At 37.7% G+C, this 50325-nt stretch carries 41 protein-coding genes; 22 read left to right on the top strand and 19 right to left on the bottom strand.

Annotated elements, in window-relative coordinates; translation table 11 throughout:
• The first annotated feature begins 345 nt into the window (after positions 1 to 345).
• Together CA730_RS23105 and CA730_RS23100 are read left to right on the top strand one after the other, a co-directional pair.
• Positions 346 to 1008 (top strand): class I SAM-dependent methyltransferase, encoded by a 663-nt coding sequence (locus CA730_RS23105; protein ID WP_096670898.1) that lies wholly within the window; start codon positions 346 to 348, stop codon positions 1006 to 1008.
• Between the two features lie 13 nt (positions 1009 to 1021).
• Positions 1022 to 1447 carry a DUF29 family protein gene (locus CA730_RS23100; RefSeq protein ID WP_096670896.1) on the top strand — a complete coding sequence of 142 codons (426 nt, stop codon included), beginning with the start codon at positions 1022 to 1024 and terminating at the stop codon, positions 1445 to 1447.
• An 82-nt stretch (positions 1448 to 1529) separates the two neighbouring features.
• On the opposite strand, the gene CA730_RS23095 is transcribed toward CA730_RS23100, so the two are convergent.
• The 3 genes from CA730_RS23095 to lepA all read right to left on the bottom strand — a co-directional run bounded on the left by CA730_RS23095 (position 1530) and on the right by lepA (position 6138).
• The gene (locus CA730_RS23095) at positions 1530 to 2879 is read right to left on the bottom strand and encodes a (Fe-S)-binding protein (protein ID WP_096670894.1); all 1350 of its coding nucleotides are present in this window, start codon (positions 2877 to 2879) and stop codon (positions 1530 to 1532) included.
• Between the two features lie 59 nt (positions 2880 to 2938).
• Positions 2939 to 4225, bottom strand: coding sequence for an FAD-binding oxidoreductase (locus CA730_RS23090; protein WP_096670892.1), 1287 nt, complete (start codon positions 4223 to 4225; stop codon positions 2939 to 2941).
• A 101-nt stretch (positions 4226 to 4326) separates the two neighbouring features.
• Positions 4327 to 6138 carry a translation elongation factor 4 gene (gene lepA / locus CA730_RS23085; RefSeq protein ID WP_096670890.1) on the bottom strand — a complete coding sequence of 604 codons (1812 nt, stop codon included), beginning with the start codon at positions 6136 to 6138 and terminating at the stop codon, positions 4327 to 4329.
• A 297-nt stretch (positions 6139 to 6435) separates the two neighbouring features.
• On the opposite strand from lepA, the gene CA730_RS23080 reads away from it, so the two are divergent.
• Positions 6436 to 6672, top strand: coding sequence for a hypothetical protein (locus tag CA730_RS23080; protein ID WP_096670888.1), 237 nt, complete (start codon positions 6436 to 6438; stop codon positions 6670 to 6672).
• A gap of 174 nt (positions 6673 to 6846) precedes the next feature.
• Positions 6847 to 8553: an ATP-binding protein gene (locus CA730_RS23075; protein ID WP_096670886.1), complete on the top strand. Its 1707-nt coding sequence runs from the start codon at positions 6847 to 6849 to the stop codon at positions 8551 to 8553.
• Between the two features lie 18 nt (positions 8554 to 8571).
• Here the strand turns inward: CA730_RS23075 and CA730_RS23070 are convergent, their stop codons facing one another.
• Positions 8572 to 8820 (bottom strand): TIGR02450 family Trp-rich protein, encoded by a 249-nt coding sequence (locus tag CA730_RS23070; protein WP_096670884.1) that lies wholly within the window; start codon positions 8818 to 8820, stop codon positions 8572 to 8574.
• A gap of 619 nt (positions 8821 to 9439) precedes the next feature.
• Here CA730_RS23070 and bchL point away from each other — a divergent pair.
• The 7 genes from bchL to CA730_RS23035 all read left to right on the top strand — a co-directional run bounded on the left by bchL (position 9440) and on the right by CA730_RS23035 (position 14589).
• A complete protein-coding gene (bchL, locus tag CA730_RS23065; RefSeq protein WP_039203628.1) occupies positions 9440 to 10306 on the top strand; it encodes a ferredoxin:protochlorophyllide reductase (ATP-dependent) iron-sulfur ATP-binding protein in 867 nt (288 codons plus the stop codon).
• Between the two features lie 26 nt (positions 10307 to 10332).
• On the top strand, positions 10333 to 11136 hold the full coding sequence (locus CA730_RS23060) for a DUF5331 domain-containing protein (RefSeq protein ID WP_096670882.1): 804 nt from the start codon (positions 10333 to 10335) through the stop codon (positions 11134 to 11136).
• A 148-nt stretch (positions 11137 to 11284) separates the two neighbouring features.
• Positions 11285 to 12688, top strand: a complete 1404-nt coding sequence (locus tag CA730_RS23055) for a ferredoxin:protochlorophyllide reductase (ATP-dependent) subunit N (protein ID WP_027400715.1) — start codon at positions 11285 to 11287, stop codon at positions 12686 to 12688.
• A gap of 476 nt (positions 12689 to 13164) precedes the next feature.
• The gene (locus CA730_RS23050) at positions 13165 to 13425 is read left to right on the top strand and encodes a DUF6972 family protein (RefSeq protein WP_231939921.1); all 261 of its coding nucleotides are present in this window, start codon (positions 13165 to 13167) and stop codon (positions 13423 to 13425) included.
• On the top strand, positions 13394 to 13642 hold the full coding sequence (locus tag CA730_RS23045) for a hypothetical protein (RefSeq protein WP_027400717.1): 249 nt from the start codon (positions 13394 to 13396) through the stop codon (positions 13640 to 13642). The genes CA730_RS23050 and CA730_RS23045 overlap by 32 nt, the downstream gene beginning before the upstream one ends.
• Before the next feature lie 20 nt (positions 13643 to 13662).
• Complete coding sequence (locus CA730_RS23040) at positions 13663 to 13998, top strand: DUF29 domain-containing protein (RefSeq protein WP_231939920.1); 336 nt, start codon at positions 13663 to 13665, stop codon at positions 13996 to 13998.
• 402 nt (positions 13999 to 14400) lie between these two features.
• Complete coding sequence (locus tag CA730_RS23035; protein WP_027400728.1) at positions 14401 to 14589, top strand: hypothetical protein; 189 nt, start codon at positions 14401 to 14403, stop codon at positions 14587 to 14589.
• A gap of 328 nt (positions 14590 to 14917) precedes the next feature.
• On the opposite strand, the gene CA730_RS23030 is transcribed toward CA730_RS23035, so the two are convergent.
• Positions 14918 to 15736, bottom strand: a complete 819-nt coding sequence (locus CA730_RS23030; RefSeq protein ID WP_157750049.1) for a GUN4 domain-containing protein — start codon at positions 15734 to 15736, stop codon at positions 14918 to 14920.
• Positions 15737 to 15816: 80 nt separating this feature from the next.
• Between CA730_RS23030 and CA730_RS23025 the strand changes: the two genes are divergently transcribed.
• From CA730_RS23025 to CA730_RS23005, 5 genes are all read left to right on the top strand, one after another.
• Positions 15817 to 17436: an RluA family pseudouridine synthase gene (locus CA730_RS23025; RefSeq protein WP_096670878.1), complete on the top strand. Its 1620-nt coding sequence runs from the start codon at positions 15817 to 15819 to the stop codon at positions 17434 to 17436.
• A 118-nt stretch (positions 17437 to 17554) separates the two neighbouring features.
• Positions 17555 to 18136 (top strand): TetR/AcrR family transcriptional regulator, encoded by a 582-nt coding sequence (locus CA730_RS23020; protein WP_096670876.1) that lies wholly within the window; start codon positions 17555 to 17557, stop codon positions 18134 to 18136.
• A 59-nt stretch (positions 18137 to 18195) separates the two neighbouring features.
• The gene (locus CA730_RS23015) at positions 18196 to 19485 is read left to right on the top strand and encodes an ABC exporter membrane fusion protein (RefSeq protein WP_096670874.1); all 1290 of its coding nucleotides are present in this window, start codon (positions 18196 to 18198) and stop codon (positions 19483 to 19485) included.
• Between the two features lie 32 nt (positions 19486 to 19517).
• The gene (gene devC, locus CA730_RS23010; protein ID WP_096670872.1) at positions 19518 to 20699 is read left to right on the top strand and encodes an ABC transporter permease DevC; all 1182 of its coding nucleotides are present in this window, start codon (positions 19518 to 19520) and stop codon (positions 20697 to 20699) included.
• Positions 20700 to 20737: 38 nt separating this feature from the next.
• A complete protein-coding gene (locus CA730_RS23005) occupies positions 20738 to 21487 on the top strand; it encodes a DevA family ABC transporter ATP-binding protein (protein WP_096670870.1) in 750 nt (249 codons plus the stop codon).
• A gap of 7 nt (positions 21488 to 21494) precedes the next feature.
• On the opposite strand, the gene CA730_RS23000 is transcribed toward CA730_RS23005, so the two are convergent.
• Positions 21495 to 21932 carry a helix-turn-helix transcriptional regulator gene (locus tag CA730_RS23000; RefSeq protein WP_096670868.1) on the bottom strand — a complete coding sequence of 146 codons (438 nt, stop codon included), beginning with the start codon at positions 21930 to 21932 and terminating at the stop codon, positions 21495 to 21497.
• 149 nt (positions 21933 to 22081) lie between these two features.
• The gene (locus CA730_RS22995; RefSeq protein WP_096670866.1) at positions 22082 to 22513 is read right to left on the bottom strand and encodes a DUF6932 family protein; all 432 of its coding nucleotides are present in this window, start codon (positions 22511 to 22513) and stop codon (positions 22082 to 22084) included.
• A gap of 745 nt (positions 22514 to 23258) precedes the next feature.
• On the opposite strand from CA730_RS22995, the gene CA730_RS22990 reads away from it, so the two are divergent.
• Positions 23259 to 23786 carry a single-stranded DNA-binding protein gene (locus CA730_RS22990; RefSeq protein ID WP_096670864.1) on the top strand — a complete coding sequence of 176 codons (528 nt, stop codon included), beginning with the start codon at positions 23259 to 23261 and terminating at the stop codon, positions 23784 to 23786.
• 268 nt (positions 23787 to 24054) lie between these two features.
• Here the strand turns inward: CA730_RS22990 and CA730_RS22985 are convergent, their stop codons facing one another.
• From CA730_RS22985 to CA730_RS22970, 4 genes are all read right to left on the bottom strand, one after another.
• Positions 24055 to 24933: an NAD(P)-dependent oxidoreductase gene (locus CA730_RS22985; protein ID WP_096670862.1), complete on the bottom strand. Its 879-nt coding sequence runs from the start codon at positions 24931 to 24933 to the stop codon at positions 24055 to 24057.
• A 338-nt stretch (positions 24934 to 25271) separates the two neighbouring features.
• On the bottom strand, positions 25272 to 26492 hold the full coding sequence (locus CA730_RS22980) for a class I SAM-dependent methyltransferase (protein WP_096670860.1): 1221 nt from the start codon (positions 26490 to 26492) through the stop codon (positions 25272 to 25274).
• Positions 26493 to 26686: 194 nt separating this feature from the next.
• Positions 26687 to 27115, bottom strand: a complete 429-nt coding sequence (locus tag CA730_RS22975) for a DUF7680 family protein (RefSeq protein ID WP_096670858.1) — start codon at positions 27113 to 27115, stop codon at positions 26687 to 26689.
• A gap of 243 nt (positions 27116 to 27358) precedes the next feature.
• On the bottom strand, positions 27359 to 30625 hold the full coding sequence (locus CA730_RS22970; protein WP_096670856.1) for an ATP-binding protein: 3267 nt from the start codon (positions 30623 to 30625) through the stop codon (positions 27359 to 27361).
• A gap of 161 nt (positions 30626 to 30786) precedes the next feature.
• Here CA730_RS22970 and CA730_RS25850 point away from each other — a divergent pair, with 161 nt between their 5' ends.
• Positions 30787 to 30996, top strand: a complete 210-nt coding sequence (locus tag CA730_RS25850) for a hypothetical protein (RefSeq protein WP_231939919.1) — start codon at positions 30787 to 30789, stop codon at positions 30994 to 30996.
• A 221-nt stretch (positions 30997 to 31217) separates the two neighbouring features.
• On the opposite strand, the gene CA730_RS22960 is transcribed toward CA730_RS25850, so the two are convergent.
• The 5 genes from CA730_RS22960 to CA730_RS22940 form a co-directional block, all read right to left on the bottom strand.
• Positions 31218 to 31994 (bottom strand): Rpn family recombination-promoting nuclease/putative transposase, encoded by a 777-nt coding sequence (locus CA730_RS22960; RefSeq protein ID WP_096670854.1) that lies wholly within the window; start codon positions 31992 to 31994, stop codon positions 31218 to 31220.
• A 115-nt stretch (positions 31995 to 32109) separates the two neighbouring features.
• On the bottom strand, positions 32110 to 33705 hold the full coding sequence (locus CA730_RS22955) for an HlyD family efflux transporter periplasmic adaptor subunit (RefSeq protein WP_096670852.1): 1596 nt from the start codon (positions 33703 to 33705) through the stop codon (positions 32110 to 32112).
• Positions 33706 to 33938: 233 nt separating this feature from the next.
• Positions 33939 to 36932 (bottom strand): peptidase domain-containing ABC transporter, encoded by a 2994-nt coding sequence (locus CA730_RS22950; RefSeq protein ID WP_096670850.1) that lies wholly within the window; start codon positions 36930 to 36932, stop codon positions 33939 to 33941.
• Between the two features lie 56 nt (positions 36933 to 36988).
• Positions 36989 to 37693: a peptidylprolyl isomerase gene (locus tag CA730_RS22945; RefSeq protein ID WP_172891236.1), complete on the bottom strand. Its 705-nt coding sequence runs from the start codon at positions 37691 to 37693 to the stop codon at positions 36989 to 36991.
• Between the two features lie 584 nt (positions 37694 to 38277).
• A complete protein-coding gene (locus tag CA730_RS22940; RefSeq protein WP_096670846.1) occupies positions 38278 to 39018 on the bottom strand; it encodes a COP23 domain-containing protein in 741 nt (246 codons plus the stop codon).
• A gap of 673 nt (positions 39019 to 39691) precedes the next feature.
• Between CA730_RS22940 and CA730_RS22935 the strand changes: the two genes are divergently transcribed.
• Both CA730_RS22935 and CA730_RS22930 read left to right on the top strand, forming a co-directional pair.
• Positions 39692 to 40492, top strand: coding sequence for a type 1 glutamine amidotransferase (locus CA730_RS22935; protein ID WP_407919756.1), 801 nt, complete (start codon positions 39692 to 39694; stop codon positions 40490 to 40492).
• A 265-nt stretch (positions 40493 to 40757) separates the two neighbouring features.
• Positions 40758 to 41297: a GAF domain-containing protein gene (locus CA730_RS22930; RefSeq protein WP_096670844.1), complete on the top strand. Its 540-nt coding sequence runs from the start codon at positions 40758 to 40760 to the stop codon at positions 41295 to 41297.
• A gap of 126 nt (positions 41298 to 41423) precedes the next feature.
• Here CA730_RS22930 and CA730_RS22925 read toward each other — a convergent pair whose 3' ends face one another.
• Both CA730_RS22925 and CA730_RS22920 read right to left on the bottom strand, forming a co-directional pair.
• Positions 41424 to 43988 (bottom strand): AAA family ATPase, encoded by a 2565-nt coding sequence (locus CA730_RS22925; RefSeq protein ID WP_096670842.1) that lies wholly within the window; start codon positions 43986 to 43988, stop codon positions 41424 to 41426.
• Complete coding sequence (locus CA730_RS22920) at positions 43988 to 44380, bottom strand: hypothetical protein (RefSeq protein ID WP_096670840.1); 393 nt, start codon at positions 44378 to 44380, stop codon at positions 43988 to 43990. Before CA730_RS22920 ends, CA730_RS22925 begins: the two co-directional genes overlap by 1 nt.
• 152 nt (positions 44381 to 44532) lie before the next feature.
• Here CA730_RS22920 and CA730_RS25035 point away from each other — a divergent pair, with 152 nt between their 5' ends.
• Entirely contained in the window at positions 44533 to 44670 is a 138-nt protein-coding gene (locus CA730_RS25035) for a hypothetical protein (RefSeq protein ID WP_172891235.1), read from the top strand.
• A gap of 42 nt (positions 44671 to 44712) precedes the next feature.
• Here the strand turns inward: CA730_RS25035 and topA are convergent, their stop codons facing one another.
• Entirely contained in the window at positions 44713 to 46878 is a 2166-nt protein-coding gene (gene topA / locus CA730_RS22915; RefSeq protein WP_096670838.1) for a type I DNA topoisomerase, read from the bottom strand.
• A 530-nt stretch (positions 46879 to 47408) separates the two neighbouring features.
• Here topA and CA730_RS22910 point away from each other — a divergent pair.
• A complete protein-coding gene (locus CA730_RS22910) occupies positions 47409 to 50273 on the top strand; it encodes a DUF1156 domain-containing protein (RefSeq protein WP_096670836.1) in 2865 nt (954 codons plus the stop codon).
• Positions 50274 to 50325 lie beyond the last annotated feature (52 nt).

Raw genomic sequence — 50325 nt, 5'->3', positions numbered from 1 at the left:
TACGCTTCTAAAGGGATGAGGGACAGGTTTTTCGAGCAGCTTTAGAATCTTTACCATCGAAAATGTCTTGTGTACCCAAGTTCTTGAAAGCATGAATCATTTATAAACGTTGGTTTTACTGCTTTGAATAATTTGATAAATAAAAGTCTTATATATATGGGCGCACACTTTTTTACTCATAACATAAGCATAGTCGAAACTGAGAACTTTGTCAATAAATAAATTTTGAAACACGCTTTAAAACGAGTCGGGTTTAAAAGAGGATTTGGGGGTTGACATTTGATTTTAAATTTGTTATCATAGAACCGACAAGGAAGAACTATCATAAAATAATTAATATAAATCATGTCAAAACAGACCCTGGGTTTAGAACAAAACCTATATGATTATTTGCTTTCAAATTCCCTGCGCGAACCAGCTATTTTAACCCAACTGCGTCAAGAAACCGCTCAAATGCCAAGGTCCATAATGCAAATAGCTCCTGAACAGGGGCAATTCATGGCATTATTAATTAAGTTGATAGGAGCAAAAAAAACCTTAGAAGTAGGTGTATTTACTGGCTACAGTTCCTTAGTAGTAGCTTTGGCTTTACCCGCAGATGGTAAAATAGTCGCCTGTGATGTTAGTGAAGAGTATACCAGTGTAGCTCGACGTTATTGGCAAGAAGCGGGAGTAGCTGATAAAATTGATTTGCATATTGCCCCAGCGTTGGAAACATTAGATAAGTTATTAACAGCAGGGGAAGGGGGAACTTTTGACTTTGCGTTTATTGATGCTGACAAAAGTAACTATGATAATTATTATGAGCAATGTCTTGAATTAATTCGTCCCGGTGGATTAATTGCCATTGATAATGTGTTGTGGTCGGGTAAAGTTGCAGATACAGAAATACAAGATAATCAAACTAATAAAATTAGGGCGTTGAATCGCAAATTACATCAAGACTGCCGAATTACCCTGAGTTTAGTTCCCATAGCAGACGGATTAACCTTAGCGATGAAAAATTAGGAAAATCAACCAAATGGAAGAACTACTTACACTCAAAGAACTCCTGCACCAAGGCAATATAACAGAAGCCTTATTGATTGTCGAAGAATTAGAAGAAATGAGCAAATCTGATAAACTGAATAAAATATTTAGCTATGGCATCATTTTACTTCTACACCTAATTAAACAAGCTGCTGAAAACCGTACCACTAGGTCTTGGAATCTTTCTATTCGCAACTCTGTCAAACAAATTCAACGCAGTAATTCCCGTGAAAAAGCAAAAGGAACTTATTTGAGTGAAACAGAATTAGCAGCGACTCTAGAAGATGCTTATGATTTAGCATTAGAAAAAGCAGCAATTGAAGCTTTTGAAGGTCAATACGAAGCAGAAGAATTAAGCAAATTAGTTCAACAAGAAGAAATCATAAAAAAGGCAATGAACTTAATTTGGGAACGATAAATAAGATTCCCGACTTCTTTTTTATCTTATAAATAAATGATAAATTGATCTCAGAAGTCGGGGATATGGGTTTTATAATTTTCTAAATCTCCAACTTATCACCCCGAATTGCATAATCTAATAACTCCATTGGGTGCATAACAGAAATAGTTTTACCCTGCAAATACTTACTAATCTGCAAACTACAACCAGGGTTAGGAGAAGCAATTAAATCTGCACCAGTATTTAATAAATTCTGAGCTTTTTGTTTACCTAATTCCTCCGCAACTTCCGGTTGCAACATATTATAAACTCCCGCACTACCACAACACAAAGCCGCGTCTATAGGTTCTTTTAAAGTCACACCGGGAATTTGTTTTAAGAGTTGACGGGGTTGGACACTAATTTTTTGACCATGTAATAAATGACAAGCATCTTGATAAACTAAATTGATATTTTTATCAGTCAAAGGTGAAAGTTTAGCAGTTAAACCCACATTGGCTAAAAACTCCTGTGAATCTTTAACTTTAGCTGCAAATATTTTCGCTTTTTCCGCATATTCTGGATCATCTGCTAGAATATGAGCATATTCCTTCAAAGTATGACCACAACCAGCAGCATTGATAATCACAAAATCCACATTAGTATCAGCAAAACTATCAATCATTTGTCTGGCTAATATTTTCGCTTGTTCCGTTTGTCCTTGGTGTTCAGGAAGTGCAGCACAACAACCTTGAGAGTTAGGAATTACCACCTCACAACCATTTGCAGTTAAAACCCTGACTGTCGCTTCATTCACACCCGAGAAAAACAACCTTTGCACACATCCTAAAATTACCCCAACCCGATATCTTTTTTCACCCTTCGCCAGGATGATATCTGGCAAATTATCCTGAAAAGACCTAAGAGTAATTTCGGGTAAAATAGATTCCATAGCTGCTAACCGGGGAGATATAGCTTTAATTAACCCAGTTGCTTGTAATACTTTAGAAATCCCTAACTTTTGATAAACTAATAAAGGAAAAAGTAAAATTCTTAAAAGATCAGGATTAGGAAAGAGAGAAAAAATCACTTGTCGAACTAACTTATCAGGTAAACTGCGGTTATAATTCCTCTCCACCTGATGTCTAGTAGCCGAAATTAACTTATCATACTGCACACCAGAAGGACAAGTAGAAACACAAGCTAAACAACCCAAACAAGAATCAAAATGTTCAACAGTAGCCGTATTTAAAGCTATTTCCCCCTCATTAATAGCATCCATTAAATATATCCGTCCCCTGGGAGAATCCATCTCCTTACCTAATACCCGATAACTAGGACAAGTAGACAAACAAAAACCACAATGAACACAACTATCAATTAACTTAGGATCAGGTGGATGATTCTCATCAAAACCCTTCAAATTCTTAATACTAGCAGTATTATTAACAGCACCCTCTGAAACTTGCATTTCTCTTCTCCCTCTTCACTTCGTGTTCTTTGCGTCTTCGTGGTTCATTCTCTTAAATCTTAAATCCCACCCACAAAGCGACCAGGACTTAAAATAAAATTACCATCAAACTGTTTCTTAATTCCCCGCATTACTGCTAAACTGTTACCAATATCCCCCCAAACATCAACATTTTTCTTTAACTCAACAGATGCAGATAAAATACTTAAAAACCCAGAATTGGCTGTACATAAATTTCGCAAAGGCAAAATCTGCTCTTGATTTTCTAAACGCACCAAACCCAAACCACTGCTAATGTGAATTAAACCAAGTTCTATTTGATTGATAATCTCCACCGCAGCAGTTGGTAATACACCTATTTTGCAGATGATTGTGGATTCTGTAACATTAAAATGTATTTTTTCTGGTAATCGTTGCCATAAATCAGCTTCATTATTTCCTGAATAAATTACCCCATGTAAACCTAATTTTTCGCCAATTGCTAAAAGTCGTTTTGACTGTTCTTGAACACTTTCGCTAATAGTTTGAAAACGGGCAATTAAGCCTATTCCTCTACCCAAATCCAAATTAGTAACTAACTTACTTGATAATAAATCTGCTTGAGTTGGTGTTAATTCCGAACTTTGTAAAGTTCTCACTGCTTGGGATATGGCTTCAGGCTTACCAGTTAATATCACAGTTCCCGAAGTTTCAGGAATGGGATAAACCCGAAAAGTGACTTGGCTGATAATTCCTAAAGTACCGTAAGCACCAGTGAATAATTTCATTAAGTCGTAACCAGCCACATTTTTAACAACTCGTCCCCCAGCTTTAGCGATTTGTCCATCTGCGCGGATAAAAGTTATACCTAAAAGTTGGTCACGTACACCACCATAACGTTGACGCAGAGAGCCTGTATCAGCCGTAGCAACGATACCACCTATGGTAGCAGAATCAGGAAAAGCTGGATCAAGTGCTAAAAATTGGTTATGTTTAGCCAAAATCTCTTGAATCTGGGCAAATTTCATCCCTGCTTCCACAGTGACAGTTAAATCACCCATAGCGTGTTCTATGAGTTGGTTAATGCGTTCGGTGCTGACAATAATATCAATATTTTTAGCTAAACCACCCCAATTGATTTTACTACCGCTACCACAGGTTAGAACGCGCCATTGATGACTGTTGGCAGTGGTGATCACTGCGGATAATTCTGCTTGGCTATGAGGATAAATGACACAACTAGGCTGGCTTTTGGAGTCTATCCCTTGTTGGATATTATGCTGTTGGGTGGGGGTGAGATTTTCCCACGATATTATGGCGTTTTCGGTGCTGAGAATAGAAATTAAAGTAGATGCTATTGAATTCATCAGTCTATTTTTTATATCCTTCTTAATTAATTTAATATGAATTGTATTTTGCACAAGGGAACAAAGTCATAAAATTAGGGCGGGGAAACCCCGCCCCTACGTTAGCCTTTATCTAGGCGCAATACAGCCATAAAAGCTTCCTGGGGGACATCTACTGTACCTATAGCTTTCATGCGTTTTTTGCCTTTGGCTTGCTTCTGCAATAGTTTCTTTTTACGGCTGATGTCACCACCGTAGCATTTAGCTAACACATCTTTTCGCATAGCGGGGATATGTTCACTGGCGATAACTTTTGCGCCAATGGAAGCTTGAATGGGGACTTTGAATTGATGACGGGGAATTAGTTCTTTGAGTTTCTCCGCCATTGATCTACCGACATTGTAGGCTTTATCTCTGTGAACGATCATGGCTAGGGAATCCACTGGATCACCGTTAATCATGATATCCAATTTTACTAAAGGATTTTCGCGGTAGCCAATCAGATGATATTCCATACTGGCGTAACCGCGAGAACGGGATTTCATTTGATCAAAAAAGTCCGTAACAACTTCGGCTAAGGGCAATTCATAGGTGAGTGTGGTCCGTCCTTGGGTGAGATATTTCATATCTTTGAAGATACCGCGACGGTTTTGAGACAACTCCATTAAAGAACCAACGTAGATTTCGGGAGTAATCATTTCTACTTTAACATAGGGTTCTTCAATTCTGTCGCGCTCATTGGGGTTAGGTAAGCGGCTAGGATTATCAATGTACAGTTCTTCCCCTTTGATGGTGACGACTTTATAAACCACTGAGGGGGCGGTAATGATTAAATCTAGGTTATACTCACGTTCTAAGCGTTCCTGGACGATTTCCATGTGCAGTAGTCCCAAAAAGCCGCAACGGAAACCAAAACCCATTGCACTGGAGGTTTCTGGCTCATACTGTAATGCGGCATCATTGAGTTCTAGTTTTTCTAAGGCTTCCCGCAAGTCTTCAAATTGATCTGCGTCTATGGGGAACATTCCACAAAATACCATCGGATTGGCTTCTGCGTAGCCAGGTAAGGCTTCTGTGGCTTTGTTTTTGCATAGGGTAATGGTATCTCCTACTCTGGCATCAGCTACGGCTCTAATGGCTGCACCTAAATAACCTACTTCTCCGGCATGGAGTTCTTCAACTGGCTTTTGGGTGGGAGAGAGTACGCCTAGTTCATCAATGACATATTCTTTACCGGATGCCATTAAGTAGATGCGATCGCCTTTTTTGACAGTACCATCCATGACTCGGAAATAAACAATTACACCCCGGTAACTGTCATAGTAACTATCAAAAATCAGCGCTCGCAGGTTTTCATTCACAGTGTCAGCGGGTGGGGGAACTCGTTCGACAATTGTTTCTAAAATCTCAGCAATGCCAATTCCCTCTTTCGCTGAAGCCAAAATTGCGCCACTGCAATCTAAACCAATAATTTCTTCAATTTCACCAATTACTCTTTCTGGTTCTGCTCCTGGTAAATCAATTTTATTTAAAACTGGGATAATTTCTAGATTACTCTCTAGAGCTAAATACACATTTGCTAGGGTTTGTGCCTCTACACCTTGGGACGCATCCACAACTAACAATGCTCCTTCACAAGCTACAAGAGAACGAGACACTTCATAGGAAAAGTCTACGTGACCAGGAGTATCAATTAAATTGAGAACGTACTGCTGACCATCTTTGGCAGTATAATTCATCCGGGCAGCTTGCAGCTTAATTGTAATGCCGCGCTCCCGTTCCAAATCCATGTTATCGAGAAACTGCTCTTTCATCTGTCTATCTTCTACAGTCCCAGTAGCCTGTAGCAAACGATCAGCGAGAGTGGATTTCCCGTGATCAATGTGAGCAATAATACAAAAGTTGCGAATGCGATCTGCGGGAACGTCAGTCATATACCATCTTTGCTCTAAAGCAAACCAAAGTGAAAGCTATTTACTTCATGTATTTTAATGCTTTCTGAGGTAATAAGGGAAGAGGGAAGAAGGAAGAGGCAAAAGGCAAGAGGCAGGGGAGAAATTTTCTTCTTTCTTCTTTCTTCTGAACTCCTGACAACTTACGCTATTATTTAGAATCTATTTCTAGCTCCTAGTGTTGATGACTCAGCAGTTTACAATTGAATAGACTCAATTATAAATATCACAACTGCTGGACAACAGTTTCAATAAAACTATTTCATAGTATTTAAACCCATGAATATGCAAGAACAACCCAATAGTGCGGATAAAAGACGCGCTGAAAAGACAGAAATCGCTCTGAATCTAGATTCTGAATTAATAGAGCAAATTCAACATCTGACTAATGATCCCAGTAAGGTGATTGAGGTAGCTATCCGTCAATGGTTACGGGGTGATTTTAATAGAGATGATGAGTTAACACGTACTCCTCTACGGACACCTGTTCCCCCCCGTGGTGAATGGAATGATTAAAGTGACTTGACGAGTATCAACTAATAATAAGAAATGTAAAAATTAATGCCTTAAATGCCAGAAAAGTCAAAAATCCACCCTTGAAAAATGTAAAACCTGTAAAAGTTTATGCCAGAATTTAATTAGCTTTAGTATAAGCACGGTGGGAAGCCTTTTGTCTATCCAACTCGATTAATGACTATTAGTGCCAATACCCAATTTCCGAATTTAATCGCTCAAAATCTGGAATCTATTAACCTCATGAGCGATCGCTCATCAGCAACTCTGGGAGCAGAGTTAATATATACTCAAGATGCCTCTGGACGCTATTTGACTTTTTATTGGCAACACAGCGAATACCTAGGGGGTGATCCCCAGAAAATAGTTGATGTCCTCAATGAAAATGATAGCTTTGCTCCAGTAGACAAGGTTGTTTATCTAGAACATTTACACCGGATTTTGAGCAGTTCCGTGCCGGAAAGGGTGAAATGCTGGTTTAAATGCCCAAATATTGAATTATTAGAGTTGGAATTGACAATTACGCCGATTCTGCCGCAATTTGGTCAGCCAACAACTACAGTTTTGGTAATAGGTAGGTTATTGCCATCAAACATTAATTCTCAAGATGTGAATCAGGCACTTAAACCGCCAACAGCACTTGAGTTAGCCTTACGATTGCAGCGACATCAGAAGTTATTAAACAGAATCACCAAAAATATTCGTCGGACACTGGATTTAGATGTGATTTGGCAACAAACAGTTGATAGCTTGGGAAAAAAACTCAACTTAGAACGCTGTATTATTTGCCCTTATCAACCCGCTAATACCAAGGTTCGGGTAGTTGCTGAGTATCATCAACCAGAGCAAATTTCTATTCTTGACTCAGAAATAGATATATCTTCTGAGCCGGCTTTTGCTCAAGCATTAGCGACTTTAGAGCCTGTGGTGATGGCAGTTTCATTTAACCACCAATCTCCACAGTCTAAAGCTCTGGTTGTTGCGACTTGTTACAAAGACAAAGCTAATGGTTTAGCTGCTCTTAGTTTTGTTGATGAATGCCATCCACTAACACAAGCAGAATTAGAATTAGCCAAGGAAGTGGCAGATCAGTTAGGAACAGCGATCGCTCATGCTACTTTATATCAAGAACTAGAAGAATCCCGACAAAAGGCGGAAGAAGTTTCTCGCCTAAAAAGCGAATTTCTGGCTAATGTCTCCCACGAAATTCGGACTCCTCTCAATGGCATGATTGGCTTCTTAAAGCTAATTATAGAAGGAATTACAGATGATGCTCAAGAACAACATGAATTTATTTTAGAAGCTCATGAATTATCTTTGCATCTGTTAAATATCCTCAATGATATTTTGGATTTTGCTAAAATTGAAGCAGGTAAAATGGAGTTAGACTGTTCACCAGTCAACCTCAAAGAATTATTTGATGACGTTGAAGGCTTTACCCGTCAGCAAGCGGAGATGAAAAATATTAGTTTTCAGATGGAAATGCCGACAATTTCTGATGCAATTATTGTTCAAGGTAACTATAAGAGATTATTACAAGTAATGCTAAATTTGGTAGGTAATGCTATTAAATTTACCCATGAAGGTGGTATCACTATCAGTGCCGATTTAATACCCAAAAGACACCCTACAACAGTTAAAGTCCGCGTTGTTGACACAGGTATCGGTGTTTCCTTAGATAAGCAAGATAAACTGTTTCAATTATTTTCTCAAATTGATGGTTCTCGGACTCGTCACTATGGTGGTACAGGTTTAGGACTCACTATATCCCAAAAGCTCATAGAAGCAATGGGTGGTGAGGTACATTTTTATAGTCTAGGTGAGGGACTCGGTTCAACGGTAACTTTCACTGTGCCACTGTATCAACAACCATTGATGGTTTAGGTCATTGGTCATTGGTCATTATTGGTTTTCGATAGAGTTTATTTCTTGTAGGGTTTGCCAGCCGGCGTACCATTGGGAATTATCTTGTAATAATTTCGCATTTAACCAAAATCGCACTTGAGGGTCACAAGCTGCTACCATCTCCGCATATACCCATTTACCCTGATTTTTGCGGTTAACAACCTGAAAATGTCGCCAACCATCAACTTTTTTCTGTGCAGTCCATTTAGAACCCAGTAAGTAAGGAAATTTTTGTTTTTTAGTCATTTGTCAGTTGTCATTGGTTAAGAACTTTCTTATCTTCCCTGTTCCCTGTTCCCTGTAAAGTTTTATATCAGATATTTTCTAATTTAATAAATATTTACTAATCCAGGAGTGATGGCAACAAAGAGGGAAGCGATCGCTCATAAAATTTCTTTACTGCCAATTCTACTCCTGAATCAGAATACCCGATTAACCTGATCCCCAAATCGTACCTTTATTTTCAACCCATTGTTGACAATGCTTTTCTGGTTGCACACACCGTAAATACCCGCAATATCGTCAATGATCACAAGCGTAAGCAAATCTTATGGAATAAATAGACTTTTATCTATTGCATTTTTTTTGTCTTTTGAAACTATTTTTATAAAAATAAAATATTAAAATTTAAAAAAATAGAACTTTTAGCTTTTTAAGATTAATTAACGGTTTATTATTTATAAATTAAAATATTTAATCACTTAATCATCTGATATCAGCACTTTTCAGATTCCAGTCCCCTTTCCTTTCTAGAGAATTTGCACAATAATGGCACTCAAACACCTCACACATCCCCCCATCAATCTAGATACAGGTAAATGTTTGAGCTAAGAGTTTGTTAAGAAACTATAAGAGAGGTACAACAATGAAACTAGCAGTTTACGGAAAAGGTGGAATCGGCAAATCTACAACCAGTTGTAATATCTCTGTAGCTTTAGCTAAAAGAGGTAAAAAGGTCTTACAAATTGGCTGTGATCCGAAACATGACAGCACCTTCACCCTGACTGGGTTTTTGATTCCCACCATTATTGATACCTTGCAAGAAAAAGACTATCACTACGAAGACGTTTGGCCAGAGGATGTAATCTACAAAGGTTATGGCGGTGTTGATTGCGTTGAAGCAGGTGGACCACCAGCAGGTGCCGGTTGTGGTGGCTATGTAGTTGGGGAAACAGTCAAATTATTAAAAGAACTTAATGCTTTTGATGAATACGATGTAATTTTATTTGATGTCCTTGGTGACGTTGTTTGTGGTGGCTTTGCCGCACCGTTAAATTATGCAGATTATTGTCTAATTGTTACAGATAATGGCTTTGATGCCCTATTTGCAGCCAACCGGATTGCCGCTTCCGTTCGGGAAAAAGCTCGGACTCATCCCTTGCGTTTAGCGGGATTAATCGGTAATCGTACCTCCAAGCGGGATTTAATTGATAAATATATAGAAGCCGTGCCTATGCCTGTTTTAGAGGTATTACCTTTAATTGAAGATATCCGCGTTTCCCGGGTCAAAGGCAAAACTTTATTTGAAATGGCAGAGTCAGATCCTTCTCTGAGCTATGTTTGCGACTATTACCTGAATATTGCTGATCAAATTCTCGCTCAACCCGAAGGGGTCGTTCCCAACGACTCTCCTGATCGTGAACTTTTTTCTCTATTGTCAGATTTTTATCTCAATCCAGTAAAAGTTAAAGCTACAAATGCTGAAGAGGAATTAGACTTGATGATTGTATAAAACATTTTACCTCTCAGGATGGACTTATGCCTTTCTTTGATAGTTTTACCGATTCGATCAAACAAAAGTGGCTGCAATTCTTTCAAGTCAATCGTGAATGGATTAGGCTCCAAATGACTGTTGAATCAGTTTATACCCCTGATGGCGGCAAGCGTCCGTCTTCCTACCTCATCCTGGGAGTCATCAATGCTCTAGAACCAAAATTAGCCCAGCTAATGTTCCCCTTTGCCAAACTGAATCCAGATGCGGATATTTTAATTGAAGTTCTGGATTTGCATTTTGACCCTGATATTGCCCTTGGTAATCGTCTGGTCCCCACAGTAGAACCAGAAATGTACTCTCGTCCGTCGGCTGTGGTGGCAGATATGCCTGAACCAGAAGCGGAATCTTTCTCAGTCCCTGGGATCAATCTGAATAATTTGGAAACCGAGACGCAAGCTACTTGGGCTATGGATAGAGATCATGAAGAATTTGGTGGTATTTCTTTATCTGATGAAGGTGACTCAGAAGCATCATCCGGTTTAGAAGCAATGGGTGATTTCGGTCATACCTCCTTTGATTCGATGTCTTTAAGTGATGAAGGCACTTTTGGAGAGATACGTGATAATGCTTTTGGGGAAATGACCGAAAATGCTTTTAGTGGACTGAATCTATCTGAGGATAATTCTTTGGATGAACTGAATACATCTGAAGAAAATGGATTTGATGATGTAGTTTCGGACATCTGGGGGGATGAAACTTCTCTGCAAAATGGTGACGACAATTTGGAAGAACTGCCATCTGAAGTTTTTAATGAATCAGAAATGGCTCGTCTCTTCCCTAACAATTAATTGTTGAAAGCATTGAGAATAGGGAACAGGGAACAGGAAGTAGAGTGTAAGAGATCAAAATTTTCCCTCTTCACCAATTACCAATTACCACTCCCTAATCCCCAATCATTTGCTTTCCAAGTTAAAAAAATAAAGGGAGAATATTAATATGACTGTTGCTCAACAGCCTGAAGCTTTAAATTTTGAATGTGAAACCGGAAATTATCACACTTTTTGCCCTATTAGCTGTGTGGCGTGGTTATATCAGAAAATTGAAGATAGTTTCTTTTTGGTAATTGGCACGAAAACCTGCGGTTACTTCCTCCAAAATGCGATGGGGGTAATGATTTTTGCTGAACCTCGCTATGCTATGGCTGAGTTGGAGGAGGGAGATATTTCGGCACAGTTGAATGATTATGAAGAATTAAAACGTTTGTGTGAGCAAATTAAACGCGATCGCAATCCTAGTGTAATTGTCTGGATTGGTACTTGCACCACCGAAATTATTAAAACCGATTTGGAAGGTTTAGCACCTAAGTTAGAAGCTGATTTAGGTATTCCCATTGTTGTCGCCCGTGCTAACGGACTCGACTACGCATTTACCCAAGGAGAAGACACTGTGTTAGCCGCTATGGCTCATCGTTGTCCTGAAAAGTCTCCAGTATCGGAAACTGAAAAAGGCGAGCGTAACGCCATTCAGAAGCTGATGAATTTTGGTAAGAAAAAAGAAGACATCGCTCAAGATGAATCTGAGTATGTAAATCATACACCTTTGGTGCTGTTTGGTTCTTTACCTGACCCAGTTGTCACCCAATTAACCTTGGAACTGAAAAAACAAGGTATCAAAGTTTCTGGGTGGCTACCGGCAAAACGGTTTACAGAATTACCTGTGATTGAAGAAGGGTATTATGTCGCTGGTGTCAATCCTTTCCTCAGCCGCACTGCTACAACCTTAATGCGTCGTCGCAAGTGTAAACTCATTGGCGCACCATTCCCCATTGGTCCTGATGGTACTCGCGCTTGGATTGAAAAAATCTGTTCTGTATTGGGAATTACTCCCCAGGGTTTAGATGAAAGAGAAGCGCAGATTTGGGAAAACTTAGAAGAATACGTGCAATTAATTCGCGGTAAATCTGTGTTTTTCATGGGTGATAATTTATTAGAAATTTCCCTAGCGCGGTTCTTGGTGCGTTGTGGCATGACTGTTCAAGAAATCGGCATTCCTTACATGGATAAACGCTATCAAGCTGCTGAGTTGGCTTTGTTAGAAAAAACTTGTCAGGAAATGGGTTCACCTTTACCAACGATTGTTGAAAAGCCAGATAATTATAATCAAGTTCAACGGATTTATGATTTAAAACCTGATTTGGTAATTACTGGTATGGCTCATGCTAATCCATTGGAAGCACGGGGTATTAATACTAAGTGGTCTGTGGAATTTACTTTTGCACAAATTCACGGTTTTGGTAATGCGCGTGATGTTTTGGAGTTGGTAACTCGTCCTTTAAGAAGGAATAATAATTTGAAGGATTTGGGTTGGGATAAGTTGGTGAGAGAAGAAGCAAAGATTTAGTATTTTGGTAATTTTTAAGGGCGGGCTTTCGGGTTCGTCCTTTTTTTTGCACGCAGAGACGCAGAGGCGCGGAGAGGAAGATGAGATATGGTGAATGATTAAAACAGGACTTACGCAACTGGCACATTGGTAGGGTGCGTCAAATATCAACAATCTGTTTATTTGCAGGATTTATGCAGTCTGACGCACCCTACAACAGATTTTTGGTGTGACACTTGCGTAAGTCCTAGTTAATTAATTTCTTAATGCACCCTATCATCATTCTCTCATAAAATTAATACCCGTCATTTATTTAATCTATTACTATTAACAATTCTCAATCAGTCTGATTCAATAACATCTTCATTATTGCAGTACACATATACTAATAATTAGCGATCGCTGTGCCAGTTGCGTAAGTCCTGAGATTAAATGAGTGGGATAGAGAGAGAAATAACTCTAGACATATTGCCAAGCATCTCCCAGACACACCACAAATGCAAAGATTATTGCAGCGAGAAGGGTTTGTTCATGTCTTTAACGATGAAGCAACAATGCTCAGGGTAGCACAAGCCATAATAGAAAATGGCGAGTTCACGGGTATCATTCGTAATAATGAACGATATGGACTCTATTTTGCCAGCGCAATTGGCTATAGAATAGATATTAATGGCAGTCAAATTCCTCTGCATTATGGTGAAATAAAAGTCACTGGAGATAAATATCATGTCATTCCCCGCACCCGACCTAGCCAATAACTGGCAGTTTACAGAAATATGGGTTGACCCTACCTCTGTACCACCCTACATTTTGATGTTGCTTGGTGATGATAAAAATAATTTTTGCATTTTAGATCCTACAGAAAATTACAAAATTATTTTTGCTTGTTCCAGTTATGAAGAAGCAAAACTTTGGCTACTTGAGGATGAATATGAGCGTGTGGAAGGTCGAGTTTTAGCAGAACAGGTAGCTTAATTTATTTAGCAGGATGCTATATGAACCATCAACTATATGAACAAGATTTTAATCTTTGGAGAGAAACTCTCATTACACAAATCAAAGAAAAACATTTTCATGATATTGATTGGGAACATTTACTATTAGAACTGGATGATATGGGTAAATCGGAAAAACGGTCTTTCTTGAGTAATTTAACAATTTTAATTGCTCACTTACTCAAGTTAACTGTTCAAGCTGATGCTCCTGAAATGATGAAAGGAAGTTGGTACAGTTCTATTACTGAACATCGTTTTAGAATTAAAAAAGATTTACAAGAAAATCCTTCTTTTAAGAATTATCTGCATGAAGTAATTTTTATAGCTCAAATATAATTATCAGGTTTGTGACTCAAGATGATGAATTACAGTTTCAAAAAAGTAATTTTCGAGATTTATTAACTGAATTTATGATAGTTTATTGAGAGTGTTAGGAGAAACATTTATGAAAATTTGGTCTTATTTAGTAGTTTATGTAGTTTTTTTAGTGCAATTAATACTGTAATTTTACTTGCAAAAGCTGAGAAGGTTATGAATATTATATTACCTTGCTTAACACACCCTACGTAACCGCAAATGTAGAGAATTAAGAAGAGTTGCATCCTCTATAAATCATTGGGTTGATAATATAAAAGTCAGAACTAATTGACGAGAATTTCTACTTCTTGTGTCGTTTTTTAACACAGAAGGTAGGGAGGGTTCTTTCAGTTTTCAGTAGAAATTAAAGGGGTATCTGTTATGAAAGAATACATGAGTATTTTAGAGGGATTAGTTGATCAGTTGACACTAGCGGCAATTTTAGAGATGCTAGAGCGAATATGCCATAAAAAAGCGGAAAATCTGAGAACTCACTGGAATGATGAAGAATCTGCAAAACTGTGGGATAAAGCAGCTAGACAGATAGAAAATATCAATGTTGATATTTAAATGTTACGAAAAAAAACTCCTAGTTGATGGTTATTTTCAGTTAATGGAAATAACCAACTTTTAATTTTGTGGATAAATAATTACCCCAAAAAGCCAGCGAGTAGTAGTGGTAATAGTATCAAAGCAGACCCAATTAGAACCAGGGTGGCTGGATCAATTTTAATGTGGTTCTTTTGTGGATTACGCATTTAGTGAAGTTCCGAAAAATAGTTATTTTAACACAATCTGAATTCAATAATTATCTGAGCAAAACTAATTTAAGATTTTGAGAACAAACAAAGATATCTGTATTCTTGGTTTGTTCCCTACCCCAAATATAGCATTTATTTTATTTACAATCATTCATGCGAATAAATATCTTGTGATAACAGCCTACTGCTTGTCCAAACCAAAGCCTATCTAAATTTCCCACACAGGCTTTTGCCAAAGACGTTCCTACAGGTTTGGGTAAATATCCTATGGGGGTATCTGTGGATAATTGGAAATGAGATTCTATATGGGTTATATTTTCTGGGTTCCATCCTACTTTTTGACGAAATTTCTGATCTATTTTATAATTAAAATTGATTTGACCATTATTTTCTTGGTTCCAAATTTTAGTTTGGACACTAAAACCAAATCTATTTTCACTAGCATTTAACCACAAATTGTCTATATTCTGTAAAGCTTCACAAGGAAAAGTTTCAATAGCTCTGGTACTTAACCAATTATTATTTTCTCTATTAGTGATTTTCAACATTACTGATTGTGTTTCTTTCGCAGCATCTTCCCAATTTTTAGCTTGTAAATATTGACTCAATTGAGTATAATTCTCTTGTCTATGCTGAGGATGCCAATAAATCCAATTTTGAATTTGATAGGATGAAGAAAAAGATAAAAATGGAAGTAAGCATATTATAATTAATATCAAATGTCTAGTTATGAAAGCAATTAATTTATGAATTTTTTGGTAATAGCGTTGATTCTTTGTTAGTATAGCCAGAAACTGGGAAATTTGTTTCATATCTTCATCTACAAACAAATATATGAGGAAGAATGGTAAACACAAAAATACCAAAGTGATGATAAAATTCCCAACGGGATTATTAATAATTTCTGGTGTGAGAATAATTAGAGGTATTGTAAAATATACTAAAGTCCATACCAAAAAAAGCTTGCAAATTAAAACAAGCAACTTAAACAAGAATTTGTTAACTATCAAAGATTTAATCATACTCTATATATTTTATGATTTATCTGCATCCGCTTTCAGACTTTATCTCATCTAATTTGATTATTACTTCAGCACAGCCTAACTATTACTATGAAGGAAAATGCCCCCAAACCGGGGAAATAGTCAGGTTACCCCGTACCCCTTTAGCGGAAGCTATAGCTAATAGTCTTATGCAACAGCTTGAGCAAAATCATCTTTATTCCCAGGAGGGAAAAATGTATGGTATTTTGTTGGTTGAATTACCCAATGGTGAACAAAGAGTTATTAAAGCATTTTCTGGTTTATTAAATGGTAATAGTATGCTTAAAGGTTGGGTTTCACCAATTCCTGGTAGGGAAGAAGTGGTTTTATTAGAAACTCAGACTTTAGCCAAGTTAGAAGCCATTAAACAAGAAATTATTAGCCTTGAGAAACTTTCAGAAAGAGAAGAATATAAAACTCTATCTGCTGAATATACTCAACAGTTACAGGCTCTTAGTTTACACCATTATCGTAGCAAACTACAACGACAGACACAACGTCAAGAATTTTGGCAAACTCTCACGGATGAATCTCTGAAAATTGCGCTGGAACAATTGGAAACAGAAAGTCGTCTACAAGGAATTGAACGTCGCCATCTTAAACGTCGTCAAAATGAAATTTTACAACCTTTACAGAAAATTATAACATCAGCAGATCAGAAAATTGCCGCACTAAAACAACAGCGTAAACAACTATCCCGACATTTACAAACAGAAATGCACGCTGCTTATAGCTTAACTAATTTTCAAGGACAATCTTTATCTCTACAGCAATTATTACCAGCAGGAACACCAACTGGAACAGGAGAATGTTGCGCTCCTAAATTATTACATTATGCAGCTACTCATCAACTAAAACCTTTAGCAATGGCTGAATTTTGGTGGGGTAATTCTACTGTAGAGGATAAAATACAGGGAGAATTTTATGGTGCTTGTTTGGAAAGATGTCAGCCTTTAATGGGATTTTTATTGTCAGGATTCAAGCCAAATAATGTAGAAATAATTTATGAAGATGAATGGCTAATTGCTGTCAATAAATCATCAGGACTATTATCTGTTCCTGGTCGTTATTTTCATAATCAAGATAGTGTAATTAGTCGTTTACGTTATTTATATAATCAAGAAATAATTGCGGGACATCGTTTAGATCAGGATACTTCGGGAATTTTATTAATTGCTAAAGATGCAGTTACTTATTCTCAAATAAGTAAACAATTCCAAAAAAGACAAGTATCTAAAGTTTATGAAGCTTTGCTTACAGGTTCTCTAGCTATTAATGAAGGTGAAATTAATTTACCTTTGTGGGGAAATCCTGACAATCGCCCTTATCAAGAAGTGAATTTAGCACAGGGTAAACCTAGTTTAACTCGCTTTTGCGTAATGGACAGGGAAGGAGATTATACTCGTGTGGAATTTGTACCCATTACCGGACGTACCCATCAATTACGGGTTCATGCGGCGGATAAGAGAGGACTGGGAATGAGTATTTTGGGGGATAAACTCTATGGTTATCATCAGAATATTCGGAGATTATATCTGCACGCAAGGGAGTTGAAGTTTCAGCATCCTCGTGTAAATAAAATCTTGCATTTACAGGTAAAAACACCGTTTTAATTAGGAAATATAATTTGTGAAAAGATATTGACAAATACTTTAGATTTATTTTATTATTTTAATATAACAAGCGTTCGATATAAAATCCATAGCCCCCTGGTGAGGAATAAGCCATGTTATGCCAAAAATTGTTGATCACGAACAATACCGTAAAGAATTACTCAGTAAATGTTTTGATTTATTCGCTGCAAAAGGCTATGCAGCTATTACTATGCGGCAGATTTCTGCGGGTTTAAAGGTTTCCACAGGTACGCTGTATCATTATTTTCCCAACAAACAAGCTTTGTTTGAGCAATTGGTGGAAGAAATTAGTCAGCAGGATGTCATTACAGCTTTAACAGAATTTGGAGGAAAAAAAACCTTATCAGAATTGATGGAAGCTTTAGGTCAATATCTTGTTAAAAATGAGGATTATTTAATTAAATGGACTTATTTATGGGTTGATTTTTGCCAACATCAAGACTCAAAAATAATGCTAAATAATAGCACTGTTTTCAAACGTGCTAATCAACGATGTCAGCAGGTAGCCTGTGATTTATTAGGTGTTCGAGATGTCGTATTAGCATCTTTTGTTTTGAGTTTTGTGAATGGTGTTGTTTTAGAGAAATTGTGGGGTAATGAGAACATTGATTTTCCTGAACAGTGTAAACTTTTGGGAAAAATGATTACAGCATATTTACAGCAAAAAGTCCAGGTTTAAATTGAATAATTAACTGGCAGTAAATACCGATAAATTTATTTTGTGGTTAGGTAGTGAAAATGAGTTATAAACTGTCGTTCAAGTCCCCAAGTCCAGGTTTGATTGGTTTAATGGTTGCGGCTACTACGATTCCATTAGGAATTGTTATTTATGGAGTTTCTAGTTTTGGACAATTGGGTAAAACTTCTGTCACAGAATCAAAATCAATTGCTCCTGCTCCTCAAATAGTTACCGCTTTAGGAAGACTAGAACCAGAAACGGAAATAATTAAGTTATCTGCACCTTTAGCATTGGATGGCGATCGCATTGCCGCAGTTTTAGTTAAAGAAGGTGATAACCTAAAAGTAGGTCAGGTAATTGCTATTTTACAATCTCGTAATCAATTAAAAAATGCGGTTATTCAAAGTACGAAACAGGTCGAAGTTGCTAAAGCCAAACTTGCACAAATTAAAGCTGGGGCTAAATTAGGAGAAATTCAAGAACAGTCAGCAATTGTTGAACGAATTAAAGCCCAATATGCAGGAGACAGACAAGCACAAGAGGAAAATATTGCTCGCATATCAGCCCAATGGGAAGGTGATAGAATTGCCCAAACAGCAACTATTAATAAACTTACAGCAGAACTTAAAAATGCGGAATCAGAATATAAACGCTATGAAAAGTTATTTTCCGAAGGGGCAATTTCTAATTCTGTAATTGATAGTAAACGTTTAAATGTAGAAACTGCTAAACAGACATTAAGTGAGTCCCAAGCTATTCTCAATCGGATTAATACTACAGCTAATAAACAATTAGCAGAAGCTAAAGTTGCCCTCAATCGGATTAATACTACTAGCAATAAACAAATTAGGGAAACTCAAGCGAAACTGAATAGTATTGCCGAAGTTCGTCCTGTAGATGTGCAGTTAGCGCAAACAGAAATTGAAAGTGCGATCGCTAATCTCAATCAGTCCAAAACTGAACTAGAAGCAGCTTATATTCGCGCCCCTATGGCGGGACAAATTATCAAAATTCATACCCGCGTCGGTGAAAAAATTGGTGATCAGGGAGTTGCTGACTTTGCCCAAACTAACAAAATGATGGCAGTAGCAGAAGTGTATCAAACCGATATTAGTAAAGTCAAATTAGGACAAAAAGCCATCATTACCAGTCAAGGATTTTCAGGAAAATTACAAGGTAAAGTACAGCAAATTGGGTTACAAGTCAACCGTCAAAATGTTTTTAGTGATCAACCAGGAGAAAATTTAGATAGTCGTATTGTAGAAGTAAAAATTCGCTTAACTTCTGAAGATAGTAAAAAAGTTTCTGGCTTAACTAACTTACAAGTACAAACAGCAATTAAATTGTAATTTATTTCCCGTAAAGGTGCATAAAAAAACTCATGATTCATAAAATGTTTCGGAAAACGCCCCTAGCTTGGCGACAGTTAATGAAGGAAAAAACGCGGCTATTGGTTGCAGTAGCCGGAATTACCTTCGCGGATATGCTGATATTTATTCAGATGGGTTTTGAAAGTGCATTATTTGATGCGGCTATTCAACCTCATCGCAATTTACAAGCAGATTTATTATTAATAAATCCTCAATTCCAAACCCTATTTTCAGTCAAAAGCTTTTCTAGAGAAAGACTTTATCAAGCATTAAGTTATAACGGCGTAAAATCAGTCAGTTCTATTTATATTAGTACAGGACAATGGCGCAATCCTGAAACTAAAATAGATCGATCTATTCTAGTTTGGGGTGTAGATCCGGCTGCACCTGGTTTAAAGTTTCCTGAACTCCAAGCCAAAAAAGATAATCTTAAACAATTGAATCAAGTTATATTTGATGAAGCCAGTCGTCCAGAATATGGAGAAATTGGCAAGATTTTCCGAGAAACTGGCAAGTTTAACGCCGAATTAAGCGGCAAAAATGTCAGTGTTAAGGGTTTATTTCAAAATGGTGCTTCCTTTGCTGCTGATGGAAATGTAGTAGTTAGTGATTCTACTTTTTTGCAGTTATTTTCTACTCGCAAAGCTGATCAAATTGAAGTTGGATTAATTACTCTTCAACCCGGTGCTGATATTGAAAAAGTCAAAGCACAACTACAAATAGGACTAAATCCAGATCCTATAAATCCCTTTGTTGAAGTTGGTACTCCCGAAACATTTGCCCAAAAAGAAAAAACTTATTGGGCGACTGGTACAGGGATTGGTTTCATTTTTAGTTTGGGTGTAATAGTCGGTTTTATTGTTGGTATTGTCATTGTTTATCAAGTTCTTTATTCCGACGTTTCTGATCACTTACCAGAATACGCTACTCTCAAAGCAATGGGTTACACTGATAATTATCTATTGCGAGTTTTATTACAAGAAGCATTGTTCTTAGCTGCATTGGGTTATTTACCTGCATTTTTCCTATCTTTTGGATTATATCAAGTCACCTTTGCCGCAACTCTTTTACCAATAGCTATGAAGGTAGATCGGGCAATTAATGTTTTTATCTTAACGGTAATTATGTGTACTGTTTCTGGCACAATAGCGATGCGAAAACTCCGTTCTGCTGATCCGGCAGATATTTTTTAACCTAACAATTTTTATATCTCACGCAAAGGTAAGGAACTATGTCATTGGAAGTTACAACTATTCCTTCTGAAGTTATTTCTAGTTCAGAAACAGTTATTTCTGTTAGTAATCTCAATCATTATTTTGGTAAAGGCACACTACAAAAACAAGTATTGTTTGACATTAATTTAGAGATTAATGCGGGTGAAATTGTTATTATGACTGGTCCTTCGGGTTCAGGTAAAACTACCCTTTTATCATTAATGGGGGGTTTACGTTCTTCCCAAAATGGCAGTTTACAAATATTAGGACAGGAAATGTCCGGTGCAAAAAAATCACAATTAACTAAATTGCGTCGCCAAATTGGTTATATTTTTCAAGCACATAATTTGATGAGTTTTTTAACAGCCAAAGAAAATGTCCGAATGTCTTTGGAGTTACATGAAAATCATCTCAATGGCGATATTAATGCTAAAGCTACAGCAATGTTAGATCACGTCGGTTTAGGAGAACATATTAATTACTATCCAGAAAATTTATCAGGTGGACAAAAACAACGGGTAGCTATAGCTCGCGCTTTAGTCAGTCATCCCAAAATAGTCTTAGCAGATGAACCGACAGCTTCATTAGATAAACAATCGGGACGTGATGTGGTGGAATTAATGCAAATGTTAGCAAAAGAACAAAATTGCACCATCTTATTAGTCACCCATGATAACCGGATTCTGGATATAGCTGATCGGATTATTTACATGGAAGATGGACAATTAAAAAGTGATGGTGTAGATATGGGAGTCAAAGTAAATTGACACGCCTTTATTTAAAAATAATTTCCTCCCGAATTTCTAAATTGAGAGTGTGTTGAATTTTCAAAAGTTTTGTCAAACTAGCACTAGCATATCCATTTGCTTCATCACGTTGCACCTGTTGAGGTTTAACTCCTAAAAGTTTGGCAAAACTCTCTTGGGTATGTCCGCGAATAATCCGCGCTTTGATGAGTGCTTCTGGTAATTTTTCTAAACTATCATATTGCAATCGCTCAATTTTACCTTGATTGTTTTTGAGATTTTCATACTCTTCTATCTCTTCAATAAACTCCCCAATTTGGCTTTGTAGTGAGGCAATACGAGCCTCATGGCGTAGCTTTTGGTTTTCATCTTCTGGAACTGGTTTACTATAAAATTGAGCTAATGCTAACTCAAATTTTTTCATCTGCGCCTTAGTAATATTGTACTGCCATTCATTGAAAATCATAATGTTTAGCCTACAACTCATTTCTTTAATGATGGCATTACCTAATAATAAAAATTAATTAGATAATGCCAATTTATTTTACTGTTTCATATTGCTAATTTTGAATCTTTAAGAATCAATATCAGCAAAAAGTATTTCGCATCCTATCCTTAGAGATCAACTGCTACTATACCTTTGATATTACCATTACGGTCTTGCTGGAAAAATTCTAAACAAGTAGTAAATGGATCTTCAATAGTTATGTTAGCAATTAAAAACTCGCCACCATATTTATTTTTTTGTGCCGACCTTCTGCTACTAGGATGTAAAACTGAATCTAGTTTTTGCAAGAGTTTAAAATCTACTTGTTCGTCTTCCCAACAAACATCAAAATCATTAGTAAGTCTTTTAGTAGTTACAAAACTTCCACCAATATAAATTCTCTGACAACCACACTGCTTTAATATCTCGCACCCTTGTTTGAGTCCAGATAAAAGATTTCTTCGGCGTGTGTTGTGAGCTAGATGCTCTTCAATTTCATCCCAAGTAGCCAAATGAATACCTGGTAGCAAATTGCCATTTTGATCGAATATCAAACTCATACTATGTTTTTATCCTGCCATAAATTTATTCCTCCGATAAATTCACTAAATTAACCGATTAAACTTAAATAGAATTAGACATCAGCTTGTGATTTACAAAGCTTCGATACTTATTTCTAGATTAATTTATCGGTGTTAATAGAAAAATTTACGGCTTATGTGAGTTAGTATTAAAACTCTTGTAATTTCGTTAATAATTCCAAAATTATCGTGTTGGAAAACCCTGGAAAAACTTATAAAACAACAAGATTTTTCAACTCACGTAAAGGCGTAATTGGCGTTGCATATTTGTGGGCTGATAGGGGCTGGAAACATTAAAATTTTGTTCCGCAGTCAATAAAATCATTCCATTATTCAGCAACGGCCTGTAATTTTGTAGTTGATTCTTCTATCACTAATCATAGCACAACAATTTTGTTGTGTCTATATCTCATCATCAAAAGAGCAGGCTTAATCGAATGAGACATTTCAATCAAAGCCAATTGCGATACCTGCAACAAACAGAACTATCAATCACATAAATCCAATTAATCATATAAATCACAGTCCAGTCCATAATATAGTACAATTGTCCTATACAGACAAAACATAATACTCAGTCTAGTCAAGTGTAAGATAGAAAAACAATGATTGCCTACGGTACGCTATGCGAACAGTGCCATCATTGTTTTAACTAATTATGGTTGACTTTTCTCGTGAAGTGAAATTCACTGCGAGAAAAAGTATTAAAAATCAGGAGCAGACGATGAACAGTTGTATTTTGATGGCAGAAATTTACGATAATCCCCAACTGCGTCACACACCAGATGGGTTAGAAGTTACAGAAATGATCGTTCATGTAGCGGGAGCAAAACCAGATGATCCAACGCATCCTTTAAAAGTCGTAGGTTGGGGAAATTTAGCAAAAGAGATTCACCAAAGTTATCATCAGGGCGATCGCGTTATTATTGAAGGGCGCTTAGGTATGAATACAATTGATCGCCCGGAAGGATTTAAGGAAAAACGCGCAGAATTAACAGTCCAAAAGATTCACGCCATCGGACAAGGTACTTATACCAGTTCACCACCAGCAGCCACGAGAACCATACCAGTCTATGAAACCCCTGTAGCGCCACCAACCTACAGCCCTACTAATTATGAATCAAACTATCCCACATCCGCCCCAATGCCCCAGGTAACAGTCCCTCAACCGACATACCAACCCGTCCCTGTCCAGTCTCCATCCCCTGTAGGAGTTACGCCAGAACCCGATCCAGATGACATCCCGTTTTAGCTTAAACAGTAGAAGCCTCTCACCTACCCTTCTCCAAATATCTGATATAATCACTGAGGATAGGTGTAACCCAAATTAAATGCTGAAAAGCAGCCTATTACGAAAGTTAAAAATTATCTCCAAAAGTCCCTAGGGCATAGGGCTTTAAAGCTCAGTTAATGTCTTCAAATAAGAGTTCCTGAGAAGCCCATACTCACCTGAGAGGGAGTGTGTGGAGTATGTCACTCATCACCTTTGTAGAGACGTTCTAGCGCCTCTACATTCTTTTTTAACCTCCACTGACTTCACCCCATTCCCGAATTGCTGGAAATACCGATGAGTAATCATCTTCTGGATAGGACATTTTCATAGTTGCGTGTAAAATTTGCCTTACACCCTCAATGCTGTTGAGATTCAAACCCAAGGATTTCGCTTCCGAGATAAATAAATCTATTTCTTTGATCAGTTGTTTTGTCGGCAAGTTGGCGTTATTATAATTGCCATCTAACATCCGCCGCAAATTTTGATCAAAAGTAGGGGCATAAAGTTTACTTTCGCGCAGAACTTGCATAAACAAATCAACATCAATGCCTTGCAACTGAATATACGCCAAACTCAGAGCAAAGCTAGTTGTCAGAGAAGCAATCAGTTGATTAAGTGCCAAGGTGAGGTTAGAGGCAGAACCCACAGCGCCTATATATACAGGATTTTCTCCAAAATGTTGGAGTAACTTTAAATGCCGTTGATACTGTTCTTCCTCTCCACCGACCATGACAATTAATTTGCCAGTTTTAGCTTCGGGAATACTACCCAGGACGGGAGCTTCTATATATTCACCACCAGCCGCAACTACTGTATCTCTGATTTCTTGGCTTTCTAAGGGATTAATCGTCCCCATTTGAATGATGCTGCGTCCTGATAAAGTATGCCAAGAAGTATCTGTGAGTAGGACATGATAAATAGCTGCGGCGTTAGAAAGCATTAGCACTATACAGTCAGCAGCACGGATGGCTTCGCGGGGTTTGGTCACAATTTGCGCCCCTGCTGCCCGTAGCGGTTCTAATTTTTCTGGGGTGCGATTATAGGCAATTAGCTCTATTTCGGCAGCTAATAACCTTTGAGCCATCGGTAGTCCCATCAATCCAGTTCCCAGAAATGCCACCTTCATGTTTTACGTTCCTTTGTCAGTGGTCAGTTGTTAGTTGTTAGTCGTCAGTTGTCAGTGGGTACGGATAATTGGAAGAATTTATTACCCATACCCAATTAATTTTGACTTTTGACTTTTGACTGCCGCGAAGCGGTACTAGCCTCCAGCGGCAAAAGTCACCATAATGATTATGGAAAGTAAAAGTCCGGGGGAAAGTAGAGTTACTAGCACTAACAGATCATGAGCAGTCATAATTATTCCTCTTTGCAGATTTTTGACTTTAATCATCACTGTTATGCTAGTGCAAACAAGGCTAATACAGGATTGTTAAAGAGATTTTTAAGCTTTCTCTTTGATCTCTACTCTGGTACGACTAATCCCTGGAGTGGTTGTGATGCTTGTTGTTCAGTTAGTCCCTGGCTTTGGACTAAAACGCCAAAATTGCCTAATCCCCCTGGGTTAATTAGTTGGTGTAATCCTTCTCGGCGTTGTAGCAACTGTGATATTGGTTGCTGTTGAGAGGAGAGTGCAGCTAACCTTTCACCTATTCCCAATGCCATCAAAAATAAACCTTGCTGCGTCCAACCAACTTGTTTGAGTCCGCACCGTTCACCCCAAGATGATAAGGCTGTAAAGTCAACATGGGCGGTGATATCTTGTTGCCCAATATTGATATAAGGATTATCATGATGACGATGCTGGTAGTAGCACTGGAGAGTTCCCTGCGATCGCCTAGGGTTATAATAACGATGAGCAGGGTAGCCATAATCAATTGTTAGCACATACCCCCGTTCCAAGCAGTCTGCCACTATACCCAACCAGTTCAAAGCTGCTAAATTAATTTCACTACGATAGCCATTTTCATAAGTATTTTGGCTTAAATCAATTCCTACTAACTTAAAATATTCTCCTAATTGTGGTGTTGATGGTTCTCCTATTACTTCAATAAATATAGGATCACGGATTATCTGGATTTCACTGATTTCACTGCTCAATTCTGCAAGATTGTCTATTTCCTCCTGAATCGTGACATAAATCTCCCGCAATTCCCCTGCTGCTAAAATAAATTGGTGGACTGGAAAAGCATCCACTAATTCATTGGAAAAGAAGCAGCCGTTAATAGATTTGTGAGGAATTTCTTCCAAGTTACACCAATCAACAGCAAAATCTTGTAACCGTTGTTGTTGTTCTTGTTTTAAACTTTGTGATTTTTCAACAATAATATATTTGACTGCGCCAAAAAAATCTGGGTACTCTTGCTGTATATAATTGAGAATATGGGATGCTAATATACCTTGTCCTGCCCCCATTTCTACCAAATCAAAATGTATAGGTTGATCTAAAATCTCCCACATTTGGTAAAATTGCTTTGCTAGTAATTCCCCAAAGTCAGCGCCTAAACTGGCAGATGTAAAAAAATCACTATCGCGAAAGCCAATTTTGATAGCATCACTAGAATAATAGCCATGTTCTGGGTGATATAACACCATATCCATGTATTCCGCAAAAGTAATTCTTTTTTGAGGACTGGTGATGATACGATGGGCTATGGCTTGACACAGTGGGGAATGGGAATCCATAAAATTCAATGTATATTTCCTAATATTAAGTGATGCTAAATTGTTCTTTTTGTTGGTTAATATCCATTAAATTAGAAATTTAAAATCAAAGCATAATTATCCATCATCCCTCAATCAACATCAATCTTTACTGTATTCATAGTCAACATTATCATGGATGAGTTCTAAAGATATTACTGCTTCATGTAAAGTATTTAATCTCCTAATAATACCCTAATCGCTTTTAACGCCTGACTACGCTTTCCATTACTAATCTTAGCAAACCAATAATGGGATTCCTCATAACTCATTGCTTTTATACCTTGGGCAATATTAGCAATACGTTCTGGCTTAGAAAGTGGTTGCACCGTCTGAAACAACAAAGCTAAATTTATCCCTGTTTCCTCAGTTAAAACATAAGGACTTTGGCGATTATGACTTAACGTTTTAGGATCATAATTATTGGCCTTTAAACAATCATAAATTGCCTGTTTTACCTGAATTAAAGCACTACCCTTTAACCTACCAATGCGCTTGGCAGAAGGACGTTTTTTCTCTCCTGCCTTTTTATAAGCACACTGATATAATTCTACTACAAAGTTATTGTTATCTGTGGAAACTACACGCAACTGAAATTCTTGCATATTTGTTGACTGTTAACCGTTGACTGTTAAGCTGTTGTGTGTTTAATTCGGATAAGGAATGCAAGCAAGATGCTTGCACTACTTTAATTTCAGGATTTCTCAATTACAGCATATTTCGTTACAATCAGGTACAAATTGAAATCATAAAACCCTTGTAGTGCGGGCATCTTGCCCGCTAAATGTGTACCTTATAACACTGAAAAAGCTGTATACAATTTAGCTGCATATCAGCTTAACCGTCAACTAATAGATCAATTTCGCCATTAAATTCAACCTGTCCACCGGATTTCGGTTTAAGGCACTTTTGATATTACTTATTTCTGTTCCCTCTGGCAGAATTGGTGACAAAAATTTAAATTCTAACTTCAAGAATACATCTGCTTTGACATCTTTACTACCTAACAAGGTATTAAGAGTATTCTGAAAACTATTAAACCCTTTATATAGTCCTTGGTACTCTAAACGAATAAATTGCTCTCCCAAGGTTATACTTGCTGTCTGGTCAATTTGGAGGGGTAATTTCATCAACAAAGGAAAGGCAGTTAATAACTTGCGGTAGTCCATTACTTCTGCCACCGAAATTTCTAACAATTCAATTCCTTCGGCTTGATTATCTTTGATAAAGTCAGCTAATTGAGTAAATACACTATTGTGTGTACCTTCAGCATTAAATGTTTCTGGTTTGACGGCAAATAAACTTCCCGGTTCTGCCACACCAGGAGAAGAAGTTCCACCAGTACCATAAGTACCAGTACCATAAGTAATTATGGAGGCTTTAGTTTCTTTTTCAACTATTTCTTCATTACCGTAGTCAACAACTATTTTAAAAATAGTAGTTTGGGTAATGGTAGTTTCATATTCATCACTAGGACGAAACACCCTATCATTGATTTCCGTATTTTCTTGATACAATTTAATTGTCAATGCCCCAGATGCTTTCCACCTTAACCGCACAGGTTTTAACTTATCTGTACTAGGCATAACTTGGGCATTCAGTTCAATTTCTCGTGGTTTGGGTGGTTGGAGAATACCCCGACGATACAATTCTATTTTTTCAGAAAATTCTATCGAATCAGGGGGAACAATTTTATTATCATCAGTTTTGATGAATAGTTTCTCGCCAATTTTTATATCCCAACTACCATCTAAAATTCCTGTGCGAATTGTCTCTCGTAATTTAGATATTTCCGCATCAGCGAAAATATTTAAACTCAAATCTTTAGCAAAAGTTTCTTTTAATGCTTTCGTTGTCCAATGATTTATCCCTGCTGGCCAAACTTTCTGTAATATGAATGCTGGTGCATAAGATTGTGCTTCATCTTGACGGATTTTTTGACAATCTTTGAGAGATTTTAAAATAATATCCTGTTGGTTATTACCTTTGACTTCACCAGATTCTTGGGCAGGTAGGGGATAGTGCATTAAACCCTTGGGGGCTTTCACCGGATCATTGGCAGGGTAAAATAAATGCCGATAGGTATTAGTAATGGATACTCTAATCTTTAATTCACAATCACTTTTACGTCCTTTGAGTTGTTTTTGTTGATTTTCTGATAAGTCTTGCAAACGATTAGGAGAATTGAGAATATTTTGCATAGCCCGATATTCTCGCACATTCTCAATGGCACGTTGTAATTCTTGTTTGTTAGCAATAAGAAATAACAGGCGATTTCTATAAGTGCGGAATTTTCCTGCTTCTCCAGTGTTGTTAAAAATGCGTTCTACTATAGCAGGTGGTCCATCTGTGGTTGAAGAAATATCAGCATCATCAAAATTAATAATGCACAAAGCTACGCTATCAGCAACATCATCTACATCTGCGGGACTTATTGGTGCTGAAACTAATTTAAAGAATTTATCCGCGAAAATCGTATCCCTGCGTTTTCTTAATTCGTCTTTGGCTTCAGTAATGCCAATTTGTGCTTTTTCTTCGGAAATGATTTTATTGAGTGATGGTTCTTCTTTAAATCTGGCAATGGAGGTAGTTGGATCATTTTCTAAATACCACGCTACTGCTGTGAGTCTGTCTAAAACAGTCTGTACAAAGCCAATTTCTAATCCTGGTGTCAGTAGGGATAAGTTTAATTCAGGACGACGAATACCTGCGGCAATTCCTTGGTTAATAGAATGTAAGAAAATGGTTCTAGTTACCCATGTAGAAAAGGGAGGTTTGCCGGCTGCTTGCCATTCTGCGTCTTGTAATTGGCTATATGCTTCTCTACCATCTGGGTTATAAATGTCTGCTTGAATGGGGATTCGCATTAATTCTCTACCCAGTCGAGAAGTTAAATCACTGGTAATTTCTTCTTCAATGCCTACAGGGATATGATGGGTGTGAATTAGAGGTATCCAAATTGGGGACTGGGGACTGGGGACTGGGGACTGGGAATTGGGAATATTTTGCCATAGATAACGTATAACTCCAGCAAATAGGCGTAATGCGCCCCTGGTGCGTTGGAAGTTGGGAATGGAGGCGATTTTTTTGGTTAATAGGCTAAATAGTTCAGGATGGAAGGGATAACTCTGTTCAATTCCTTCGGCATAACGGGCATCTTTGCAGCCATCTGGTAAGTCAATCCGACTGGCTTTATAAGTTTGCAGATATTCTCTAGCGGCATCACTGGCTGCGTTGGCTTCGATGCTGTTAAACATCCGTTGTTTAACGATATTGTAAATTTCCACATCGGTGCTGGGTTTGAGAATCCGTTCTTGTCTAGCTGTGGCCGAAATAGTTTCCCGAATTTCTGTAGTTTCTGCCCCAAAACTATCAGTGGAGGAGGCGAGGGTATAAACAAAGACTAAGTTATTAGAAGCTGCTGCCAAGTCCATGAGGGAGAATAAAAAGGCGACAACTTGTTCTGCTAAGTCGCTATTACCAACTACTGTGGCTTTAGCTGCCCTGAGATAACGGGCTATTTCATCGAGAATAATTACTGTGGGTTGCCCTTGGGTAATGCGTTCTAAAACTACAGTGCCGGGGCTAACTCGTTGTTCATCAGAACCTTTGAGTAAGCTGTAACCTGCTACACCACCGATTTGATAAGCTATTTCTCCCCACAGGGTATAGGTGGTAATGCCTGTATCTGAATGGTAAACACCGTTAACTGGATCTAAGTCTTGGCAAGCGATCGCCGATGCTTGAATTGGACGCTCTGGAATTAAATTAATATTATCAACAAAACGCTCTAATCCAGGGATTTCCCGCCCATTTTTGGCGATATGCCACAAGGCGATTTCATCATGGGTTTTCCCACCCCCAAAACTGGTTTCTAAGCGAATAATAGGAGAACCAATAGCAGCACCTCCTAATCGCCCAAATACTTCGGAAATCAGGGTTTTTAACCCATCTGTAGGAAAGGTGTTAGCGAAAAAGGTTGTCGGATCTTGGTAGACGTAGGGGGCTGTGCCTTCAACTACCAAGCGTAATTTAGCTGCGAATAATTCGGGGGAGAGTTCCCCTGCTAAAATTTCGTCTCTGGGAATACAGGTTTTGAAGATGGAAGGCAGCATAGAAATCAATATATTGATGGTTTGACACTGAGTTTTTGACTGTCAACAGCACCTTTACCTTTATCTCTGAGGCAAAGTGATACTCTACAAGTTAGATCCTCGACGGGATCTATTTATCGTGTATTTAATTATAAGTATAGTCCGGCACAAATATAGCCCAATTGTGCTTAAATTCACAGTTTCAAGTTACACCCGGTTCTCGTGCCGCGATGGGGGAATCTTTAAATGCGATCGCTCGTATCCTTACCAGCAATGAATTCCATTCTGGCAGTGTTAAAGTCCGCAGCGGTAAAGGTGGTAAAGATAGAACTGTTTATTTACCAGATGGAGTTTTACCAATTATCGAAGATTGGTTAGAAATTGGAGTTTAGACTAAATCTTTTTTTGTAGGCTCAACCCCTTGCTGTATAAAGTTTATGACTTACAAGACGTAGAATAACTTGGAAACCCTTAAAGCCTCGCCTACAGAGACTTTGGCGGATTAGGATGGGAAATTAGTCTAAACTTCAGTAAAATGTTAAATAAATGAATCTATTTCTCCCATTGACTTTATAAAAACTAGATAGAGAGAAATAGATTTTTTCAATGTTAATTATGTCAAACTTTGTAAAGTTTGAACTTCTTCAAGAGATAATTCTGTAACTTCAGCAATTTGTTCTAAATTCATCCCAATTCGTAACAAGTTTAAAGCCAACTTTCTGGTTGTTTCCGCCTTACCTTCAGCCTTACCTTTAGCTTCACCTTCTTCGAGGATTTCTTGATAAATGACTGATTCGCGCATAATCTCACTCCTGAGAATCTTCCTAATTACATCTTTTTTTAACACTAAACCTGCTAAGATGCTACTGGCAGCAGCGATGTTTTTTTGTTGCTGTTGGTCGTTAATTGCTTCTACAGCTTGCGCTACCTGGGTTAATACCATTGTAGGATCTTTTGTCCGACTTAGCACAGCAAAAGGCAATAAACCGGGAACAGTCATAAATTTATCTGTGGGTTGTTCCCATAGACGGATGACATCAAACTGATGGTAAGTGTTTTCTAATCTAAAACTGTCTTCATTGACTAATTCTGACTCTGTTCTTCGCAAATAAATGACTATTTGACGCATTTTTTTCTGAGGAAACCGACGATAACCCCTGATTCGATAATCTAACATCCTAAAAGGCATATCTTTGTCAGTGTCGGTTTGAAATTCGATATGTAGAACTAATTCATCTGATTGTAATAGTATTAATGAATCGGCTCTAATTGGTTCATTAGATAATTCTGTAGGACTAAGTTCTGTTAATTTAATTGGTGAACCTAGTAACCATGTTGCTAAGTCGTCTTTGAAGTTTTCCGCTAGAAATTTGCAAATATTATCATACATAAGTAACAAAGTAATTTAGCATATACTGAAAATAGCTTAATCGTTTGATTCCATAGGGTTTAGCAGTGCTAAACCCCTACACATCTAGGTTATAAGTTAAGTCTTTTGAAAATCCCTAACGGACTTCGTTTAAACTCTCGATTTGCTTGGTAAACATCTCTGTAAATAAACTCATGACTGTCCGTTCTTCCCGGACTTTAATATTAGCAGTAATAGACATACCGGACTGTAAGGATATCTTTCTATCTTGATTGGTGAGACTTAATTGTTGTTTATCTAACTTAATTTTGGCGGGGAATCTATAAAATTGATGGTTTTGATCTGGAGGTAAAGCATCTGAACCAATATCAATTACTTTACCCTTAATATCACCAAACTCACTAAAGGGAAAGGAATCAATTCTTACATCTACGTTCATACCTTTCCTGACAAAACCAATATCTTTATTAGTGATAAAAACTTCTGCTATTAGGCTATCTTTAGGGACAATTTGGAGTAATTTTTGGGTAGAATTGGCAACAAAACCCGGATTTTTAGCTTGTAAATCAAAAACTACACCTCCTACTGGAGCGCGGAGTTCTTGATATCTAACATTTAATTGTGTTTGGGATATTTTGCTATTGATATCTGCTAAACGCTGTTCATTATCTAGGATAATTTTCATGAATTGACTATCAATTTCGGCAATCCGTTGTTTATTAGCACCGATTTTTTCCAAAATAGTTTTATCAGAACTAGCAACTGTATTGGTTAATTGCTCTTTTCCCTTATCAATCTCAAATTGTAGTCGTTTTGCTTCTTCCTGTAATTGTGATATCTCTGCTGAAAGGGTTTGTACCTGTTGTTGCTGATTCAGATATTGCAGTTTGGAAATTCCACCTTCTTCGGCTAAGGTTTTCAAACTAGCTAAAATCTGACTTTGAATTGCTAAACCATTCTTAGTATCTTGTAGTTTAAATTTAGTTTGAGAAAGTTGTTTTCTGGTTTTCTCAACTTCTAAATTTGCGGCTTGGGAACGGGATTTTAATTCTGTTTTAGCAACTGCTAATAATTGTTGTTCATCAATTCCTGTACCTGCTGCTCCTGGTGAATTTCTTAATTGAGAACGTAATAATTCATTTTCTGCTACTAAGGAAGCGCGACTTTTAAGCAGAAAAGCTGATTCTCCTGGTAGTCTACTGCGTAAAAATGCTATTTCAGCATCTATTCCGGTGCTTGCTCCCATTAAGCGACGATAGATATTGTTTTCTTGAATTAAAGCTACCCGAATTTTATTCAATGAATTTAATTCGGCTAGGGTGGCAATGGAATCAAAGGTTAATAATAAATCTCCTGGTTTGACCTCTTTACCATCTTTTACATACAGTGATTTTACAACTCCATTGATGGGAGCTTGTACGTCTTTGACTGTTCCTTCTGGTTTTAATTGTCCTGTGGCGGGGACTACTTGCTCAATTTTTGCTAAACAAGCCCAAATAATTCCAAAACAAGCTAATCCCATGAGAGTAATCATGATGGTTCGTGACCAAATTGGGGATTGGCGTAAAACTACAGATTGCTCGAAGTTATTAAAATTAAAATCGGGTTTTGGCTGTTTAGGAGCGGGTTTGGGTGGTGTTAATACTTGTGCATCTCTATAAGAACCGTTACCATTTCCGTTACCATTTCCGTTGCCGTTGCCGTTGCTGTAACTACCATTAAGTTGAGTCATAATAATTTGGGATTTGGGATTTTAGATTGAATATTTAGTGGTGTGTAATTTTAGAGGTTGAAAAGTCTAATGTATGACTTGCTTTTGTTCGTTTTCTCGGTTTCCTACTCTGTATAGGAATGAATTCTATAACGGCTTTAGGCAGAGTCTCTGTAATGGCATTCCCAGTCAGAGACTGGGAACGAGATGAACAAGGTAAAGCATGAGCTAAACCCCTACAACTAACTAACAAATTACAAGTTTACTTCCTGTTGTTGATAAAGGTAGAAATAATGACCTTTAGCGGCCATGAGTTCTTGATGACTACCTTGTTCTATCATTCTACTATTATCCATGACGACGATAGTATCGGCATTACTAACTGTATTTAAACGGTGGGTAATGAAGAAGACTGTGTTGCCTTTGAAGGCGCGAGCTAAGTTCAGACAAATTTGCCTTTCTGTGGGATAATCTAGGGCGCTGGTGGCTTCGTCTAAAACTAAGATTTTAGGTCTTTGTAATACAGAACGAGCGATCGCAATTCTCTGTCTTTGTCCACCAGAAAGGGCTGATCCCCGTTCCCCAACTCTTGTATTATAACCATTGGGCAAGGTCATAATAAATTCATGTGCAACGGCAATTTGTGCGGCTTCAATAATTTCTTCCGTTGTGGCATCAGGATTTGTTAAGGCAATATTTTCTTGAACTGTGCCATCGAATAAGAGGGTATCTTGGGGAACTACGCCAATTTGCCGCCGCAGCGAATAAAGTTCAACTTTGGCAATGTCGTAACCATCAACTAAAATTCTGCCAGATTCTGTGTCATAAAGTCTGAGCAGTAATTTCATCATTGTACTTTTGCCTGAACCACTTTGTCCGACAATGCCCACAAATTTACCTGGGGCAAATTCGACGCTAACATTGCTGAGTTGTAGTGGTCCACTGGCAGCAAATCGGAAGGAAACGTTTTCATATTTAACAGCACCATTAACAGCAGGAAGGGGAATATTATTCCGATCTATTTCTGCTTCTTGTGGTGTGTCCACAATATCACTTAATCGTTCTAAAGATAAACCAGTTTCTTGGAAGTTTTGCCAGATTTGCGCCAAGCGTAAAATCGGGGTAGTAACGTAACTAGAAATAATCCGAAAGGCAATTAATTCTCCTAATGTTAATTCTCCTTTCAAAACTAAATAAGCTCCCACCCATAAAACTAATAAACTGCTAAGTTTACTGAGAAACTGACTGGTTGAATTCGCTAATGTGGAAGTGAGAACAGTTTTAAAACCAGCGGCAACAAACTTAGCATATTTCTTTTGCCAAGAAAACCGGGAGCGTAATTCAATGTTTTGGGCTTTAACTGTTTGAATACCTGACATCACCTCAACCAAATAAGATTGAGTTTCGGCATTCCGTTCAGCTTTAGTTCTTAATTGTCTACTCACTGTGGGAGCAGCGACTAATGTCACTACCACAAATAGAGGAATTGTCCCTAATCCGACGAAAGTTAGTTGCCAACTGTAAAACAACATGACAACTATATAAACAACGGAAAATAGGGCATCTAACACTACTGTTAAAGCCGTACCGGTGAGAAACTGACGGATGTTTTCTAATTCATTAATTCTGGTGGATAGTTCACCAACTGGTCTTTTATCGAAATAGCGCAGTGGTAAGCGTAGTAAGTGGTCAATAATTTGTGACCCCAAACTCATATCAATGCGGTTGGTGGTATCTACAAATAAGTAAGTCCGCAAGGTTGTTAATACTGCTTCAAACACACCCACTGCTAATAGTAATACTCCTAAAATATTCAGGGTACTAATACTATTTTGGACGATGACTTTATCAATAATTAGCTGAATAACTAGAGGATTAGCGAGGGCAGCTAGTTGGACGAAGAAGGAAGCAATAAATACTTCTATCAGTACCCGGCGGTAACGTGACAAGTAAGGAACAAACCAAGATAACCCAAAGCGTTCTTTCGGTGTTTCTTTGGTTGCGCTCAGTAATAAGACTCTAACTTGTGGTTGAAGATTAGCGTCATCGGTTTCTAATTCTTCTACCAATTGACTAATTTGGCAGTTGATAATGCCTTGAGATGGTAAACCCAAAACTACTGTTTTTCCATCTACTGCATAGAGGACAGCAAAACTGTCACGATAGCGAATTAATGCTGGTGTGGGAATCCGATTGATAGAAACAGCGGGAACATCAACTAGCTGGGATTTAAGTCCAATTAGTTCGGATAAATAAGCGCAAACTTGAAAAGATATACTACCTTGACGCTTAATTTGGTCGTTTAAAATCCGCCGCACTACTTCTTTCCGAAAGGGCATTTCTAAATGCTTGGATAGCATTTGAAAACAAGCTAGAGTGGCATCTAATTCTCCTTGTCCCCGGAAAAATGGATAGTTTTGATTTTTAAATTTCTTGTTTGATGTGGTGGAGGGAACAAATTCTGGTTCTTGGGCGTAGGGAATTTCCGAATCTACTCTGCTATCTGATATAGTTTCTAATGTTTCAGATTCAATGGTAAGACCATCAAGTAATGATAGGTCTTGATGATTAATGCCCAATAAGCGGAGAGGAATGTTGCCTTTAACTTCAATTACGTCGGTTTCTAGGCGAGAATTAGGGGGGAAATTGGGTAGGGAACTACGACCACTCACAAACCAAATGCGATCGCTGTCTAATTCTCTTAAGGCGGTTTTTCCTGGTGATAAATAATGAATTTTTGCTTCTAATTGAGCCTGTTGGGTAATGTCTTTGAGGTTGTGATTTACTAAGGCTTTTTGTGCTACCTGGGAACTCAAAATATCAAAGATTTCAATGAGGTGACTTTGGTTTTGACGAGCTTTAGCAAAGGCTGGATTGCGGTTGATAAATTGCAAATAATCTGCGGCTTTCCAGGTTAAACAGATGACTTCTGTGGAAGCGATCGCTGTTTCACAAGGAATTTCACGCAACCAAGCAATTTCGCCAATTGTTGCCCCTGGTTGGAGTAATTTTAATGTAATTGGTAATTGGTTTTGGGGATTATATCCCAATAGTCTAACGTTGCCTTGGTAAAGAATGGCAATCCTTTCTGGTAGTTGTTCTTTACCAATAATTTTTTGTCCTATGCGATAACGTAAAGGCTGGAGAATTTGTGATGATAAGAGGTTATTAATTTCCTCTTTTGATAATTTATCAAATCCTTCAATACTGGCAATGAATTCTTCAAAGGTACTCTGAATATAAGTCATATTGATTGAGTTATTTATTTCACTTCATTTTGGCGAAAAGGTTGATATTTGGCGATTTATATGGTCTGAATCTGACATTTTTGTTCTGTCATTTGTGTTTGTAACCACTGATTAAATCGTTCATTTAGTAATCGTTGTCGCATGGGACGATCTAGTTGGGCTGGGAGTATTTTTTCTAATCGGACAATTACTAGGACGTTATTGATTTGAGTTGGTGGTGATAGTTGTTGTGGTTGACTTTTGGAGAGGATATTCACCAATGTGGGATGGAGGGATTGTAAATCTATGGGTCCGACTAAGCCATCTGTTTGGGATTCTGGTCCTTGGGCGTATTCCCGTGCTAATTCCGCAAAAGATTGTTCACCCTCTTGAATACGGAAGTAAATTTCTTGAGCGATACCAAGTTCCGAGGTGGTAATTAGGGAATAAATCACTCTATCTAACTGGTTTTTCCGTTGAAAAAAGTAGGAGTTTAAATCCCCTCCCCAGGTTTCCTCTTTGAACTTTTCTAGTTTTAATTGTCGTACCGCCATGATTTTCAGTTTTTGGAAACTTTCGCTCTGTGGTTCTAGTCCTTGATATTGTTGGGCTAATTGTTCACAGGCTAGTTGTTCTTCTTCTGGGGTACAGACAATTTCTGCGATCGCTTGATCAATGAATATTTCCTTAATTAATAGCGGTAATAGCTGGTATTCCGACAATAATGATAAAACCTCTGTGGGCTGGAGGATGCGATCGCCCAATTGTAGAACTTGATTCATATTGTTTGTAATCAGGTTTGTCACCATTGTTAATTTCTCTTGAAAAGATAGTAGAACTAGATTGTCACCAAGTTATATTTTGGTTAAGTTATACAATTTATGACTACTTTACTCTACTTTGGTGTCAGTGTAGTATTTAAATACTAATTATTTGTCAATAACCAAAAGTTGATTTCTGGGCATTTAAGTAGTCAGAATGTTGATATCTGGATATTATCGTACCAACTTACCATAAATTAATAAATTTGTCATATCAAACTTACTTTGTAGGAAATCGGGCATAATGACGAATTAGCAAACTAAATTAGATAACCAGTCATTGCGGTTATTGCATATTCTTCACTTACTAGCTAATCTTCAAAAATCTATCCTGAGAAATAATTACAACACCTAATAAGTTAATACAGGACAAAATTATATAAAGGGTAAATTTAATTTCTCTAAAAAGGTAAATATAATTACAAAAATACTGTAGGAGCAAACCCCCTGTGGTTGTCCGGAATCATCAGTAGGTTGGCGTTAAAAATTGTCGTTGTGACAAGGCAGGGGGCAGGGGGAAAAGGATTTAAGCCCTATATACTTAATTAACGAAATCTGCCTGGATTTAGCCGACTGGGACTTTGGCGTGTGGTATTACCCTTAATTGCTACTCCATTTCTCAGTTTTCCGCCTGTACCACCATCTTGAGGATCAAGGTATGGTTTTAAATTAATCCCAGCTTTAGTAGAAGTAACTTGATTCTTGCTACGACCTAAAAGCGTTTGCCCTAGACTGTATAAGCTATTGCCATTACCGCTATTACGATTAGTGTAGGTATTGACAGCAATGGTTTGTTGTCCACCATCGGCATTAGTGAGGTTTTGGAATACACTATTCCGAATAGTATAAGGATCTTTGCCACGAGGGACTGTCAAGACAATTCGACAATTGGGTTGGGCTTCGGTGGTGACACAGATAATATTTTCGCTATTTTCTGCCGCTATTTGCAGTTCTTGTAATCCATCTGGGCGATATAATTCTAAACGGGTGGCGATCGCTTGACAACGTTTTTGAGCATCCCAACCGCCTCCTAAACTCCGAGGTGCAGCCCAAGCAAAATATTGTCCTGGTTGACTTTCGGGCTGATACATGACTGTAAACTGTCCATTGTTGGATTGACAACTAAACCTGGTGCTACTGTCAACTGTGGTGGAAGTTGGTATGGTGGTGGAAGAGCCGGATGGAACTGTAGGAACAACAACTTGAGCAAAAGCTACAGTATTACCAAAAAATAAAGAACAGCCCAGACTACTCAACAATAAAACCCGAAGTGATTGTAATGACATAAATATAACCTCTGTGAGAAATCGGTAAATATAGCAAGTGCCAAGGCGGTTAAGACATCAATCAAGGGTCAAGTTATTGCTACCAAAGGGGTTTTCTCCTGACTCGGTGACTCCTGCTATAGCTGATATCTCTATTGACGGAGAATATATTTTTTTGATTCATTAACAATACCTGTTTTTTTTATTTTTAGTATACATAGCAGAAACCGCTACAAGCTACGAAGGACTATCAGCAGCTTACAGCGGTTTCTTGATTAGGTTGTAGTTCAATACAAAAATAATAGAAGTGGACTTGATAAGCAATCAATTCAATTCGATTTAAATTACGCTTCCCTTATTTCTCATGGGCAGGCACTTCTGGCTGTGAGTTCAACACCTCCAATGACAATTTGGTGAGATTTAGGCGAAAAAACTTTGACAGGAAGCTAAAATCTAAAATTGATTGCCGACACATTAGAGCAGGAGGCACAAACTCTAATGAAAAGTTTGGATTTAAGGTTTGACTTTTAACCTTTTTGTACCATACCCTTAATCTAGCACGAGTTTTTTTCTTTGTGTTGTCTGTTTACTAAACTTGAAATTCATTAATATATTGCAACAATTTGGAATGGGAGGAGGCTCTGCTCCCCTACTTGACTCCTGCTATAGTAAAGGTTTTATAAGTTATAAACCGATGGAAATTATTATTGGTTGGCTATATCCCAAGTTGATGAGTACCTATGGCGATCGCGGAAATGTGATCACTATCCAACGTCGCGCTCAATGGCGGGGATATAATGTTATTGTTTTACCTTTAGACCAAGAGTCCACGGCAGAAGATATAAAATCAGTAGATGTAATTGTTGGTGGGGGCGCACAGGATCGTCAGCAAGAAATTGTCATGCGGGATTTGCAAGGGGCAAAAGCGGAGGCAGTGCGTGATAAAATCGAACATGGCACTCCGGGAGTTTTTACTTGTGGTTCTCCGCAATTACTAGGAAATTATTATGAACCAGCCTTTGGACAAAGAATTGAAGGTTTAGGAATCTTAGATTTAGTTTCTGTTCATCCTGGTGAAAATACTAAAAGATGTATTGGTAATTTGGTGATAGAAGTAACAGCTTCCCGGTTAGCCCAGGAACTAGAAGCAATGGCGGGAACAAAACCTTATTTAGTCGGGTTTGAAAATCATGGTGGAAGAACTACATTAGGAAAAGTGGAAGCTTTGGGGCGTGTGGTGTATGGCTTGGGGAATAATGGAGAAGATGGGACAGAAGGAGCGTTTTATCAAAATGCGATCGCTACCTATTCTCACGGTCCATTATTACCAAAAAATCCAATAGTAGCCGATTGGTTAATTCAAACTGCGTTAAAGTTGAAATATCAGCAAGAAATTAAACTTTCACCTTTAGAAGATACTTTAGCAATGCAAGGACGGGAAGCGATATTGAAACGCTTAAAAGTTAATTTGCCCAGTATAGCTGGAGTTAGGTAATGGGTAATTGGTAATGGGTAAAAAATTCTCCCTAATTACCAATCACCAATTACTAGTACAACACGGCGTAAATAAACCAACCATTCTCAATCGCCAAAAAGCCTATACTGTCTGTGTTTTGACTTTTGACTTTTGATTTCCGCCCTGCGGTACTAGGTTCATAAACTATATTATTTCTTTATTAAATAAGAATAATTTTCTGTACAATGTCTGATAAGTTTCTATAGAAATCTGAAATTGTTTAATTAGTCATTATTTTAAATCTGTGCAACTTCCTTCTTCCCCAGAATTTGAAAATCGCTCAAGTTGTCACCCTGATGAGGGGTTACAAAAATTACTTGATCGCCTGATTGTCAAAATAGAACGCGATGAATTAGTGCGACAAACGACAAATTACCTAAGAGAATCACTTCAGGCTAATCGTGTAGTATTGTATTATTTCTATGAACAATGGCAAGGGCAGGTAACATTTGAGTCATTGAGCGCTGATGAATATTCGATTCTTGGTTTTACCGGACCAAGCGGTTGTTTTAACCATGAGTATGCTGCTTTGTACTTAGAAGGACGAATTAGAGCGATCGCTGATATAGAATTAGAACCAATTCAGGATTGTCACCGTGATTTCCTTCGCAGTATGCAAGTTCGCGCCAATTTGGTAGTCCCAATTCTCATACCGCGAGGATTATGGGGACTATTAGTGGCGCATCATTGTCAGCATCCTCGTAATTGGACAATAGCAGATATTGAACTGATGCAAACAGGAGCGCAAACTTTAGCAACAGATTCTAATATTTTAGAAAGTTAATAAATTATAATTGTATTCAAATCGAATACCCTCTAATATTATGAAATAAATGTTGGGTTGACGTAAGAAAACCCAACCTACTTGCTAACACCCTTTTTTAGGGTCTCATTTTTTATGTAGAAGGTTTTAATTACCTGAATCTTTATGAGGATATTTACGATTATATTTCATTCTCAATGATGATTTAAACAAGCGGCCAACTCGTAGTTCGCCAGTATACTTAGGACGATCTTCAAACATTCCCACTCTCTTCATACTCTCAATCGCATTCCTGATTTTTGATTTATCTATCTGTGTTTTTTCAGCTAGTTCAGAAATACATTGATCTAACTTAAAAGGTGTTTTCAGTCCATCAAATGCACTAAGTAAAGACCTAATTTTTTGTTCATTTTCAGACATATGATCTGCAAGATTAATTAGATAGTTTAGTTCAGAACGCAACTGCCCTAAATAATCTTTTGCTGCTGCTTCATGAGCTATAACAATGAGTGAAGGATCGATTTTACCATCTTCAATTTGTTTACCTGTAAAAGAACCTACATCAGTAGATGTGGGATTTGCAATTACTTGAATAAATTTATCGAAAATACGTGGATAGTAACGAAGTTTATCAGTGGTGCTATCTTCTGGTGTTTCGCTGGCACTATCTGCAAAATATGTTTTCAGAAATGTTTTAGTAGCCAGATTATTTCTCCGCAGTTTTTCTGGGAAAGCCATTAATAATAAATTTTCGCATTCTTCAGTAGATAAAACACCTCTCCGAATATCTTCGCGTTTTTCTTCTATTCTTTTTATTAAGTCTGGAAAATTTTGTCGATACCAGTTAATATTACGTATTCGAGATAATATAAAATTAAATATTTTTTGGGTATCCCAATTTAGATAAATTACCTTTCCAAATATTTGTTGCTCAATGTTCTGATAGCCTCTTTCAGCTAAATCAGTTCTTAAGAAAATTTTAAACTGTAAACGATTTGATAGTCTATCATCAGATTCAATAGTTTGAATAAATCTAAAAAGGCTTTCAATATATGTAAAAGTAAGTTTAGCATCAAAAGCAGTTTCTAAACCATCAAGAAGAAAAGTACGCTTTGGACTTTGATTTAATTGATCAATAATTAAATTTATAATAGTTCCATTAAAATTCTGCTCTAGTTTTTGAGAAAAATTTTCTCTTAACAATTCTCTTGATGTTGTCTTTGTTTCTAGGGCAGCCAAAAGTAAATTCCACCATAAATTCTCAGGCGTATCTCGATAACGCTCAATAGCTGTCGATAGTTCTGGACTAGGAGATTTCAAACCTTTGTCTTCTGCATTATCAGCAGTTACAAGTAACGGTTCACCAATTTCTGCTTTGGCTAGTTCTTTTAATAATCGAGTTTTACCTGTACCTTTTCTACCAAAAATATATGAAATTGAATTGTCAGGTATAAGAAGTTGTTGGAGAGCATCTGTATGGATCAAATCTCCTTCATCTGTAGCTCCACTTGGGGTAAGTATATTATTTTGAATCTGCTTTTTAGAAGCTATATTTAAAATACTGCGTAGACTACTAAGTTTATCAAAGTTTTTGGGTGCTAGTTGATTTTTATCTGGCAATCGGCTATATCTAAAAGCACTGTCATAAGGCCAAATAATCCAATGATCTCTAACTTCAACAGCAGAAAGTTCTGAATCTTCATCTTCTGATTCTTGAGATATTATCTCTGCCAGCATATCTAGTAATGTTTCAATTTGTTGATTATTCCTGTTTATATATGATTCTTCATTCTCATTATCTGGCTGCCAAGAAACAAAAACTCCAGGATTAGCAATATGTGTTCTCAAGACAGATTCTATGAATTGTTTAGCGGGTAGCCATTGATCATCAAGACGAACACATACAACTGTTGGTCCTGGAAGCGTAGTCATCCAGGGTAAAGTTACTGGTGAAAGTCCGGCTCGATGATCGATTAAAATGATATCGTATTTTTCAGCCGCAAATTCAGAGATTCGCCTAGCTGCATTCTCAATTATCATTGGTTCAAGAGCAGAGCGCAGAGCAAATGCCGCAGCATCAATATTAAAATCTGGCGAAGTTGGCCGACAGGCTAATAAATCTACATATCCAGCTAAAGGTATCGACTTAACACGCTCAGGTTTTATTTCTGCAACGGACTGAACTACTCCTAGCAAAGTTCCTAAAATAGAACCGGAAGTTCGTCCATAAATTACGTCTAATGATGGGGCTTCAATGTCACTGTCTATAACAAGAACTTTCCACCCATCTTCAGCTAAAACTGTAGACATGAGTCCAAGTAGAGTGGAGCGTGCTTGTCCACCTTTATATCCATAAAAATGGACAATTTTTAGTTCTTTTGAAACCTGATCATTAACAACTGATTTTTGAAATTGCTGTTCGATAAGAGAACTTAACCAATGATGTCCTCTTTCTCGTGGACGATTTTCAGGATATTCTAGTGCAAATTCCTCTGAGGTAAGAAGTCTTAATGATAGCAGGGAATTAAGGAGTGTAGTCCTTAGTTCTGCCACACTTATATTAATATCCTGAGCAAAAGATATTTCACGTTCTTCATCATCAATATTTTGAAACTTGGGAGACAGATAGATAATATGAACGTAAGGAAATCTAAATATGGTTTGTATTTCTCCGAGCTTTTTTGCTTCTTTGAGTAGTTGAGCAGCATTCATTACAGAGATACTCCTTTAGTTCTTAAACTTGTCTTGATGTCTCTAATAGTTTCTAACGCATCTCTAATTTGAGTATCCGTAGAGGTTTCTGGAAAGTCGCTGTCATGTCTAATGTATCTAATACCGGGGTAATTGTCACCGTCCACAGGAACAGCTTTTCCGGTTATATCGGTACAACGCAACACACCAAGTTGTGATCGTAGTTGCTGTGCAAGTGAAGTCTCACCTAAATCATTAACCCAAGTAATTATTGTATGCCCCTTTTTCCAGGGTGGATTAAGATGATCTTTAATAGCAAGTTCCAGAGCTACAAGTGAACAATACAACGATAATAGATAATTGCTGCTGTCTGCACCAGTGGTAAATGCGGCTCTGTTATAAGCATGAGGCATATTTGACACTAAGTATTAAATTAAAAAAATAGTTAGGCTGATTGTATCATATGATGTTGATATTAAATTTAACTAAAATAAAGCTCGCATCAGCAAGTAAGTTTTAAAATTCTGGAATTATCTACAACCTATTCCTCAACAGTTACCCTTCTTTGAAACTGGTTGAACTTCCTGTTGTAGTGATTCTAGCAGTGATTGTACCAATTACCAATGAGCGATCGCTCATTGGTAATTTTAGCAAACAGCATATTCTCTATCATTCAAAAATCGCTATTTTTCATCAACAATAAAAAATAACATCCTGTACATCCTTAAATCCTGGGAATCCTGATTTAGACATTCAAATTCCCAAGTTTAGGACTCCACCATCCTTTTACAGTATGAAAATAAGCCACATCCTGATGTTTCTTATCCTTCCATGAATCCTGACCAGAACAACGCAACATAATTTTATTTTGCCCATCTTTAATATAACTGTATTCCTCTAAAGGTTTTTTGCATACAGGACAGGGATATGAAGTGATTTTTGCTGAAGGTTTGGGAGCATTTTCATTGGCAGATGTTTTAGTTTTCGGTGCTTCCCACTTCTTGTTAAAATCACTCCAAAATAGGACAATGTTTTCGCAACCACTCACACATTTGAGAAAGTATTTCTTTTTAACTTTACTGCTGGGAATTTTGGCTAAACAGTTTTTGCAATCAGGACAACGAGTTTTAGAAGTTTCATATTTTCTTTCAATAAAATTATTATTTTTACCTGTAGTTGATGAATTAGTAACTACAGTTTTAGCTTTGGAAAGCGCAGGAATAAAATAACTTTGATTCCAATTAGTTAGATAATATTGCCAAGAGTTTTTTCCTTCAGAAATTGCATCTAGGGCATCTTCCATTTTAGCAGTAAATTCTGCTTCTAATAAATCTGGTAAAGCCTTTTGCAAAAATTCATCTACTTCTAAACCCAAATTTGTAGGTTGAAGATTATCTTTTTTTAACTCTACATAATTGCGTTTCTTTAAAGTGGCAATTGTCGGAGCATAGGTACTAGGGCGACCAATTCCTTTGCGTTCCATGAGTTGCACAAGTTTGGGTTCGCTATATCTTGGTGGTGGTTGAGTTTGTTTTTGGTCATGTCCGGCTTTTTCTAAAGTTAGTATTTGTCCCTGTTGTAATAAGGGTAAAACGGCATCTTTGCTAAGATTCAACCAATATTTTGCATAACCGTAAAATTCGATTACCTGCCCTCTAGCTTGCCATAAAATATTACCTGATTTCGTAATTACTAGAGTTTTGCGAAGTTGTGCAGGACGACATTGAGAAGCGATCGCTCTTTTCCAAATCATCACATATAGGTTAAACTCATCTTCAGGTAATTCTGCCCGCAATTGCACCGAAGGACGAAAAACATCTGTGGGACGAATGGCTTCGTGTGCTTCCTGCGCGGTTTTACTACTACGTTGCTTGGCTACTTGCTGAGGCACATTTTGGGGGTCATTTTGTTCCAACCATTGACGAGCGCTCGCACAAAATTCAGGACTCAACATAACTGAATCTGTTCGCATATATGTAATCAACCCTGCCTCATATAGCTTTTGGGCTACCTGCATGGTTTTATCGGGGGAAAATTTCAACTTGGAACCGGCAGCTTGTTGGAGGGTGGAGGTGGTAAATGGTGGAGGGGGTTGACGATAAACCAGCTTCCCTTCTAGGTGAATAATTTGATGAGGATGAAGTTTTGCTTCCTCAACTAACCTTGTGGCTTCTGCTTCTGAGAGAACGCGCTTAGATTCAGGTTTCTCTGGGCTGTTACTAGCTGCATCATCATGAGTTTCCGTTTCTGGTTCTGGTGTTTCTTTGTCAGAATTTGCCTTACCTTTATAAAAAGCCCGAAATCCTTCTTGATAATCTACCCACACACTCCAGTAATCTTGGGGGACAAAAGCCAGAATTTCCCTTTCTCGCTGACAAATTAGATGTAATGTGGCGCTTTGAACTCTACCTACGCTTTTTGCGCCGTTATTTAAAGCCCAAACGAGGGGACTACCTTTGTAACCTACCAGTTTATCAAGACAATCTCGACATAATCCTGCACCGATGAGATTAGTGTCGAGTTTTCTGGGGTGAGCGATCGCATTCCGCACCGCTGATGGTGTAATCTCAGTATAAACTACTCTTTTGGGGTCTTTTAATCCTAAAGTTTCTTTAAGATGCCAAGCAATGGTTTCTCCTTCTCTGTCTGGGTCTGTAGCTAAAACAACTTCATCAACCTGTCTAACAGCCGCTTTTAATTGTTGAATTGTTTCCTTTGCGCGTTGGTCACGGGGAACATAATTGCAGCTAACAGTATTACCATCCATTGTAAATCCTAGTGAATCATCACCCTCATTACTGAGTTCGCGGATATGTCCACAACTAGCGCGGACAATCCAATCTGCACCGAGAATTTGACTCAGTTTTTTGACTTTTCCGGGAGATTCAACAACTAGGAGATGTTTAACCATAGCACTTGTTTTTCACGCTTGCATTTAAGGATTTACTAGATAATAACTCAATACCTTGTCCATTTTTTGTAGGTCGGGTTAAGCGACAGCGCAACCCGACGCATTTTTTGGGTTATGGCGCCACACTATGGCTAACGCCACGCTCCGCGAACGTGAACGTGCCTCAACCCAACCTACAAATCAAGACTTTTTTCAATTTGGACAAGGTATTGTCAAAGATATAAATTATTTAATTGATGTTATTTAATTGATATTATTTAATTGATGTGATTTAATTGATATTATTTAATTGATATTATTTAATTGATATTATTTAATTGATATTATTTAATTGACGTTATTTAATTGATGTTATTTAACAATAGCGAGCAAGATGCTCGCACTACAATTACCCTATTAAATAATTGAGATGATAATTGATGTTATTCAATAGCGAGCAAGATGCTCGCACTACAATTACCGTTAATCAATTGACAAACTACCCATTTCTATTACAATATATCAATTAATACCCACACATCTACACCTCCATGTCTAACCCAACCCCCAAACGTCCCCACTTATTCATAGAAGAAAGAATGCCTGTCCAACTCCTCAACGAACAGGTTTACTATGAACATGGGGGAAATCCTTTTAAGGGGTTACATCGTTGGTATTCTCGCAAACCTTTGTCCTTTAGTCGTGCTAGTGTGTTGGCTTCCTTGTTACCGGCAGATGTGACAATGGAGGAATTTGAATATTTATTGGGGTTAGAACCAGGGAAGGAAGTTAAACTCTACAAAACTCCTCCTACTGCTGTGCGAATTAAGAAAGTGCATGATTATTGTGAGCAAATTTGGGGAACTCGCACACCTACAGTTTTAGATGCTTTTGCAGGTGGTGGAAGTATCCCTTTTGAAGCTGCGAGATATGGGTTAAATGTGCTGGCTTCTGATTTGAATCCTGTGGCTGTGGTGACGATGAAAGCAGCAATGGAATATCCTTTAAAGTTTGGACCAGATTTACAGCATGATATTGATAAATGGGTGAAGTGGGTAGGTGATGAAGCTGAAAAAAGGTTAGCTGAATTTTTCCCTTCTTTACCGGGGGAAACGGTACAAAATTATTTATGGGCGCATACTGTTGTTTGTCCAAGTTGTGAGTCTGTTGTTCCTTTAAGTCCTAATTGGTGGTTATATAAACGCCCAGAAAAGCAGAATTTAAATAAATGGTGTGCAGTTAAGCCAATTCCTAATCCTGAAAATAAGCGGGTTGATTTTGAATTGATTAAGGGTAAAAAGGGAAAGGGGACAACTATTCAAACGAATAATGGTGAATATGATCCTGATACTACAACTACCATTAGTCGAAGTGTTGGCAAATGTCCTAATTGTGGAAATGTGATTGAACAAGAATATTTGATGAACTATGCAAGAAATAGAGGTTTAGAATATCAGTTATATGCTATTGCTTATCGTCAAGGTAAAAATAGTTTAGAATTTAGAGTACCCAATAATTCAGATATAGATGGAGTAAGCAAAGCTGAAAAATATTTAAACTCAAATTATAATTATTTTAGCGATAATGACTTATTGCCTGATGTTGAAGTTTATCCCGGATTTAATACAGATCAAATATTAAGATATGGAATAGATAAATGGTCAAAATTATTTAATTCCCGTCAACTTTTAACGCTTGTTACTTATGTGGAAATTATCAATAAAGCTAAAACTTTAATTCAATCTGAATATGAATGGGAAAAATCACAAGCAATATCAACTTATTTAGCTTTGGTATTAGATAGGTGTGTTGATGAAAATTGTAGATTAGGACGATGGAATCCTCCTAGGGCTGGTTCTGAAGGTGCTTCATCACAACACGCACTTAATTTAATGTGGAATTATCCAGAAAAAAATGGTCATGGTGAATTATGGCGATGGTGTGCAGATGTATTTGCTTCAGAATATGAAAAATTATGTGATTTATTCGGAACTAAAGTAGGTTCAAAAGGCATTCTAGGAATTGAAAAATATGATTCAAAATCAATTCAAATACATTCAGCTTCAGCAGATAACTTAACACATATTCCTGATAATTCAGTTGATGCAGTTATCACAGATCCACCATATTACGCCACAATTCAATATGCAGAAATATCTGATTTTTTCTACGTCTGGCTTAAACGCACCCTTGGCGATATCTTCCCCGAATTATTCTACTTAGAACTCACCGACAAAGAACGAGAAGCCGTCGCCAACCCTTCCCGCTTCCGTAACATGGGAATATCCCCAGAAGAACTTGCTTATCAAGACTACGAAGCGAAAATGTCCATGGCCTTCGCCGAATACCACCGCGTATTACGGGACGACGGCGTAATGACAGTCCAATTCAACCATAAAGACTCCGGTGCATGGGATGTCCTGGCCAAATCCCTGATAGACGCTGGCTTTGAAATCACCGCTTCCTGGGCAGTCAGCACTGAAAACCCCCAAAACCTCCACCAAGCACAGAAAAACGCCGTATCCAGCACCGTGCTTTTAGTCTGTCGCAAACGTCAACCCAACGCCGAACAAGCATGGTGGGATGATGTCCGCATTGAAGTGCGTAATATCGTCTTTGAGAAAGCCCCAGAAATCGAAAAATCCTTAACAGCAGATAGCCGTCCCGCCGCCGACAGAGTAGCAGACCCCCGCCGTCGCATCAAACCCCCAGGTATTGACCTCTGCTTAACAGCCTTTGGTAGTGCATTAAGCGTATTTACCCGCTACAGTTCCATTCTCGACAGTGCGGGCAACCCAGTAGAACCCAAAGCCGCCTTTGAAGAAGTACGTCAAACCATCGTCGCCTACCGACTAGAAAAGCTATTAGCAGGTAAAGACTTTAACGGCATAGACCCCCTCACCCAATGGTATATTCTCGCTTGGGATACCTTTGAAGCGCGGGAATTTCCCTTTGATGAAGCCCGACAATTAGCTTTAGCAGTGGGTGGTTTTGATGTTTCCGACTTAGTTAAAACCCATAAATTACTAGATTCTGGTAGTGGCTTTTGTAAGTTACTCACCCCAGAACAAAGATTAAAAAAACGCGCCTTTTCTACCATTGAAACAGAATTTTCGGGCAGATATTTAGTAGATGGACTGCACGCCATTATTGCCATTTACCAAGCAGAAGAAAATACAGAACCAGTGCGGAGATTTCTGAAAAATACAGGATTAGTTAGCAATGATTCCTTTATGCGGACATTTGAAGTAGCGTTAAAAGTAATTCCCCACATCAAAGATGAAAAGAAACGTATTTTGGAAGAAAAAGCTTTATTAGATTTGTGGTTAGCAATGGATGAAATAAAAGCCAAAGTTTCCTATCAACAAACTGAGATACCATTAGATAATGAGGGGGGACAAATGAATTTATTTTGATAACGGTTGACGGTTGACTGTTAACCGATGGTGGTATAATTAATTTAATTTT

Origin of the sequence: Dolichospermum compactum NIES-806 (assembly GCF_002368115.1) — a bacterium.
Taxonomy (GTDB): domain Bacteria; phylum Cyanobacteriota; class Cyanobacteriia; order Cyanobacteriales; family Nostocaceae; genus Dolichospermum; species Dolichospermum compactum.
This window is presented reverse-complemented; position numbering and strand designations above follow the sequence as displayed.

What these genes read in the sequence shown, in the direction of transcription:
- CA730_RS23020 (WP_096670876.1), top strand. Translation starts at nt 17,555, where the DNA reads ATGCCAAAAATTGTTGATCACGAACAATACCGTAAAGAATTACTCAGT.
- CA730_RS23040 (WP_231939920.1), top strand. Translation starts at nt 13,663, where the DNA reads ATGAACCATCAACTATATGAACAAGATTTTAATCTTTGGAGAGAAACT.
- CA730_RS22950 (WP_096670850.1), bottom strand. Translation starts at nt 36,932, where the DNA reads ATGACTTATATTCAGAGTACCTTTGAAGAATTCATTGCCAGTATTGAA.
- CA730_RS23055 (WP_027400715.1), top strand. Translation starts at nt 11,285, where the DNA reads ATGACTGTTGCTCAACAGCCTGAAGCTTTAAATTTTGAATGTGAAACC.
- CA730_RS23025 (WP_096670878.1), top strand. Translation starts at nt 15,817, where the DNA reads ATGATTTATCTGCATCCGCTTTCAGACTTTATCTCATCTAATTTGATT.
- bchL (WP_039203628.1), top strand. Translation starts at nt 9,440, where the DNA reads ATGAAACTAGCAGTTTACGGAAAAGGTGGAATCGGCAAATCTACAACC.
- CA730_RS22995 (WP_096670866.1), bottom strand. Translation starts at nt 22,513, where the DNA reads ATGAGTTTGATATTCGATCAAAATGGCAATTTGCTACCAGGTATTCAT.
- CA730_RS22940 (WP_096670846.1), bottom strand. Translation starts at nt 39,018, where the DNA reads ATGTCATTACAATCACTTCGGGTTTTATTGTTGAGTAGTCTGGGCTGT.
- CA730_RS22975 (WP_096670858.1), bottom strand. Translation starts at nt 27,115, where the DNA reads ATGCAAGAATTTCAGTTGCGTGTAGTTTCCACAGATAACAATAACTTT.
- CA730_RS23035 (WP_027400728.1), top strand. Translation starts at nt 14,401, where the DNA reads ATGAAAGAATACATGAGTATTTTAGAGGGATTAGTTGATCAGTTGACA.
- CA730_RS23045 (WP_027400717.1), top strand. Translation starts at nt 13,394, where the DNA reads ATGTCATTCCCCGCACCCGACCTAGCCAATAACTGGCAGTTTACAGAA.
- CA730_RS23070 (WP_096670884.1), bottom strand. Translation starts at nt 8,820, where the DNA reads ATGACTAAAAAACAAAAATTTCCTTACTTACTGGGTTCTAAATGGACT.
- CA730_RS23075 (WP_096670886.1), top strand. Translation starts at nt 6,847, where the DNA reads ATGACTATTAGTGCCAATACCCAATTTCCGAATTTAATCGCTCAAAAT.
- CA730_RS22925 (WP_096670842.1), bottom strand. Translation starts at nt 43,988, where the DNA reads ATGAATGCTGCTCAACTACTCAAAGAAGCAAAAAAGCTCGGAGAAATA.
- CA730_RS23080 (WP_096670888.1), top strand. Translation starts at nt 6,436, where the DNA reads ATGAATATGCAAGAACAACCCAATAGTGCGGATAAAAGACGCGCTGAA.
- CA730_RS23095 (WP_096670894.1), bottom strand. Translation starts at nt 2,879, where the DNA reads ATGCAAGTTTCAGAGGGTGCTGTTAATAATACTGCTAGTATTAAGAAT.
- CA730_RS23005 (WP_096670870.1), top strand. Translation starts at nt 20,738, where the DNA reads ATGTCATTGGAAGTTACAACTATTCCTTCTGAAGTTATTTCTAGTTCA.
- CA730_RS22945 (WP_172891236.1), bottom strand. Translation starts at nt 37,693, where the DNA reads ATGAATCAAGTTCTACAATTGGGCGATCGCATCCTCCAGCCCACAGAG.
- CA730_RS22985 (WP_096670862.1), bottom strand. Translation starts at nt 24,933, where the DNA reads ATGAAGGTGGCATTTCTGGGAACTGGATTGATGGGACTACCGATGGCT.
- CA730_RS23000 (WP_096670868.1), bottom strand. Translation starts at nt 21,932, where the DNA reads ATGATTTTCAATGAATGGCAGTACAATATTACTAAGGCGCAGATGAAA.
- lepA (WP_096670890.1), bottom strand. Translation starts at nt 6,138, where the DNA reads ATGACTGACGTTCCCGCAGATCGCATTCGCAACTTTTGTATTATTGCT.
- topA (WP_096670838.1), bottom strand. Translation starts at nt 46,878, where the DNA reads ATGGTTAAACATCTCCTAGTTGTTGAATCTCCCGGAAAAGTCAAAAAA.
- CA730_RS23090 (WP_096670892.1), bottom strand. Translation starts at nt 4,225, where the DNA reads ATGAATTCAATAGCATCTACTTTAATTTCTATTCTCAGCACCGAAAAC.
- devC (WP_096670872.1), top strand. Translation starts at nt 19,518, where the DNA reads ATGATTCATAAAATGTTTCGGAAAACGCCCCTAGCTTGGCGACAGTTA.
- CA730_RS22990 (WP_096670864.1), top strand. Translation starts at nt 23,259, where the DNA reads ATGAACAGTTGTATTTTGATGGCAGAAATTTACGATAATCCCCAACTG.
- CA730_RS22910 (WP_096670836.1), top strand. Translation starts at nt 47,409, where the DNA reads ATGTCTAACCCAACCCCCAAACGTCCCCACTTATTCATAGAAGAAAGA.
- CA730_RS23050 (WP_231939921.1), top strand. Translation starts at nt 13,165, where the DNA reads ATGCAAAGATTATTGCAGCGAGAAGGGTTTGTTCATGTCTTTAACGAT.
- CA730_RS22935 (WP_407919756.1), top strand. Translation starts at nt 39,692, where the DNA reads ATGGAAATTATTATTGGTTGGCTATATCCCAAGTTGATGAGTACCTAT.
- CA730_RS22960 (WP_096670854.1), bottom strand. Translation starts at nt 31,994, where the DNA reads ATGTATGATAATATTTGCAAATTTCTAGCGGAAAACTTCAAAGACGAC.
- CA730_RS23060 (WP_096670882.1), top strand. Translation starts at nt 10,333, where the DNA reads ATGCCTTTCTTTGATAGTTTTACCGATTCGATCAAACAAAAGTGGCTG.
- CA730_RS22980 (WP_096670860.1), bottom strand. Translation starts at nt 26,492, where the DNA reads ATGGATTCCCATTCCCCACTGTGTCAAGCCATAGCCCATCGTATCATC.
- CA730_RS22970 (WP_096670856.1), bottom strand. Translation starts at nt 30,625, where the DNA reads ATGCTGCCTTCCATCTTCAAAACCTGTATTCCCAGAGACGAAATTTTA.
- CA730_RS22955 (WP_096670852.1), bottom strand. Translation starts at nt 33,705, where the DNA reads ATGACTCAACTTAATGGTAGTTACAGCAACGGCAACGGCAACGGAAAT.
- CA730_RS23015 (WP_096670874.1), top strand. Translation starts at nt 18,196, where the DNA reads ATGAGTTATAAACTGTCGTTCAAGTCCCCAAGTCCAGGTTTGATTGGT.
- CA730_RS23100 (WP_096670896.1), top strand. Translation starts at nt 1,022, where the DNA reads ATGGAAGAACTACTTACACTCAAAGAACTCCTGCACCAAGGCAATATA.
- CA730_RS22920 (WP_096670840.1), bottom strand. Translation starts at nt 44,380, where the DNA reads ATGCCTCATGCTTATAACAGAGCCGCATTTACCACTGGTGCAGACAGC.
- CA730_RS23105 (WP_096670898.1), top strand. Translation starts at nt 346, where the DNA reads ATGTCAAAACAGACCCTGGGTTTAGAACAAAACCTATATGATTATTTG.